Annotated in this window: 54 protein-coding genes and 1 tRNA gene (2 of these 55 running past the window's edge); 32 read left to right on the forward strand and 23 right to left on the reverse strand. The window is 54.0% G+C overall.

Features of this window, described 5'->3' with window-relative positions:
* The 7 genes from BLQ17_RS03650 to BLQ17_RS03680 all read left to right on the forward strand — a co-directional run.
* Nucleotides 1–1,869: the 3' portion of an AMP-binding protein gene (locus BLQ17_RS03650; RefSeq protein WP_092219903.1), read on the forward strand. 57 nt of this gene lie to the left of the window's left edge; only the last 1,869 of its 1,926 coding nucleotides appear in the window; its start codon lies beyond the left edge, outside the window; the stop codon is at nucleotides 1,867–1,869.
* Nucleotides 1,869–2,762: a branched-chain amino acid ABC transporter permease gene (locus BLQ17_RS03655; RefSeq protein WP_092219905.1), complete on the forward strand. Its 894-nt coding sequence runs from the start codon at nucleotides 1,869–1,871 to the stop codon at nucleotides 2,760–2,762. The genes BLQ17_RS03650 and BLQ17_RS03655 overlap by 1 nt, the downstream gene beginning before the upstream one ends.
* Before the next feature lie 3 nt (nucleotides 2,763–2,765).
* Nucleotides 2,766–3,860, forward strand: coding sequence for a branched-chain amino acid ABC transporter permease (locus tag BLQ17_RS03660; protein ID WP_092219907.1), 1,095 nt, complete (start codon nucleotides 2,766–2,768; stop codon nucleotides 3,858–3,860).
* Nucleotides 3,861–3,893: 33 nt separating this feature from the next.
* Complete coding sequence (locus tag BLQ17_RS03665; protein ID WP_092219909.1) at nucleotides 3,894–5,117, forward strand: ABC transporter substrate-binding protein; 1,224 nt, start codon at nucleotides 3,894–3,896, stop codon at nucleotides 5,115–5,117.
* A gap of 118 nt (nucleotides 5,118–5,235) precedes the next feature.
* On the forward strand, nucleotides 5,236–6,054 hold the full coding sequence (locus BLQ17_RS03670) for an ABC transporter ATP-binding protein (protein ID WP_092219910.1): 819 nt from the start codon (nucleotides 5,236–5,238) through the stop codon (nucleotides 6,052–6,054).
* A 54-nt stretch (nucleotides 6,055–6,108) separates the two neighbouring features.
* Nucleotides 6,109–6,504 carry a universal stress protein gene (locus BLQ17_RS03675; protein WP_245694979.1) on the forward strand — a complete coding sequence of 132 codons (396 nt, stop codon included), beginning with the start codon at nucleotides 6,109–6,111 and terminating at the stop codon, nucleotides 6,502–6,504.
* A gap of 59 nt (nucleotides 6,505–6,563) precedes the next feature.
* Nucleotides 6,564–8,087 carry an AMP-binding protein gene (locus BLQ17_RS03680; RefSeq protein ID WP_092219911.1) on the forward strand — a complete coding sequence of 508 codons (1,524 nt, stop codon included), beginning with the start codon at nucleotides 6,564–6,566 and terminating at the stop codon, nucleotides 8,085–8,087.
* 76 nt (nucleotides 8,088–8,163) lie between these two features.
* Here the strand turns inward: BLQ17_RS03680 and BLQ17_RS03685 are convergent, their stop codons facing one another.
* The 4 genes from BLQ17_RS03685 to BLQ17_RS03700 form a co-directional block, all read right to left on the reverse strand.
* Nucleotides 8,164–9,333, reverse strand: coding sequence for an isovaleryl-CoA dehydrogenase (locus BLQ17_RS03685; protein ID WP_092219913.1), 1,170 nt, complete (start codon nucleotides 9,331–9,333; stop codon nucleotides 8,164–8,166).
* A gap of 81 nt (nucleotides 9,334–9,414) precedes the next feature.
* The gene (locus BLQ17_RS03690; RefSeq protein ID WP_092219916.1) at nucleotides 9,415–10,005 is read right to left on the reverse strand and encodes a Zn-ribbon domain-containing OB-fold protein; all 591 of its coding nucleotides are present in this window, start codon (nucleotides 10,003–10,005) and stop codon (nucleotides 9,415–9,417) included.
* A 22-nt stretch (nucleotides 10,006–10,027) separates the two neighbouring features.
* Nucleotides 10,028–11,455 (reverse strand): thiolase C-terminal domain-containing protein, encoded by a 1,428-nt coding sequence (locus BLQ17_RS03695; protein ID WP_092219917.1) that lies wholly within the window; start codon nucleotides 11,453–11,455, stop codon nucleotides 10,028–10,030.
* A 44-nt stretch (nucleotides 11,456–11,499) separates the two neighbouring features.
* Nucleotides 11,500–12,042, reverse strand: coding sequence for a helix-turn-helix domain-containing protein (locus BLQ17_RS03700; protein ID WP_092219920.1), 543 nt, complete (start codon nucleotides 12,040–12,042; stop codon nucleotides 11,500–11,502).
* A 299-nt stretch (nucleotides 12,043–12,341) separates the two neighbouring features.
* On the opposite strand from BLQ17_RS03700, the gene BLQ17_RS03705 reads away from it, so the two are divergent.
* A complete protein-coding gene (locus tag BLQ17_RS03705; protein ID WP_092219922.1) occupies nucleotides 12,342–12,932 on the forward strand; it encodes a helix-turn-helix domain-containing protein in 591 nt (196 codons plus the stop codon).
* A gap of 70 nt (nucleotides 12,933–13,002) precedes the next feature.
* Here BLQ17_RS03705 and BLQ17_RS03710 read toward each other — a convergent pair whose 3' ends face one another.
* Nucleotides 13,003–14,067: a branched-chain amino acid aminotransferase gene (locus BLQ17_RS03710; RefSeq protein ID WP_092219925.1), complete on the reverse strand. Its 1,065-nt coding sequence runs from the start codon at nucleotides 14,065–14,067 to the stop codon at nucleotides 13,003–13,005.
* Nucleotides 14,068–14,357: 290 nt separating this feature from the next.
* Here BLQ17_RS03710 and BLQ17_RS03715 point away from each other — a divergent pair, with 290 nt between their 5' ends.
* The 4 genes from BLQ17_RS03715 to BLQ17_RS03730 are packed head-to-tail and all read left to right on the forward strand — an operon-like array spanning nucleotide 14,358 to nucleotide 17,321.
* On the forward strand, nucleotides 14,358–14,909 hold the full coding sequence (locus tag BLQ17_RS03715) for a 2-oxoacid:acceptor oxidoreductase family protein (protein ID WP_092220088.1): 552 nt from the start codon (nucleotides 14,358–14,360) through the stop codon (nucleotides 14,907–14,909).
* Nucleotides 14,910–15,215 carry a 4Fe-4S binding protein gene (locus BLQ17_RS03720; protein ID WP_092219927.1) on the forward strand — a complete coding sequence of 102 codons (306 nt, stop codon included), beginning with the start codon at nucleotides 14,910–14,912 and terminating at the stop codon, nucleotides 15,213–15,215. It abuts the gene before it with no gap.
* Nucleotides 15,216–15,217: 2 nt separating this feature from the next.
* Nucleotides 15,218–16,408, forward strand: coding sequence for a pyruvate ferredoxin oxidoreductase (locus tag BLQ17_RS03725; protein WP_092219929.1), 1,191 nt, complete (start codon nucleotides 15,218–15,220; stop codon nucleotides 16,406–16,408).
* 31 nt (nucleotides 16,409–16,439) lie between these two features.
* A complete protein-coding gene (locus BLQ17_RS03730; protein WP_092219931.1) occupies nucleotides 16,440–17,321 on the forward strand; it encodes a thiamine pyrophosphate-dependent enzyme in 882 nt (293 codons plus the stop codon).
* Nucleotides 17,322–17,398: 77 nt separating this feature from the next.
* On the opposite strand, the gene pta is transcribed toward BLQ17_RS03730, so the two are convergent.
* The 4 genes from pta to BLQ17_RS03750 all read right to left on the reverse strand — a co-directional run bounded on the left by pta (nucleotide 17,399) and on the right by BLQ17_RS03750 (nucleotide 21,985).
* On the reverse strand, nucleotides 17,399–19,510 hold the full coding sequence (gene pta, locus BLQ17_RS03735) for a phosphate acetyltransferase (RefSeq protein WP_092219933.1): 2,112 nt from the start codon (nucleotides 19,508–19,510) through the stop codon (nucleotides 17,399–17,401).
* A 166-nt stretch (nucleotides 19,511–19,676) separates the two neighbouring features.
* Nucleotides 19,677–19,751, reverse strand: a tRNA-Gly gene (locus BLQ17_RS03740).
* Nucleotides 19,752–19,846: 95 nt separating this feature from the next.
* A complete protein-coding gene (locus BLQ17_RS03745) occupies nucleotides 19,847–21,148 on the reverse strand; it encodes a CBS domain-containing protein (protein WP_092219935.1) in 1,302 nt (433 codons plus the stop codon).
* Between the two features lie 24 nt (nucleotides 21,149–21,172).
* Nucleotides 21,173–21,985 (reverse strand): M48 family metallopeptidase, encoded by an 813-nt coding sequence (locus BLQ17_RS03750; RefSeq protein ID WP_092219937.1) that lies wholly within the window; start codon nucleotides 21,983–21,985, stop codon nucleotides 21,173–21,175.
* A gap of 200 nt (nucleotides 21,986–22,185) precedes the next feature.
* On the opposite strand from BLQ17_RS03750, the gene BLQ17_RS03755 reads away from it, so the two are divergent.
* Complete coding sequence (locus BLQ17_RS03755; RefSeq protein ID WP_092219939.1) at nucleotides 22,186–23,334, forward strand: SprT-like domain-containing protein; 1,149 nt, start codon at nucleotides 22,186–22,188, stop codon at nucleotides 23,332–23,334.
* The gene (locus tag BLQ17_RS03760) at nucleotides 23,321–23,710 is read left to right on the forward strand and encodes an Mth938-like domain-containing protein (RefSeq protein ID WP_092219941.1); all 390 of its coding nucleotides are present in this window, start codon (nucleotides 23,321–23,323) and stop codon (nucleotides 23,708–23,710) included. The genes BLQ17_RS03755 and BLQ17_RS03760 overlap by 14 nt, the downstream gene beginning before the upstream one ends.
* A gap of 25 nt (nucleotides 23,711–23,735) precedes the next feature.
* Here BLQ17_RS03760 and BLQ17_RS03765 read toward each other — a convergent pair whose 3' ends face one another.
* On the reverse strand, nucleotides 23,736–25,001 hold the full coding sequence (locus BLQ17_RS03765) for a lactate racemase domain-containing protein (RefSeq protein ID WP_176761066.1): 1,266 nt from the start codon (nucleotides 24,999–25,001) through the stop codon (nucleotides 23,736–23,738).
* A 196-nt stretch (nucleotides 25,002–25,197) separates the two neighbouring features.
* The gene (locus tag BLQ17_RS22475; RefSeq protein WP_176761067.1) at nucleotides 25,198–25,353 is read right to left on the reverse strand and encodes a hypothetical protein; all 156 of its coding nucleotides are present in this window, start codon (nucleotides 25,351–25,353) and stop codon (nucleotides 25,198–25,200) included.
* Between BLQ17_RS22475 and BLQ17_RS03770 the strand changes: the two genes are divergently transcribed.
* The 7 genes from BLQ17_RS03770 (at nucleotide 25,352) to BLQ17_RS03805 (ending at nucleotide 32,903) form a co-directional block, all read left to right on the forward strand.
* Nucleotides 25,352–26,440: a hypothetical protein gene (locus tag BLQ17_RS03770; RefSeq protein WP_092219945.1), complete on the forward strand. Its 1,089-nt coding sequence runs from the start codon at nucleotides 25,352–25,354 to the stop codon at nucleotides 26,438–26,440. The two genes, BLQ17_RS22475 and BLQ17_RS03770, sit on opposite strands and share 2 nt — an antisense overlap.
* A gap of 296 nt (nucleotides 26,441–26,736) precedes the next feature.
* Nucleotides 26,737–27,471 (forward strand): ABC transporter ATP-binding protein, encoded by a 735-nt coding sequence (locus BLQ17_RS03780; protein WP_245694980.1) that lies wholly within the window; start codon nucleotides 26,737–26,739, stop codon nucleotides 27,469–27,471.
* Nucleotides 27,472–27,495: 24 nt separating this feature from the next.
* Entirely contained in the window at nucleotides 27,496–29,880 is a 2,385-nt protein-coding gene (locus BLQ17_RS03785; RefSeq protein ID WP_092219949.1) for an ABC transporter permease, read from the forward strand.
* Nucleotides 29,881–29,946: 66 nt separating this feature from the next.
* Complete coding sequence (locus BLQ17_RS03790; protein WP_092219951.1) at nucleotides 29,947–31,155, forward strand: efflux RND transporter periplasmic adaptor subunit; 1,209 nt, start codon at nucleotides 29,947–29,949, stop codon at nucleotides 31,153–31,155.
* A gap of 147 nt (nucleotides 31,156–31,302) precedes the next feature.
* Nucleotides 31,303–31,878 carry a TetR/AcrR family transcriptional regulator gene (locus BLQ17_RS03795; RefSeq protein WP_092219953.1) on the forward strand — a complete coding sequence of 192 codons (576 nt, stop codon included), beginning with the start codon at nucleotides 31,303–31,305 and terminating at the stop codon, nucleotides 31,876–31,878.
* A gap of 46 nt (nucleotides 31,879–31,924) precedes the next feature.
* Nucleotides 31,925–32,425, forward strand: a complete 501-nt coding sequence (locus BLQ17_RS03800) for a DsrE family protein (RefSeq protein ID WP_092219955.1) — start codon at nucleotides 31,925–31,927, stop codon at nucleotides 32,423–32,425.
* 16 nt (nucleotides 32,426–32,441) lie between these two features.
* A complete protein-coding gene (locus tag BLQ17_RS03805) occupies nucleotides 32,442–32,903 on the forward strand; it encodes an Lcl domain-containing protein (RefSeq protein ID WP_176761068.1) in 462 nt (153 codons plus the stop codon).
* Nucleotides 32,904–32,971: 68 nt separating this feature from the next.
* On the opposite strand, the gene BLQ17_RS03810 is transcribed toward BLQ17_RS03805, so the two are convergent.
* The 4 genes from BLQ17_RS03810 to rsmB form a co-directional block, all read right to left on the reverse strand.
* The gene (locus BLQ17_RS03810; protein WP_092219959.1) at nucleotides 32,972–33,304 is read right to left on the reverse strand and encodes a hypothetical protein; all 333 of its coding nucleotides are present in this window, start codon (nucleotides 33,302–33,304) and stop codon (nucleotides 32,972–32,974) included.
* Nucleotides 33,305–33,399: 95 nt separating this feature from the next.
* Nucleotides 33,400–34,533 carry a M24 family metallopeptidase gene (locus tag BLQ17_RS03815; RefSeq protein WP_245694981.1) on the reverse strand — a complete coding sequence of 378 codons (1,134 nt, stop codon included), beginning with the start codon at nucleotides 34,531–34,533 and terminating at the stop codon, nucleotides 33,400–33,402.
* 30 nt (nucleotides 34,534–34,563) lie between these two features.
* The gene (locus tag BLQ17_RS03820; RefSeq protein WP_092219961.1) at nucleotides 34,564–35,148 is read right to left on the reverse strand and encodes a hypothetical protein; all 585 of its coding nucleotides are present in this window, start codon (nucleotides 35,146–35,148) and stop codon (nucleotides 34,564–34,566) included.
* 136 nt (nucleotides 35,149–35,284) lie between these two features.
* Entirely contained in the window at nucleotides 35,285–36,655 is a 1,371-nt protein-coding gene (gene rsmB / locus BLQ17_RS03825; protein WP_281180488.1) for a 16S rRNA (cytosine(967)-C(5))-methyltransferase RsmB, read from the reverse strand.
* Nucleotides 36,656–36,864: 209 nt separating this feature from the next.
* Between rsmB and BLQ17_RS03830 the strand changes: the two genes are divergently transcribed.
* Nucleotides 36,865–37,875: an amino acid ABC transporter substrate-binding protein gene (locus BLQ17_RS03830; RefSeq protein ID WP_092219965.1), complete on the forward strand. Its 1,011-nt coding sequence runs from the start codon at nucleotides 36,865–36,867 to the stop codon at nucleotides 37,873–37,875.
* Between the two features lie 65 nt (nucleotides 37,876–37,940).
* A complete protein-coding gene (locus tag BLQ17_RS03835) occupies nucleotides 37,941–38,369 on the forward strand; it encodes a hypothetical protein (protein ID WP_092219967.1) in 429 nt (142 codons plus the stop codon).
* Between the two features lie 124 nt (nucleotides 38,370–38,493).
* Here the strand turns inward: BLQ17_RS03835 and BLQ17_RS03840 are convergent, their stop codons facing one another.
* Nucleotides 38,494–41,412 (reverse strand): insulinase family protein, encoded by a 2,919-nt coding sequence (locus tag BLQ17_RS03840; RefSeq protein WP_092219969.1) that lies wholly within the window; start codon nucleotides 41,410–41,412, stop codon nucleotides 38,494–38,496.
* A gap of 42 nt (nucleotides 41,413–41,454) precedes the next feature.
* Entirely contained in the window at nucleotides 41,455–41,904 is a 450-nt protein-coding gene (gene dtd / locus BLQ17_RS03845; RefSeq protein WP_092219971.1) for a D-aminoacyl-tRNA deacylase, read from the reverse strand.
* 282 nt (nucleotides 41,905–42,186) lie between these two features.
* On the opposite strand from dtd, the gene BLQ17_RS03850 reads away from it, so the two are divergent.
* The 4 genes from BLQ17_RS03850 (at nucleotide 42,187) to BLQ17_RS03865 (ending at nucleotide 45,880) form a co-directional block, all read left to right on the forward strand.
* Nucleotides 42,187–43,128, forward strand: a complete 942-nt coding sequence (locus BLQ17_RS03850) for a helix-turn-helix transcriptional regulator (protein ID WP_092219973.1) — start codon at nucleotides 42,187–42,189, stop codon at nucleotides 43,126–43,128.
* A 4-nt stretch (nucleotides 43,129–43,132) separates the two neighbouring features.
* A complete protein-coding gene (locus BLQ17_RS03855) occupies nucleotides 43,133–44,026 on the forward strand; it encodes an ABC transporter substrate-binding protein (RefSeq protein ID WP_176761069.1) in 894 nt (297 codons plus the stop codon).
* A 134-nt stretch (nucleotides 44,027–44,160) separates the two neighbouring features.
* A complete protein-coding gene (locus BLQ17_RS03860) occupies nucleotides 44,161–44,865 on the forward strand; it encodes an ABC transporter permease (RefSeq protein ID WP_092219975.1) in 705 nt (234 codons plus the stop codon).
* Entirely contained in the window at nucleotides 44,852–45,880 is a 1,029-nt protein-coding gene (locus tag BLQ17_RS03865; protein WP_176761070.1) for an energy-coupling factor ABC transporter ATP-binding protein, read from the forward strand. The genes BLQ17_RS03860 and BLQ17_RS03865 overlap by 14 nt, the downstream gene beginning before the upstream one ends.
* Nucleotides 45,881–45,916: 36 nt before the next feature.
* Here BLQ17_RS03865 and BLQ17_RS03870 read toward each other — a convergent pair whose 3' ends face one another.
* Genes BLQ17_RS03870 through BLQ17_RS03895 form a run of 6 tightly spaced genes read right to left on the reverse strand, consistent with a single transcriptional unit; the run spans nucleotide 45,917 to nucleotide 51,618 of the window.
* Nucleotides 45,917–46,723 (reverse strand): hypothetical protein, encoded by an 807-nt coding sequence (locus tag BLQ17_RS03870; RefSeq protein WP_092219979.1) that lies wholly within the window; start codon nucleotides 46,721–46,723, stop codon nucleotides 45,917–45,919.
* Entirely contained in the window at nucleotides 46,724–47,581 is an 858-nt protein-coding gene (locus BLQ17_RS03875) for a class I SAM-dependent methyltransferase (protein ID WP_176761071.1), read from the reverse strand.
* Nucleotides 47,568–48,293 carry a class I SAM-dependent methyltransferase gene (locus tag BLQ17_RS03880; RefSeq protein WP_092219982.1) on the reverse strand — a complete coding sequence of 242 codons (726 nt, stop codon included), beginning with the start codon at nucleotides 48,291–48,293 and terminating at the stop codon, nucleotides 47,568–47,570. The genes BLQ17_RS03875 and BLQ17_RS03880 overlap by 14 nt, the downstream gene beginning before the upstream one ends.
* 1 nt (nucleotide 48,294) lies before the next feature.
* Entirely contained in the window at nucleotides 48,295–49,911 is a 1,617-nt protein-coding gene (locus BLQ17_RS03885) for an ArnT family glycosyltransferase (RefSeq protein ID WP_092219984.1), read from the reverse strand.
* Complete coding sequence (locus tag BLQ17_RS03890; RefSeq protein ID WP_176761072.1) at nucleotides 49,896–50,690, reverse strand: glycosyltransferase family 2 protein; 795 nt, start codon at nucleotides 50,688–50,690, stop codon at nucleotides 49,896–49,898. The genes BLQ17_RS03885 and BLQ17_RS03890 overlap by 16 nt, the downstream gene beginning before the upstream one ends.
* On the reverse strand, nucleotides 50,680–51,618 hold the full coding sequence (locus tag BLQ17_RS03895) for an NAD-dependent epimerase/dehydratase family protein (protein WP_092219988.1): 939 nt from the start codon (nucleotides 51,616–51,618) through the stop codon (nucleotides 50,680–50,682). Before BLQ17_RS03895 ends, BLQ17_RS03890 begins: the two co-directional genes overlap by 11 nt.
* Before the next feature lie 185 nt (nucleotides 51,619–51,803).
* Here BLQ17_RS03895 and BLQ17_RS23365 point away from each other — a divergent pair, with 185 nt between their 5' ends.
* The 5 genes from BLQ17_RS23365 to BLQ17_RS03915 all read left to right on the forward strand — a co-directional run.
* Nucleotides 51,804–51,938 carry a hypothetical protein gene (locus tag BLQ17_RS23365; RefSeq protein WP_281180492.1) on the forward strand — a complete coding sequence of 45 codons (135 nt, stop codon included), beginning with the start codon at nucleotides 51,804–51,806 and terminating at the stop codon, nucleotides 51,936–51,938.
* A 234-nt stretch (nucleotides 51,939–52,172) separates the two neighbouring features.
* Nucleotides 52,173–53,153: a tungstate ABC transporter substrate-binding protein WtpA gene (gene wtpA, locus BLQ17_RS03900; RefSeq protein ID WP_092220095.1), complete on the forward strand. Its 981-nt coding sequence runs from the start codon at nucleotides 52,173–52,175 to the stop codon at nucleotides 53,151–53,153.
* Nucleotides 53,154–53,527: 374 nt separating this feature from the next.
* Complete coding sequence (locus BLQ17_RS03905; RefSeq protein ID WP_092219990.1) at nucleotides 53,528–54,412, forward strand: methylenetetrahydrofolate reductase; 885 nt, start codon at nucleotides 53,528–53,530, stop codon at nucleotides 54,410–54,412.
* A gap of 3 nt (nucleotides 54,413–54,415) precedes the next feature.
* Nucleotides 54,416–55,942 (forward strand): PAS domain S-box protein, encoded by a 1,527-nt coding sequence (locus BLQ17_RS03910; protein ID WP_092219992.1) that lies wholly within the window; start codon nucleotides 54,416–54,418, stop codon nucleotides 55,940–55,942.
* A 14-nt stretch (nucleotides 55,943–55,956) separates the two neighbouring features.
* On the forward strand, nucleotides 55,957–56,366 hold the 5' portion of the coding sequence (locus tag BLQ17_RS03915) for a 4Fe-4S dicluster domain-containing protein (RefSeq protein ID WP_092219994.1). Its footprint extends 154 nt past the window's final position; only the first 410 of its 564 coding nucleotides appear in the window; it begins with the start codon at nucleotides 55,957–55,959; its stop codon lies off the right edge, out of view.

Here is a 56,366-nt window from a genome sequence, read left to right on the forward strand (position 1 = left end):
ATGCGAAAGACCGGCAACAAGGTCGCCCTGCGCGAAAAGGATTTCGGCTGCTGGAACAGCTATACCTGGAACGACTATTATGAGCATGTGCGAAAGGTCGCCCTGGGGTTGTTGGCGATCGGGTTTGCCAGGGAGGACAAGATTGCCATCATCAGCGACAACATTCCCGAGACCTTTTTCGTCGCCATCGGTGCCCAGTCGGTCGGCGGGATATCCTCGGCGATCTATCAGACCAGCCTGCCGGAGGAAATAGGCGATATCCTCCAGTATCTCGAGGTTGCTCTGGTTTTCTGCAACGACCAGGAACAGGTGGACAAGGTGGCCGAGGTCCGGCATAAAATCCCCGGAGTGAAAAGGGTGATCTACGAAGATCCCAGGGGGATGCGCGGATACCGAGACGACGACTGGTTCATGGAAATTGCCGAACTCTATCGGCTGGGAGAGGATGCACACCGCAAAGATCCCGCCCTGTTCGATATCCTCGTCGATCGGGGAAATGGCAGCGACGTATGCCACCTATGCCTTACTTCCGGAACCACCGGGCTGCCCAAAGGCTCCATGCTGACCCATAAAAATTATATCAACATGGGACTGCAGCTCACCGAAGTCGATCCCCTGGACGAGAGTGACGAGTATGTCTCTTTTCTCCCCTTTGCCTGGATCGGCGAGCAGATGAATTCTTTCGGTGTGGCCATGGCCACCGGGATAGCGATCAACTTTCCCGAGTCGGTTGAAACCAGCATGGATGATCTCAAGGAGATCGGACCCCACTTCATGTTCGGCGCACCGCGGATCTACGAGACCATCCGCTCGCAGATCTGGCTCAAGATTGACGAGTCTTACCGTATCAACAGGATGGTTTACGGATATTTCATGAAGGTTGGGGAACAAGCCGCCGGCTACCGGATGTCGGGGCAAAGTATGCCATTGTCCCTGCGACTCCTCGCATGGCTGGGCAGACAGATAATCTTCCGTCCGCTGGTGAACCAGATCGGGCTGCTGCGGTTGCGGCGCGCCTATACCGGCGGGGCGGCGCTTGGTCCCGAGCTTTTCACCTTCTATCAGGCTCTTGGGGTCAACCTTAAGCAGATCTACGGTCAGACCGAGATAGTAGGCATCGCCTACATGCACCGGGACGGTGATGTGCGGCCGGACACCGTGGGAAAGCCGCTGCCGGGAACAGAGTGCAGGATTTCCGGAGACGGTGAGATCCTGTCGCGTTCCGCTTCCGTTACTCAGGGGTATTATAAACTTCCCGAGAAGACCGCTGAACTGCTGGAAGGCGGCTGGCTCCATTCCGGTGACGCCGGCTATATCGACGAGCAGGGGCATCTCGTGGTTATCGACCGGATTTCCGATGTCATGTATAACAGGGACGGGGAGATGTTCAGCCCCATGTTTCTGGAGAACAGGCTGAAATTCAGCCCCTATATCAAGGAAGCGGTAATTTTCGGCGATAAGATGGACTATGTATCGGCGCTGATCAATATCGACCCAATCGTCGTTGGTAAATGGGCGGAGGACAGGGGGATATCGTTCAGCACCTATATGGACCTGTCGTTTAAGCCGGAGGTTGCCGATCTGGTAAAAAGAGAAATTGAAAAAATCAATGGGGCGGCGGAAAAGACACACTTTAAAATTCATCGGTTTGCCAATCTCTACAAGCTGCTCGACATGGATGACGGGGAGTTGACCAAGACCGGGAAAATCAGGAGAAAATTTGTCCGGGAAAAGTATAACGATCTCTACCTGGCACTCTATGACGAATCGATTGCCGAAAAAAAGGTGGAGGCCACATTCCAGTACCAGGACGGCCAGACGGCAACCGTTGAGACAACCATACATTTCTACACAATGGGCGGTGGGTGATGAGTTATTTCTTTCAGCTGGTAATAAGCGGAGTGGTGGTGGGGTCAATCTATGCCCTTTCCGCACTCGGGTTTGTCCTGATCTATAAATCCAGCAGGGTGCTCAACATCGCCCATGGGCAGATCATTGCCGCCGGCGCTTTCATCACCTATGGCCTGACCGTATGGGCCAACCTCCCGATCTACCTGTCCTTTGTGCTGAGCATGATCTTGACCTTTTTCCTGGCAATGAGCGTTGAGCGGATCTTTCTCCGGCGGCTGATCGGCGAGCCGATCATTTCCGTTATCATGGTCACCATAGGCTTGATGTCGATACTGGACGGGTTGATCTACCTCACCCCTTTCGGTACCGAAAATTTTTCCTTTCCGCCGTTTCTGCCGGTTACGCCCATCGCCTTTTTCGGAGTGTCTATTTCCTGGACCCAGCTTGTCGGGGTGATCGTAACCTTTACCCTGATTGCGGGTTTTTCCTGGTTTTTTAAAAAATCCACGGTGGGCATCTCAATGCGGGCGGTGTCGGACGACCAGCTGGCGTCCATGTCCATAGGTATTTCCGTGCCGAGAGTGTTCGGGCTGGCATGGGCCATGGCCGGCCTCAGCGCCGCCGCTGCCGGGGGTATTATCGGCAATATCACGGGTCTCAACTTCGATACCCTGCACGCTTTTGGCATCGTGGTTTTTCCGGTGGTGATTCTCGGTGGGCTCGATTCGATCCTGGGAGCCGTGGTGGCGGGGATCATCATGGGGCTCATCCAGCAGTTTGCCAGCGGGTATCTTGACGGCAATTGGGGACTCAACGGAACGGGAGAGGTGCTGCCCTATATTATCCTGTTGATAATTCTGCTGTTCAAGCCCCATGGCCTGTTCGGCATTCACGAAATTGAACGGGTATAGATTATGTCTGCAAATCGTTGGCTGTCCACCGGAAACTACTTCACCTCCTACAAGGAGGAGCAGAGGATATTCGCCACCCATCTGGACAGGTCGGTGCTGCTCTGCTTCCTGGCTGTTCTTTTTGCCTGGCCCCTCTTGTTCGAGGTGAGCAACAAGCAGATGTTTGTGATCGACAATATCATGATCGCCATGATCGCGGTTGTCGGTCTTAACCTGGTCACCGGATTCGCGGGGCTTATTTCAATCGGACATGCCGCATTTGTTGGCATAGGCGCCTATACCATAGCTTCTTTTGCCAGACTCCTCGGCGATACCCACATGGTACTAACCCACGGATGGCCGGCGCTGATCGTGCTGGCCGGATTCATGGGGGCACTGTTCGGCGCCATTGCCGGGCTGCCGGCGTTCCGGCTCAAACACCTCTACCTGGCGATTGCCACCCTGTCGTTTCAGATGATTTTTCAGTGGACTATCAATTTTATGGATTTTTTTGACCAGGGACAGACCATATCCGTGGGCAGGGTGTTCTGGGTTACCGGCAGGGTGGGGCGCAGCGACCACTACCTGTTCTGGTATTACGTAATCCTGGTTATCATCGTGCTGGTGGGATTCGGGGTCCGCAACCTGCTGCGCACCAAATACGGCAGGTGCCTGGTAGCGGTCAGGGACAACGACCGGGCGGCCGATGCCATGGGCATGCATCCAGGCCTTACCAAGGTATATGCTTTTGCCCTCGCCGGATTTCTGGCGGGTGTTGCCGGGGCGCTGCACGCCTATCTCTATCGCGGCGTGGGAATAGAATCGTTTACGCTGCACCATTCCATCAATTATCTTGCCATGGCGATCGTAGGGGGGCTGGGGACCTTGAGCGGCTCTTTCTGGGGGCCTCTGGCGATAAAGGTTCTCGATATGCAGGTCGAAAGACTTTCCGAATGGACCGGGGGGCACCTGGCGGTGGCGACCAATCTGGCAACGGCGCTCAAGCCCCTGAGTTTTGGATTGATCATTGTCCTGTTTCTCATGTTTGAACCGCGGGGTATTGCCAACTGGTGGCGGATAGTGCGTTCATATGTGAAACTCTGGCCGTTCAGGTATTAGCACAGAGGAAAACAAATCAAGCGAGGAGGAAAAATGAAAAAGTACGAAATGAACAGATGGCTGTTGATACTGGTGGCTGTTTTCATGATCACCCTTCCCACCGGCGGGTTTGCCAAAGTGTACAAGCTCGGTCTGTCCCTGGCTATTACCGGCCCGACATCCGATGCGGGCAACCCCTACTCCAAAGGGGTAGAGGATTATTTCAACTATGTCAACGATACCGGGGTGCTGGGCGACGATACCATCGACTGCACAATTCGTGACGACCAGTATAAAAACGATATTACCAAGCGTAATTTCGAAGAATTCCTGGATGACGGGATAGTTTTCTACCTCAACTATTCAACCGGCTCCACCCTCGCTCTGAAAAAGGATTTCGAGGAAGAAAAAATGCCGGTGATCCCGGCCTCTTTCCATGCCGGCAACCTTGTCGATTCAAACTATATTTTCCTGCCCATCGCATCCTATTCGGCCCAGGCCATAGGCCTTGCCGAATATGTGGTGAAAAACAACAAGGGGGATATGCCCAAGGTAGCTATGTTTATCCATCCTTCGGCTTTTGGCCGCGGCCCGTTGGAGGATGTGCAGAAAGCGGTCGGTGCCGGACTGCAGATAGAGATTGTCGAAGTCGTCGAGCATGGCAAGGATCTTGACAATACCGCGATGCTCAAGCGGCTGATCAGCAAAGGGGTACGCTATGTCATCAGCCAGACCGTGCAGTCTCCGGTCGCGACCATGCTCAAGGATGCAAGCAGCCTGGGGCTTATCGCTTCGACCTTCGGCGAAGAAGGTAAGTTGACGTTTCTCGGCTGTCACTACACCGGAGGCAACGACCTGGTTGCTCTGGCTGGAGATGCCGCGGAAAATTTCTACTGGACCACCTCCTATGTCATCACCAATGAGCCGGGACCTGGAACCGACGCCCAGCTTGCCCTGGCCAAACGATACGGCAGGGACGAGAAGGCCGCCAATTCACACAACTATGCCAACGGCATGATGGTGGCGCAGGTGGCGACGGAGGTTATCAGGCGTGCCAAGGCGAAAGACAAAGAAATCACCAAGGAAACCCTGTACCAGGAGCTTCTTGGCATGAACGGAGACAACGCCTTTCAACCCGAAACAACGGTGGGGCCGGTTACCTTTTCACCGACCGACAAGGCCGGGGTCGACACGTTGCAGCTCTATGTCGTGAAAGACGGCGGGTTTCAATCGGCAGGGAAGCCGTTTATCCCTGAGTATACCGCTAAAATAAAATAATCGCCGCGTTGCCGGGAAGCCTCTGGCAGCGCCGGGAGGTTTTTCGGCAACGGGCGGGAATTCCACTATCATGAAATTTCCTGGTTATAGCGTGCCGACATCACACACAAGACAGCAAATGGACCGGACAAGCCGTGATAAACTGCTTGAGGTTAATAACATCGAGGTGGTGTATAATGACATCGTCCAGGTTCTGCGCGGGGTCAGCCTCGCCATTTTCGACGGGAGCATAGTAGCGCTGCTCGGGACCAACGGGGCGGGAAAGACCACCACCTTGAGGGCGATCAGCGGGCTCTTGAAGCCGGAGAACGGCTTCATCCGGGAAGGATATGTAAAATTCAGCGGCACCGATATCACCAACCGGCTGGGTACCGATGTGGTGAAACTGGGGGCGGTGATGGTTCCCGAGGGGCGAAGGGTGTTCAAACACCTCACCGTCGACGAGAATATCCGGGTCGGGTCGATCACCAGAAAAGACGGAATCCAGAAAATTCGGAGGGATCATGGCGCCATGTATGATCATTTTCCCAGGCTCGCCAAGATCACTAACCGCATGGCCGGCTACTGCTCGGGCGGGGAACAGCAGATGATCGCCATCGCCAGGGCCCTGATGGCCGGGCCCAGGATGCTGATGCTCGATGAACCCTCGCTTGGGCTTGCCCCGCTCCTGGTAAAGGAAATATTTGCCAACATCAGGACCATCAACAGGGAGTTGAATACCACCATCCTGGTCGTGGAGCAGAATGCGAAAACAGCCCTTGGTGTCTCCGATTACGGCTATATCATGGAGTCCGGCAGGATCGTGCTGGAAGGACCTTCTGCCGATCTCCAGGAAAATCCGGATGTAAAGGAGTTCTACATGGGGGTTACCCGCGGCGGCGGGAGAAAATCGTTTAAGGAAGTCAAATCGTATAAACGGCGTAAACGGTGGATGTAACCTGCCCCTTTTTATCGATATTCTCCTGTACCGCTCTTTTAAAGAGGTGATTGGATGATCAAGTTTCTGGTTGGCTATAACGGGTCAAGGGAGGCTAAAGCGGCGCTTACCCTGGCGCGGGAGCATGCCGCTGTTTTTCAGGCAAGAGTCATTGTCATTGCCAGCAGTTACGGGGGGCCGGGGGAAAGGCTTCGCGATATCGGCACCGCAGCGGAAAATCTGCAGTTCGCCGAAAAATTTCTGGCAGAGCGGAGCGTCTCCTGTGAATGTCACCAGCTGGTACGCGGCCTCAGTCCAGGAGAGGACCTGGTCGAGTTTGCCGAGGAAAATCAAATTGACCAGATTTTCGTGGGAATTGAAAAGAAATCAAGAGCCCAGAAGATTATAGTCGGCTCCAACGCCCAGTACATCATCCTCAAGGCCCCCTGTCCAGTTGTTACAGTTAAATAATACCGGTTCCCTGCACAGCTGTTGTGCTGTGCGGACCAATTTAGAGGAGGATCGCTTTCATGGGACTGTATGATTTTTCCTTTTACGATCTCATCAATCGTAACGCCGCCGTGTATGAACAGCGGCTGTGCTGGAAAGAAGTGGACGATGGCCGGGAGTTGACCTTCGGTGAGTTTAAAAAGCAGGTGGACAGCCTTGCGGCGGGACTGTCGGATCTGGGTGTCGGCCCGGGGGACCGAATCGGGGTTGTCGGCAAGAACAGCCTGGAATTTTTCCTGGTGTACGGCGGAGCCGCCGCCGTCGGCGCCATTGTGGTGCCGGTAAACTGGAGGTTGTCGCCCGACGAGGTGTATTATAACCTCAATGACTGCAGCCCCAGGATTGTCTTTGTAGACGAAGAGTTCCAGGCAACCGTCGATGCCAGGAAAGCGGGGCTGGGCTCAGCTGTCGCCTACTGCAACCTGAAAGGCGATGCGGGCGGGGAAAAATCGTTTCAATCGCTTTTGACCACCCCCAGGGCTCAGCCGGGGGGTGGGGCGAAAAGTAGCGACGGCTTCGTGATCATCCATACCGCGGCTGTGGCCGGGTATCCCAGGGGCGCGCTGGTCTCCCACGCCAATATCATGAGCGCCGACGTCCATTTCCTGTACTACATGGGGATAACAAGCAGTGATGTCCATCTCAACCTGTTGCCGCTTTTCCACGTCGGAGGTCTTTTCCTGGCTATCACTACTTTTCACGCAGGAGGCCTCAACCTCAATATCAGTAAATTTGACGCCTCGCTTGCGGCCGGGTTGATCGAGCGCTACAAGGTGACGCACTTTTTCGATTTTCCCCCGATTCTTGACTCCATCCTGCAGGCGGCAGCTGAGGATAACTGCGATATCGGCTCGCTTCGGGCCGTGGTGGGGCTCGGCACCGCCGAAACCATCACCAGGTTTCAACAGCGCACCGGAGGAAGTTATTACTGCATGTACGGGCAGACGGAGACATCGTGTCTTGCGACCATGGGTCGGTACGACGACTGTCCGGGCTCCGCCGGTAAAACCATAATGCTCGCCGATGTGCGGCTGGTAGACGATTATGAAAATCCCGTGGCCCCGGGAGCGGTGGGAGAAATTGCGGTGAAGGGCCCCATGGTTTTCCAGGGATACTGGAATCTCCCCGACGATAACGCCTACACCTTCCGCGACGGCTGGCACCATACCGGAGACCTCGGCCGCTTTAACGAAGACGGGTTTCTTTTCTACGCCGGAAGAAAAGCGGAGAAAGAACTTATCAAGCCCGGCGGCGAGAATGTCTATCCGGCGGAGGTGGAAAAAATCATCCTGCAGCATCCGGCGGTGGCAGCGACGGTGGTCATCGGGGTCCCCGACCCCAAGTGGAAGGAGGGGATCAAGGCTGTTTGCCAACTGCATCCCGGCAAGACACTGGGGGGAAAGGAGTTGATTGATTTCGTGGGAGGGCGGATCGCCCGCTTCAAAAAACCCCAGTATGTCGAGTTTGTCCAGGCACTGCCGCTGAAAGAGGACGGCTCCATCGACCGCAATAAGGTAAAGGCGGAATATGGCGGTAATAGTTGATACTTGCTGGAAAAACAGACCAGAAAACTGGTAAAAAGCGGAGCCAGGTTAAGGACTCCGCTTTTTATCTGCAGGATCATTCCATGGTGTCGCGAAAGAGCTCCCTGCCGATAAGCATCCTCCGTATTTCGCTGGTGCCGGCGCCTATCTCATAGAGCTTGGCGTCCCGCAGCAGCCTTCCCGCAGGGTAGTCGTTGATATAGCCGTTGCCGCCGAGGCACTGGATCGCCTCCAGCGCCATCCAGGTTGCCCGTTCCGCACTGTACAGGATGACCGAGGCGGCATCCTTGCGGATCCTTGCGCCGGTGTCGGCGGCTTTGGCAACAGTATAGGCATAGGCCCGGCAGGCATTCCAGGTGGAATACATGTCGGCGAGTTTTCCCTGCATCAGCTCGAACTCGCCTATCGGCCGGCCGAACTGCTTTCTCTGGTGAACGTAGGGGAGAACCACGTCCATGCACGCGTGCATGATGCCCAGCGGCCCTCCGGAGAGCACCAGCCGTTCGTAGTCGAGACCGCTCATAAGCACCTCGACCCCGCGGTCGAGGTAGCCGAGGATATTACTCTTGGGTACCGCGCAGTTGGTAAATACCAGTTCGCAGGTGGCGGAACCGCGCATACCGAGTTTGTCGAGCTTGGGGCTGGTGGCAAATCCGTCCATGGTCTTCTCCACCAGGAACGCGGTTATCCCGCGGTGGGCTTTTCTCGGCGAGGTCTTGGCGTAGACAACCAGAACATCGGCATCGGTCCCGTTGGTTATCCACATCTTGGTGCCGTTCAGGATATAGCTGTCGCCATTCTCCTCGGCTTTCAGCTGCATGCCTACCACATCGGATCCTGCGCCTGCCTCGCTCATGGCAAGCGCGCCGACATACTCGCCGGAGATCAGCCTGGGCAGGTAGGTCTGCTTCTGCTGTTCATTGCCGTTTAATTTTATCTGGTTGACACAGAGATTGGAGTGGGCGCCGTAGGCCAGGCCCACCGACGCCGAGCCGCGGCTGATCTCCTCCATGGCGATGAGGTGTTCAAGATAACCCATTCCTGCGCCGCCGTACTCTTCCATAACGGTGATGCCGAGCAGCCCCATTTCCCCCATTGCCCGCCACAGCCCTTGTGGAAACAGGTCCTGCCGGTCGATCCGGTCGGCAAGCGGCGCAATCTCGGCCGCGACAAAATCCTGTACCGATTCGCGCAGCAGATTGGCAGTGTCTCCCAGCCCGAAATTCAACTGAGGATATCTCTTCATGGTTTTACCCCAATGTGTAACACAACATGTTTATGACCAATTCGGACGGAAAACCAAAAAAACAGAACCAGAGGTCAAAAGTTAAAAACTAAAACCCTGCGGGAGGTCGCTTTCAGCCGTTCCGTCGACAACCCACGATAGATCGAGAATGGTGTAGGTCGGTTCAAGGGTCCTGAAGACAGGGAGGACCTTCTGGCCAAATCGCGGTTCTCCGACCGCCAGGTAGCTCATGAGGATGGTGTCCACCCCCTTGAACTCGATATTGATAAACTTAATCGGCTTTTCCAGGAGGTTGAAAGCGCCAGATCGTTCGCACACCATGAAGGTGTGGATTGTTGCCGTGGTTTTTGCAGTGTCGGTGATGTCGATGATGCTGTTTCTGCAAAGACAGTCGGGGCAGTGGATGCGAAACGGCATGTACACGGTGCCCCGGCTGTCGCAGTCGGGGCTGTCGCAGCGGGTCGCCATCAGTCTTTTTTTGCTGAGTGACTCAAAAAAGACGGCTTCGCCGCCATAGGAATGTATATAGGTCATGTCCCGCGGATTGGTCACCCCGAGAAGTTTCCAGTCGTTGTCGGCGTCCCGGATCGGCGTGTTGGGGGTGAGGTGGTGAAAGCTTCCCTGCGGCTTGTATTTGTTGTTTTTTACAAAAACCTGTCCGAATGTACTCATTGTTCTTTCTCCCCTTTGGTTGCTATCGGATAAGATGGTCCGGATCCATGAGTATTGTGGCGGTCACGTGGGAGCCTACCCCGGCATGGCTGATGGCCAGACCGCGTCTGGCTCCGGTCACCTGCAGGCTGGTCCAGTCCGCCGGCTTTTGCCGGTCGAAGCGGTGCCACAGGGCCTGGTCGCCGTGGAGTTCCTCCCACCTGTTCCAGATATGGGTCGCTATCTCGAAGGTCTGCATTATCCCGGTCGCTCCCACGGCGTGCATGCAGCCGATAAGTCCCCCCGAGAGGTTGGAGGGAAGCTTTCCCGGCTCGTTGGTGTACGGGTTGGTATGGTAGCAGTCGCCGGATTCAACGTAATCCCTTCCGTAACCGTAGGGCCTGATGCCGATATCCTCATAGGTCTGCACGTCGCTGATGGTAAAGGCGTCATGGAGTTCGACCACGTCAAGGTCTTCTGAGGGATCGGTTATGCCGGACATGCCGTAGCCGTAGTAGGCCGCCATTCTGGCCGCGAGAAAGCCGGTGAATCCGGGGTAGCGGTCTCCGCCGGGAAAGCGCTCGGCCAGGTCGTCGTACTGGCCCTCTTCTTCGTTGGGCAGAAGGGGAATCTTCATATCCAGCCTGTCGGCGGGGCGCAACGTATGCGAGCCCGCGGCGACCCACATCCGCAACGGTTTGTTGGGGGAGCCGGCGGTAAGGGCGTCGGCGGTGTTTTCGTCGCAGAGAACGGCGCAGGCGGCACCGACGCTCATAAGGCAGCAATCCAGCGCCCGCAGCGGATAGGCGACAACCGGTGAGTTGAGGACGTCGTCGACGGTGATATCCATCGGGGCCTGGGCAAAAGGGTTGAACCTCGCGTAACGGTGGTGCTTGACCGCGATTTCCGCCAGGGTCCGCCTGAAGGAATCTTCCGATTTGCCGAAAATCTGCCAGTAACGCTGGGCCATTACCGCATAATACCCGGTATAGATGTGTCCCAGGGGCGATTCCCAGTCTTTGTCGGCGGCGCAGGAGATGAGAAAGTTTCCTTCGTCGGTGGGAACTTCATCCATTCGTTCCCAGCCCATAACCAGTACGCAGTCCGAATATCCCGAGGCTACCGCCTTCAACCCTTCCCACAGCGCCGACCCTCCTGTGGCGCCGCCGGTCTTGATGCCGACATTGCCAAGAGGGTCGAGGCCGAGCCGGTCGTGAATTACCGCCTCGCCGAGCAGCTGATCACCGAAATGGTCGGCAAAATGACCGTAGTAGCAGCTGTGAATATACCGTTTTAATTCTGCGGGGGACAGGTTGAGAAGAGATGCCGCCATGGTGAACGCGTCAATGCAGAGTTCTTCCGTCCGCCTGTCGACAATGGCGCGGTCGAATTTTGACTGCCCGGCGGTTACCAGATAAACCGGTCGCTGCAGCTGCGGAATTTTCAACTGTTGTTTACTGAACCTGATCATACCTGTATCTCCTTGCGGTTGAAAGTTAGGTAGTCACTGAACTGTTACATGGTTCCCACCCAGAGGATAAAGCTGGTTGTATTGCCGGTGTTGGTGATTTTCTGCTGGTCGGGATTCGCCCAGAAATGGGCGGAATCGCCCTGGCCGAGGTTGTAGCACTGCCCGCTGAGCTTAAGCTCCACCGCCCCCTTGAGCACCGAGAGAATTTCCTGGCCGTGTTTGATGTTCTTGCGCACCGGTATCGACCTGCCCGGTTCGAGTACCAGTACCGAAGAGTCGAGCACTTTCCTGTCTTCCTGCGGGAAAAACCTGCGGGTGGCAAATCCGGTATGGGGAAGCTCCATCTCCTTCCATTCCGATTTGCGGATAAGTTTGATCCTTTCTTTCTTGCCGGCCTCATTTATCAGTTCACCGGCATCGATCCCCAGAGCGTTGCAGATCCTTATCAGGGTTTCAACGGAAGGGGAATTGACATCGTTTTCCACCTGACTGAGAAACCCTTCGGAAATCGATGCCTGTTCGGCAACGACCTTTAGGGTTAGTCTCTGCTTTTTGCGGTATTTTCTGAGGAGGGTACCGATGTTCATAAAAATATTTATCCCGACAATGATTTCTTGATTTAGACTGTAAATTTCAGTTAATTTTTTGTATAGGTAAATATTAACCTATATAAAATATTTTGAACATAGCGATGAGCAATTTTTTTCAAAAAAGGTCAGAATCCGGTGGATACTGTTTGGCCGCTAAACGATTTTTTTCGCCTCTTTAGCGGTCAAAGGACAGCTGGCCGGTCGCAAACCGCACGGTTATGCGGTAAAATCGCATAAGCGGCGGCGGGTGGATGACCGTAAAGGCTGGATAATTTTTTCCCTATTGGAGAGACACAATGTCGGATAACAGCGCAAAGATTGCTGAAAGATTAACAACACTACGGCATAAAAGGGGATTGACGTTGGCTGAGCTGTCGGGACAGCTGGGTATTTCCAAGGCGCGTCTGCAGGAGATGGAAAGCGGTACCAGTGCTCCGTCGCTGGGGACTCTGGTGCGGCTGGCCCAGTTCTACGAGGTCGCCCTGGGGGAGATCTTCGGCGACAGTGCCGATTCTCCTTTCTGTCTGGTGAGAAAGGATGCCAGGGAAGCGGTTTCCAGGTTCGGTTCGATAGAGGGCCGGTCCCACGGGTACAGCTACAAGGGGCTGGGGCAGCAGAAGGAAAACCGGCAGATGGAGCCTTTTCTCGTCACCCTGGCGCCTGAGCAGGAGCACAGGGTGGAGTTGAACGAACATGTGGGGGAGGAGTTTATCTTTGTCCTCGATGGGGAGGTCGAAGTGACCCTTCTTGGCAACACCGACATTCTTTATCCCGGCGATTCGATCTACTACGATTCCACCCTCGCTCACAGGGTCGCCTGCGCAGGGGACGAACCTGCCACCATTCTTGCGGTGATTTATGCAAAACAGGAGATGATCATCCTCTGAAAAGGTGGGGCGGCGATCGGTTTTCCGGCATGTGCGCACCACATGCCGGAAACATTTAAGACAGCACCAGTCAGATTACCGGCACTGTCCAGCCGAACGGGTCTTCGCTGCTACCGTACTGGATAGCCATCAACTCGTTGAACAGTTTTGCCGCAACGGGGCCGACCTCGCCGTCGGCGATGCTTATTTCCCTGCCCTTGAACTTGATCATGCCCACCGGGGAGATAACCGCCGCGGTGCCGGAGCCGAACACTTCTTTTAAGGTGCCGTTGTCGTGCGCCTCGTAGATTTCGTCGATACTGATCTTTCTCTCAACAACCTTCATGCCCCAGGATTTTGCGAGCTGTATCACCGAGTCGCGGGTCACCCCTGCCAGGATGCTCCGATTGAGCTCGGGCGTTACCAGTTCGTCGCCGATCATGAAAAAGATATTCATCGACCCGACCTCTTCTATGTACTTCAGCTCGACTCCGTCGAGCCACAGCACCTGGGTATACCCCTCTTTGTGGGCGAGTTCCGTGGCAAAAAGGCTCGCTGCATAGTTGCCGGCAGTCTTGGCTGTGCCCACCCCGCCCCGCACTGCCCGGACATGGTCGGTCGTCACCCATATCTTTACCGGGTCAAACCCTTCCGGGTAGTAGGCGCCCACTGGGGACAGGATGATGAAAAACCTGTAGGTGTGCGAGGAGCGCAGTCCTACATAGGGGTCGGTGGCGATGATCGTCGGACGTATATAGAGCGAGGTGCCCGGCTCGCTGGGAATCCAGTCCTTTTCAATCTTTACGAGCTCCTTCAATGCCTTGAGCACCATCTTCTGATCAAGTTCGGGCATGCAGAGCATGCGGCCGGACCTGTTGAGGCGCTGCAGGTTGTCGTTTGGCCTGAAAAGCTGGATAGTGCCGCTTTTGGTCTTGTAGGCTTTCAATCCCTCGAAAATCGACTGACCGTAGTGGAGGACCATGGTGGACGGGTCCATCTGAATCGGTCCGTAAGGTTCAATGCGTGCATTGTGCCATCCTTTTTCAGGGGAGTAGTCCATGTTGAACATATAGTCGGTAAAGCAGGTTCCGAACCCCAGCGCGGAATCTTCCGGATGATCCTTTAGTTTGTCAGCTTTGGTGAATGCAATTTCCATGGTAACCTCGGATGATTATTCTTGGTAACGTAGAGATATCCAAAAAATATTATGTGTTTTGCCGTAAACAAAGTATTGTAGGCATCAATGAGTTTATCAGGCGCTAAGAATAATGTGGATTTACCTTTTAAATCAACATATAAATTCATGCTTGCCGGTAAATTATTGGTTGTTGATAACAGGACCGATGGTAATGTTATCTCTTACGGGAATTTTTCAGTTCGCCATTGCACGCGTACGTAAAAGGTCATTGGCGGCAATCAGCATATTGGTGAAAAATGAGAAAAGACATTATTGAAATCAGATGGCACGGTCGCGGAGGCCAAGGTGCGATAACCGCCGCGAAAATCGTCGCAAACGCAGCATTTGTCTCCGGGTATAAAGGCGTTGTCATGGCTCCGACCTTTGGTACGGAAAGAAGGGGGGCGCCGGTTTTTACCTCGCTGAAGATATCGAAGCAGAAGATATACGATCTCTCCCCGATCACCACCCCCGATATGGTGGTGGTGCTCGATCACAGTCTGCTCGAAGAAGTCAACGTGGTGGACGGACTTAAAGATGACGGGTTGGTGATACTCAACGGTCCCAAGCCGGCTTCCGAGTATTCTTTTGCAGGTGCAAGGGTCGCCGTTGCCGATGTCACCAGTTGCGGGGTGCAGGCAGGGCTACCTCCGGGAATTGTCAATTCAGGGATCATCGGCGCATTTTCAAAGGCGACCGGCCTGGTTGAGCTCGATCTTCTGGTGACCGCGATCAAGGACGAGTTCGTCGGGAAAAAGCCTGAATTGAATGCAAAAGCTGCTGAGATTACATACGAAAATACTTTTATCGGAGATATATAGATGGCCCCTAAAGAATTTTGCAAGATGCTTTCGCGCAGTAAGCCGGGTCCCGGAGACGGAGGGAAGACCGGTTCCTGGCGTGTACTCCGGCCGGTGATTGACCTGGAAAAATGTATTCCGGCCAAAAAGAACAAAAAAGCCTGCTTTACCTGCTGGCTGTACTGCCCTGACAGTGTCGTTTCCAAGACTGTACCACCGTCGATTAATCTCGAGTACTGCAAAGGGTGCGGCATCTGTGCCGAAGAGTGTCCGGCCGGTGCAATTGAGATGGTTGATGAATCAAGCTTTATCGTGGAGGACAAGTGAGCATGTATATGATTGAATCGGGTAACGTGGCAGCGGCAACAGGAGTCCAGCTCGCCCGAACCCAGGTGATAGCAGCGTATCCAATCACTCCGCAGACGCCTCTTACGGAAAAATTATCTGAATTCGTCGAATCCGGAGTGCTCGACGCGCAATACATTCCGGTCGAGAGCGAACACAGCGCCATGGCCGTCTGCATCGCCGCATCCACCGCGGGTGCGCGGGCGTTTACCGCCACCAGCGCCAACGGGCTGCTCTATATGCACGAACAGCTCCACTGGGCGGTGGGCGCACGGCTTCCGCTGGTCATGTGCGTGGCCAACAGGGGGGTCGGGGCTCCCTGGACGGTATGGAACGACCAGCAGGACTCCATGTCCCAGCGCGATGTGGGGTGGATCCAGCTCTACGCCAATGACCATCAGCAGATAATCGACACCACCATTAAAGCTTTCAGGCTGGCGCAGACGGTCAGTATCCCGGTCATGGTCTGCTACGACGGCTACCTGCTGTCGCATACCTATATGCCGTTTGACAAGCCGGACCAGGAAAAAGTCGATGCGTTTCTGCCCCCGTTTACCCCCAGACATTTTCTTGATCCGGAAGATCCCGGCAACTTCAACACCGTAACCCTGCCCGATATCCGTCCGGGGGTCGACGGCACCATCGAGCCGGGGTATATGGAAATCCGGCACAATCTGCATCAGGAGCTGCGGGAGGCCATAGAGGTGTACCAGGAGATCGATCGGGAGTATCAGGAGCAGTTCGGACGCGGCGGTACCCCTCTTGTGGAAGAATATAGATGTGACGATGCCGATTACGTCGCGGTTTGTATCGGGTCGCTCTCCTACCAGTTTCGTGACGTCATTGACCTTATGCGGGAGAAGGGGGCAAAGGTGGGGGTGATGGGGATCCAGATGTACCGTCCTTTCCCCGACCAGGCGATCGTCGCCGCCCTGGCTGATCGAAAAGGTGTCATCGTTTTCGAGAAAGCGCTCAGTTACGGCAACCAGGGACCGCTGTATGGAGACATCAAGTCGGCGCTTTACAGTTGTGAAAAAAAACCGGCGCTGTCCAACTATATCCTTGGTCTTGGCGGCAGGGAGATAAAGACCAGCCAGCTTATCGACGCGCTTACCGAAGCTTGCGCTGGCCAGGCAGCAGAAGATGCTCCGCGCTGGATCGGTTTAAAACTTTAGAGACGAAATTATGGATAATAAAGCAACTATATTGAATCTGACGGAAGAGGAATTTGTTCATCCCGGCAATCGCGCCTGCTCGGGATGCGGGCTCTCCATCGTATATCGGATAGGACTCAAGGCGCTTGGCAAGAATACGGTTCTGGTGGTGCCGCCGAGCTGTCTGACCGTGATGCAGGGGCTCTACCCGGTGGCGTCCACCAAGATTCCCTGCGTCAATGTGACCTTTGCCTCCACCGGTGCAGCCGCCTCGGGTGTGCGGGGGGCGATGAAGGCGCTGAAGAAGGATGGGGTGAACGTGGTTGCCTGGGCCGGAGACGGAGGAACCGGGGATATCGGTATCCAGGCCTTGTCCGGAGCCTGCGAAAGAGGCGAGGATATCATCTATATCTGCTACGATAACGAAGCGTATATGAATACCGGTATCCAGCGTTCCGGAACAACACCCCAGGGGGTGTTGACGACCACCACGCCGATTCGCGGCAAGCTTCAGGAAAAAAAGGATATTCCGGCCATTATTGCGGCCCACGGTATAGGGTATGTGGCGACCGCTTCGGCGGCGTTTCCCCTTGATCTGTATGAAAAAGTGAAAAAGGCGACGACTCTTTCCGGCCCGAGATACATCCATGTGCATACTCCCTGTCCGCCGGGGTGGAATTTCGCCACCAGATACACTATCAAGGTAGGTAAACTGGCAGTGGAAACGGGCCTCTTCGATCTCTATGAAATAGAGGACGGCCGGTTGACCCTTACCGGTCCCTCAAAACGGCTGCTCGGCAAAAAGAGAAAGCCGGTCAAGGAGTACTTTGATGTTCAGGGGCGTTTTAAATCGCTTGATCCCGAGCTTGTAGAAACTCTTCAGGGCAGGATCGACGCCAAGTGGGAGAACTATAACGACCAACAGCAGCAATAGACCGGGCAGCGGCCCGCCTGCGCAAGCGTGCTGGCCGCGCCTGGTTATCGGTAAAACCACTTCCTGCCTGTTTTTAACTAGATAAGACCTTTCTGGTGTTGTGCCTGAATGGCGGTAATGGCGACGGTGTTGACAATGTCGGCAACCGTGCAGCCGCGGCTGAGATCGTTCACCGGCTTGTTGAGACCCTGCATAATAGGCCCTATGGCCATTGCCTTTGCCGATCTCTGTACCGCCTTATAAGTGTTGTTGCCGGTGTTGAGGTCGGGGAAGATGAAGACGGTTGCCCGGCCCGCCACCTTGCTGTGGGGCATTTTGGTCCGGGCAACGGTCATGTCGACGGCCGCATCGTACTGAATGGGACCCTCGATCGGCAGATCGGGGGCTTGCCGGCGGGCGATGGCCGTCGCCTTTTTCACCTTTTCCACCTCTTCGCCGATTCCCGATGTCCCCGATGAGTAGGAGAGCATGGCCACCATCGGCTTGATGCCGAACAGTTCCGCGTTCAGGGAGGACTCGACGGCGATTTCGGCAAGCTGTTCGGCTGTTGGCCGGGGGTTGACCGCGCAATCCCCGTAGGCGAGCACCCTGTCTTCAAGGCACATGAGGAAGATCGACGACATTATGGTACTGCCAGGTTTGGTTTTTACAAACTCAAGTGAAGGGCGAACCGTGTTCAGGGTGGAGTGGACCGCCCCGGAGACCATCCCGTCGGCATGTCCCTTGTAGACCATCATGGTACCGAAATAATTCACCGCGGACATTACGTCGCGGGCGTTGTCCGGAGTGATCCCCTTGTGTTTGCGCAGGGCATAATAGGTGTCTGCGTAGTCGTCAAAAAGATTCGACCCGGTCGGTTCGATAATCTTGACACCGCCCAGTTCAAGACCGAGACTGGTGATTTTTTCATCGATGACTGTTTTTCGCCCGAGCAGGATAATGTTTACCGCATCGCGGTGGAGCAGAATTTCCGCGGCGAAAAGGATGCGATCCTCTTCGCCTTCCGGCAATACGATGGTCTGCTTGAACTGGCGGGCCCGTTTGATGAGCCCGAATTCGAACATCTTCGGGCTGGTGGAGATCATCGAGTAGCCGACTATTTTACTTCGCAGTTCGGTGGAGTTGACGTTTGATTCGAACAGTCCCAGGGCGGCGGCGATTTTGCGTATGGCCTCGGGGCGGATGCAGGTGTGGATTTCCTTTATCCTGGTAGCCGTGGTGAAAGTGTCTTCCTCCACCTTGAGTATCGGCACCAGGTCGTGCATCCCCTCAAGCAGGTTTCTCAGCAGCTTGTCGGGCTTGAAGTATCCGGTCAGGACAATTCCTCCGATCCGGGCCATGTTGCGCGACCTGTAGGCGGCAAGTATACCGAGAATGATGTCCAGTCGGTCTATGGGCGTGATGACAAGGTTGTCGTTGCCGACGCGGTTTAAAAAACTGCGCAGGTTCATCGCGGCGATAACGAACCGCGATACCGGACGATTGAGCTGGCTGTTTCCGTATACCACCTTGGCGTTTAGGGCCTGCGCTATCTCGGCCATAGTCAGCCGATTCAGGCTCTCCTCGTAGGGAATGGTATAGATCAGATCGACTTTTCCGGCCATCTTTTCCCGCAACGATCGCTGCAGTTCCTCCTGCCGTGACGCCGGACATCTGTTGACGATGACCGACAGGATCCTGATCCCTTTTTCCTCAAATGATTCCATGGCAAACTGGCACGATTTTACCACCCGGTCGGTGGTGTCCTGTTCCTCGTGGGCGTTGGCTATCATCAACACCGGGCTCGACAGGTTGTTGGCTATATCGACGTTGAGTTCAAACTCAAAGGCCGGGGAATCGCTCTCAAAATCGGTCCCCAGGCAGAGCACGAAATCGTGATCGTTTTCCAGCTTCTTGTACTTGTCGAGAATGCCCTCCAGCAGCTTGTCATGTTTTTTTTCGGTAACCAGGGCTTTTGCCTCGTCAAGGGTAAAGGCGTACATCTGCTCATGGTCAAGGGCGAGGTTGTAGTGTGCCTGGATAAGGTGAATTATCTCATCCTTGCCGTTATGAAAACGCTGGGAGTTGATAATCGGGCGAAAGAACGCCACCCGTTCAAGGTTTCGCACCAGCAGCTCCATAATGCCAAGTGCGGAGAGGGAAATGCCGCTTTTGGCTTCCAGGGCGGTTATGAAAAGGTTCTTTGCCATGACCGTTGGTCCTTTCTTTGAAGTGAAAAGCAATTATTGTGCAGTAATTCTATATGAATAACACGATAATCAGCGCGGTCAAGAAGCGATGGTGAGAAAAATGGTGTTCGCCTGGAACAAGAGAGAAGAAATGAAGGGGTAGCGAAAGCGAGGAGAGGGGGGCAACTGGAGCGGGAAACGAGATTCGAACTCGCGACTTCAACCTTGGCAAGGTTGCACTCTACCACTGAGTTATTCCCGCTCTTTTCGTTGTCAACGAGATGTGCTTTTTATCAGAAGCAGCAGCTGAAGTCAACTTTTTTTTTGGTTCGGCGAGGTATAAAAATCACCATCATGTCAATCGGGCAGCAGGTCGTAGTAATAGGTGAGGATGTCGGTCCTGGTGACAATGCCCACCACTTGTTCATGGTCCACTACCGGCAGATACCCCACATCGTTTTCGATCATGATCCTGGCGGCCATGGTGGGGGTGGTGGCGGTGGTGATGGTGATCACCTCGCGTGACATAAAAGCTTTGACCGGACTGTTCCACTGGTTTTTTTTCTTGATCCTCTTGAGATCCCACAAAACGATCACGCCGATAATTTTTTCATCTTCCATCACCAGTATCCCGCGGATGTTTTTTCTCGCCATGATGTCCCTGACTTCATGCATGGTGGCGTCCGGGGACACAAAGACCACGGGAAAGGACATTATGTCGGAGATCGAAGCACGTTCCAGGCTCTGGGTGTTGAGCTGGGCCAGGATCTTGGTCTTGATAAGCTCCGGACTGCTCTGCTCTCTCCTGATGGTCGCCGAGCCTGCACCACTGTGGCCACCGCCGCCCAATGCAGCCAGTACCTCTCCCACATCGACGGCATCGACGCCGCTTCTGCCTATTATGGTATACCTGTCTTCGGTGGTGAAAATCACAAAGAGCGCGCTGACATTGACGATTTTCCGGTACATGTTGACCACCGCCGCGAGGTTGAAAACCTTTTTTTCCAGATGTACCACGTTGAATCCGATCAGGTGCCCCTTGACGGTATGTTTTTCCGTCTCCTTCATCATTTCAAACAGAACCTCTTTCTGGTTCTCTTCATACGGGGGATTGAGGAAGAAATTGGCAACGTTGAGATCGGCACCGTTTTCCAGCAGAAAGGCGGCCGCCGCTGCGTCCTCGGCGCTGGTCGTCGGAAAGGAGAGGTGCCCCGTATCTTCGTAGAGGCCGATGAGCATAATCGTCGAGTTGAGCGGAGAGAGCTGCATCTTCCTTTTTTTCATCTCTCGTATCAGCAGGGTGATGGTGGCGCCGATCCTCTCCCGGCACTGCCAGGTTGGTTCGATATTACCGCTGGCGGGCAGGTGATGATCCCACAGGTCGATCGCAAGATCCGTGCGGTTTCTGAGTTTTTCCATGCGGTCCAGCCGGGGCCAGTGGTCGGTGTCGACGACCACCAGCTTGTCCACCTGGTCATGGGCGACTTCGTTTGGCAGGATGAGGTTGAATGCGGTTTTATGGGTCGATAGAAACTGCTCAACGTTTTTATTGGTCATTTTCGGGACCACCCCGATGCAGTCCGGGTAGAGCAGGGTGGCGGCAATGACCGAGGCGAGACCGTCGAAATCGGTATTTTTATGGGTTGTGGCGATAATCATCGGTGGTTGGCGAATGGCTCAGGGTTAATTAAGCGGGTGGACCGGTCTCTTGCCAGGGGCGCGATAATAGTCCATCATCTCCTGGGCAAGGCCCTGAAGAACCTTTTGTCTGTTTTCCGGTGAGGGGTGGGTGGAAAGAAACTGCGGCGGGCCACCGTTGCCCACCTTGGCCATTTTTTCCCACAGGGTACCGGCCGCCCGGGGATCGTAGCCGGCTCTTGCGGCAAGCTCGATACCTATCTGGTCCGCCTCGGATTCGGACGTTCTGCTGTTGGGCAGGGTGATGGCGGTGGTCGCGGCGATGGAGGACCCGGCGATGATCGCCTCCTTGTACTGATTATCACCTAAGGCAAGAGCAACGCCCATCAGCCCAAGCTGGGATGCCAGCACCATCGACATTCTTTCCGCGGTATGGTTGGCAAGGGCGTGGGAAATCTCGTGGCCCATCACCTGGGCGATTTCATCGTCGGTCGCCTCGAGTTTGTCAATCAGTCCGGTATAGATCGCCATCTTGCCGCCGGCCATACACCAGGCATTGACCGTCTCCGGATCGTCAATGACCCGTACCGACCATTTCCAGTCGCTGGTATGGGGAAACAGTATCACAGCCTGTGCGACAATCTTCCCCGTGATTTCACGTACCCTTCCGGAGGTTGTGATGTTGCTGTCGATCTTGCCCTGATTCTGCAGCGGCATAAGGGCCTGCTGGTATGCTTGTTCCGAGGCGACTATCGCCTGCTGCGGCGAGATAAGCATAAGCTGGGAGCGTCCGGTGGGACTGGTGGTGCAAGCGGTAAGGACAATGGCAACAAAAAGGGGAAGAAATTTTTTTATCATGGCTCAGCTATAATCTGCGAAGAAGAGTTTTACTCTTTGAAAATATCGATTACCCTCCCTGGGACAATCGGCTGCCCGGCAGCTCTTTGTGGATACAACCTCTAATGATATCAGGAAACTGTACGATTTTTTATAATAATATCGATATGAGGATAAAAAAATGACCACCGGTATGTTCCGGCAGGGTTCTATGGAGCGATATGACCGGAAAAGACAATGCTGACAGCAGGCTTGAGGCCAGGTGGGTTGTTCAGCTGATGGTGGAGTTCCACACGATATGCCACGATTTCAGGATCGATCTCAAAGCGCCTGTCTTTGAAATAACGGCTACCACAACCCGCCTTGGCAGCTGGAGCCCCGCCACCAGGACCATCGGGATCAGCCGTGAACTTATCAGCAACTACCCATGGAATTTTACCGTGCAGGTGCTCAGGCACGAGATGGCTCACCAGCTGGTCACTGAACGGTGGGGCGGAGGGAAAAGTCATGGGGAAAATTTCGGCCGGGCATGTGAGCTGATCGGGGTTGCACCAGAATTTCGCGGATGTACCGTGGTCACCGGCGCCTGTCTTGACAATCTTGCAACTGGTTCTTCGCCACCCCCGCAAGGGCAGCGTCTTGTTGCCAAAGTAGAAAAATTGCTCGCTCTTGGCAGCTCTTCGAACCTGCATGAGGCTCAGCAGGCGCTGAAAAAAGCGGGAGAGCTGATTGAAAAACATCAGCTGGGCGCTCTTCTGGCGGCAAATCGTCAACCCTATTGTTCGCGGATCATTGCCCTCAGGTCTAAGCGGATCGCGACCTACAGACGCCATCTCGGTGCTCTTCTCCAGGAATTCTTCAGCGTCCAGGTGGTTTTCTCCTGGCTGTACGACCCCCGTGATGACCAGTCTTACAGGACCTTGGAACTGTTTGGCTCCCCTGACAACGTTGAAGTGGGGGAATACTGTTTTCATTTCCTGGAGAATCATTTGCTGCTGTTGTGGCGGCAGCAGAACAAAATGATGGGAAATGGAGGGCGAACCCTGAAAAACAGTTTCTATCTAGGGGTGGTGCGGGGGTTTTACCAGAAACTTGAACAACAGAAAAAAAGCGGGTTGGGCCAAACTCACCTGCCAGGCGACGACCGGTCACAGCTGGTTCTGGCCGAAGAAAAACGGCTGGCCGCTTTTGTCGCCGGACGCTATCCCCGGCTGAAAAAAACAGCGGGGAGAAAGACAATTGTCGCCGCAAGTGTTTATAGTACCGGAATACGGCGCGGACACGGGCTTGATTTTGCCGCCGGTATTGCCGGGGAGCGTACCGTGCAGCAGCTTAACTGGAACAGGGGAGGACACGATGGCAAACGGTGAAGCAGGGGTAAAAACATCACCCCGTATCCTGTCTTACGGCTGGGGGAAGATGGAGATAGAGGGTCTCGGCAGGGGGAAGGACTTCAAGCTGTGGCCAGGAGGCGGCAGGCCGTGGGACTGGAGCGAGTACGGCACGGGCCATCGTGCGGGGGTGCAGCCGGGGGATATCGAAGAGCTGATTGACAGCGGGTGCACCACCATCATCCTCACCACCGGCAGGATGCGACGGTTGAGGGTGCCCCGGGAAATAGTGGACCAACTTGAAGACCGCAACATAAAAGCCATTGTTGCCGATACCCGGAAAGGAATCTCGACGTACAACGAATATGTTGCACGGGGCGAGCGGGTCGGTGGCCTGTTCCATTCCACCTGTTGACAGCAAGGCCCAGGCCAGCACAATATCACTTCCGCGGTGCGGGCGGTTGCGCTTTTTTTCCCACCACCAGCATGGAGCTGTTGGCGGCCAGTGCCGTTGATCCGGAGTGATCGAAAATGATCTCTTCAGCCGTGGACGCCGATATTTTCTTTACCCCTATGGTTTTGCATACGGCCTCATCCAGCTCGGTTACGAGCAGGATGTTGATTCGTTCGGTTTTCGCCATCATCGCCAGGGCGGTGCCGCCGTTGCCGGCATAGTTCTTTGCCAGGTGGGAAAACGTTTCTTTGGGGCCGCCCATGGTGAAATAGGGCAGAAAGTTCGTGGAGCCGGTGCCGTCTATGCACTGCGCCAGCATGATCAGGGTTCCGCCGTCCCGTACCAGGGGAGCCACATTATGAATGGACTTGTGTGCCTGGATGAAGTTGATGTCTTTGGGGTATCCTCCGGTCGAGGCAAGGACCAGGTCAAAGGTCCTGTCGGTCTCCACCTTGTAGCACAGGTCCAGCTTGTTGCAGATCTCCAGGAAGTCGTCATAACTGTGGCCGAAATGGTAACTGGCAACCTGGCCGCAGCTGTTGAGCAGGGCGTGTACCGACAGATAGCCCGGAACCATCCGGTGGATTTCAAGAAGATCTTCGGCCAGGGGGTTCCGGGCCAGATTGCCCGGCCGGCAGCCTTCGGCAAGTTCGCCTTTTTGCCTATCCAGATAGAGGCTGTGGTTGGCGTAAATTGCATCACGCCGGGCAAGGCCGGGAAATATGAGCTTTCGGCCGCCACCGTAGCCGGCAAAATAGTGGTGCGATATCGCGCCGATGGTGAGAATCAGTGAGGAGTCGGCCAGACTTTTGCGTATCGCAACAGGAGTTCCTCTTCCGGTTCGGCCAAGCTCGATAAATGCGTCCCGGTCGTTGCAGTCGTGGTGGATGAACCGGTAGCTGTTGTATACTTCTCCATAGGCGACAACGCACTCCTGATCGGACTGTCGCGGGTGGGTGCCGTAGGCGATGTAGAACGTTACCCGGTCTTGTCCCGCACCTTTTTGTTCAAGAACTTCCGCCACCCACGGAAGAATTACCGGGTAGCCGCAGAGCCTGGTCTTGTCGGCGACGATTACGCTCACCCTGTCGCCGACAGGTCTGGCGCCGATCAGCTCGATAAGGTTGTTGACGAACCCGGCGCGGTCTGTCCCGCTTTCCGGTTCGGTGAAGCGAAAGCTGCGGGTATCTTCGGGAAGCGGAAGTGAAATGGAGCTGTTGCCATATTTTAAGGATACCAGGTGGTGTGTCACTATATGCTCTTGTTGATGTTATATTGCGTTGTTCCTCAAGCGATTGTTTTCAGCGGTCCGTCAGTGTTTTGCCAATATCCTCAATGCAAAATATTCCCCCCTCTGTCTGAGCGCAACATATATTTTCCGGCGCTCGACGCTTGCCGCGTGAGTGGCTCGGGGTACATATTTAAATTTTATCGGTAAGTCGGATATGCTATATTCCGCTGCTGTCGGTTCCGGAAAAAAGAGCAGGATTTTCCTGTTTCAGCCCGGATCGCTGCTGCAGGTGGAGTGATTGTCCTGTTACCCGCAACAGCGAAAAAGACGGCAAACAATCAAACGATTCCAGGAGGGTATCAACTGTTCTCATGACAAGTCTTGTTATTCATGTCGGTCCGGGAAAATGCGGATCTTCGTCAATTCAGCACTTTTTTGCCACCCAGCAGCAGCCGTGCATTCAGAAAACATGTTACCGGCTGCTCGATCCGGCGGAGATTCTCAAGCTGAACCGCAAGGATCCGCCCATGGGGCTGCTGGGCCGTTTCAGAAAATATCTGGCAGACACCCTGAAAGATTGTGAAGTCATGATAATCAGTCATGAATTCTTGTTTCAGTGTCCGCACGCCGTCGGTAATATATGTAAAGTTGTCGACGGGCTGTTCGATACCATCACAATTGTCGGATATTGCCGCCGCCAGTCGAATTTTTTGATATCCGCTTATTCGCAGTGGTTGTTCAGGGCTCCGGGCCGAATCAGGGAAATAGATGGGGTTCTGGCCGGTTGGCAAATCGATTCCGCCCTGTTTTCCGGGCTTGAACGACAACTTATCGCCTGTGTCGCCGATGATTTTCACAGTGCCCGGCAGCTCTCCGAATACAGTATCCTCGATTGGTCCGCTGGTTACGGGAATATAACCCGACTGATTGACGATGGGCGTGTGGTAACCAAGTGCGGGGTGTTGCCGGGGAAGGATTCCGGGGTATCCCTCATCGGCGATTTCTGCGAAAAATCGCAGCTGGATCTGCGGCGGGAAGCCGAGCGGGCGGCTTTCCGGGTGGAGAATGTCAGCTTCAACCAGGATATAGTCGAAGCGATCAGCAATGGTGCCGCCTTCGGGTTGGATGTCCCGGGCCCCCATGAAGACAACGAGGTTATCGCCCTTCTCTCCGCTCTCGTTGATGACTGGGACCGTCAGCCGACCGAGTTTCTTTCCTGCCTCAAGGCCTACACCGACACGTTTTACGAAAGTTCCAACATGAGTCTGTGCCGAACCTTCGGCCTGCCCAGGGCCTATTTTGCTCCGGAAAAACGATTCGAACAGGCAGAGATAAAAGCAATAATAAAAGATGAGAACCTCCACCGGGCGGCGAACAGTTCTGCTGTTGTCAACGAGTATCGAATGTTGTCTGCGAAAATGATCGAACTGTGCCTGAAGCTTGCCAAAAACAGCCGCTGACCTGAAACGGCCGGTCAACCGGGAAACCGGTGTCTTCACAGACCGCTGGCCATCGCAAAAAAACCACGGGGGATAGTGGCCCCTGTCCGTCTGGGTCGAACCTCTCCTGATATCGGTACCATGTGGAGTACGATCATTTCAGCCCGGGTAAAAAACTGTAAAAGTTACCTTCAGGCAGCCACCGGCTGCCTGAAGGTGCAGTCGGAGCTTTTGGTGGCGTTGATGCCGCTTGCGGGCGCGGGTGTTCAACGCCTGGATAAAGTGATATGATATGACAATGATATGGGATAAACGACATGGCAGACGGAATTGGGGAGGAAATGATCATGCCGGGGGCGGGGTTTAAAAATGTTGCGCCCCTGGTGCGGCTTGAGAATGTTTGTCGGACTTTTTTCATGGGAGAGGTCGAGGTGAAGGTCATACGAGGGGTGGATCTTGAAATATATGCAGGCGAACTCCTCATCATCCATGGCGAGTCAGGGTCGGGCAAGAGCACCCTGCTCAACATGATCGGTGGTATCGATCGCCCCAGTTCCGGCATCATTTTTTTTAACGGCAACGAGCTCACCGCATATTCCGAAAAGGAGCTGACCGAATTCAGACGTAACCAGGTCGGCTTTATTTTCCAGTTTTACAATCTGATCCCATCCCTTACCGCCGTGGAAAACGTGCGGGTGGCCACGGAAATCGCCACCAATCCCATGGATGAGGCGGAGGCTCTGGAGCTGGTCGGTCTTGGCGACAGGCTCGACTATTTCCCCTCCCAACTCTCAGGAGGACAGCAGCAGAGGGTGGCCATCGCAAGAGCCCTGGCAAAACGTCCGCGATTAATGCTCTGCGACGAGCCGACGGGGGCGCTTGACCATGAGACCACCGAAAAAATTCTTCAGCTGCTGCACAGGATCAACAAGGAAACGGAGACTACCATGGTGATGATAACTCATTCGTCGGCTCTTCTTGCGGTCTCGGACAGGTCGGTGACGCTTTCTGACGGGAAAATCTCCGGTGGCCGCCACCGCCGGGCAGGCTAACCCTGCAAACGGCTAAAGGTCGCGATGGCGATGACGGTCCTTGGCAGAAAGCTGGTACGGGACGCGGCAGGGAGCTGGGTGCTGATCGTGGCGGTCGCTATCATGATTGCGGTCGGCGGTGCAAGTTATATCGCGATGATGTCCTCGTACAGGAACCTGGAACGGACCAAGAACCATTTTTATACCCAGTGCAGACTTGCCGATTTCTGGATCGACCTGAAGAAGATTCCGAGCGGCGATGCCAGGCGCCTGGCCCGGCTGCCCGGCATCGCCGAAATAAGGAACCGGATTCAGTTCCAGGTGATGCTCGATTTTCCCGACAGCGTAAAACCTGTCGGAGCCTTGCTCCTTTCTCTTCCCGATTTCCGGTCCCCGATTGTTAATTCGATAATCGTAAGAAAGGGAACCTATTTCACCAAAGAACAGGATAATCAGGTGATCCTGTCGGAGAAATTTGCCGAAGCCCGCAATATTCACGTCGGCGACCGGGTGCGTACCATTGTCAACAACCAGCGCCGGGAACTTATCGTGGTCGGCACCGCGATCTCCGCCGAATTCGTTTACCTCACATCTCCGGGCTCGATGCTTGATCAGCCTGGGAGTTACGGGCTGATGTGGGTGAAAAGGAGTTTTAGCGAAAAAATTCTCGGGTTTGAGGGCAGCGCCAACTCCATTGTCGGCCTTTTTTCCGGGTTAAGCTTGACCGGTCGGCAGCAGCTGCTTGAAACGATAAAGAGGGAGGTCGACGGCTTTGGCGTGTTTGATGCGACATTACGCAACAAGCAGTTTTCTCCGCTGATCCTTGACGCGGAGATGACCGAGTTGAGATCGATGGCGCTTACCATGCCCCTGTTTTTCCTGGTGGTGGCGGCCCTGGTCCTCAATATCATGATCAGCCGAATGGTGGAGCAGCATCGCAGCGTAATAGGCACGCTCAAGGCGCTTGGCTACTCCAGTTTCAGGGTCGGTATGCATTTTGTGAAATTCTCTGTTGTGCCGGGCGCGCTGGGGGGGGTGCTCGGCTGTATACTGGGGTGGGTGCTTGGCTCGGTGATGGTTGAAATGTACCTGCTCTATTTCTCATTTCCCCGGCTGGAGAACATCATTTACCCGGGACTCTACCTTGCCGGGCTATGCGTTTCGATCGGTTCTTGTGTCGCGGGTGCGATGAAAGCCGTTTGGCGAGTGGTTCGCCTTGAACCGGCGGAGGCGATGCGTCCTGCGCCTCCGCCGGTTCAAAGATCTGTACTGGTCGAGAAATTTACCGGATTATGGCAACTGCTTGATGTCCAGTGGCAGATGATAGTGAGAGGGGTTCTGCGCAATAAGGGACGGACGGCTATATCCGTTTTTGCCGCGGCCACCGGGAGTGCTATCGTGCTGTTGACCTTCGGCTTTGTGGACTCCCTTGACGGCCTGATAGAAACCCAGTTCAGCAAGGCCATGCGCAGCGATATTCACCTCTTTTTCGGCGATGAGATGCCCTATGAAACATTGGACGACGTCAGACGGTTTCCCGGCGTACTGCAGGCCGAGCCGGTACTCAATGTCGGCTGCAGTCTTAAAAACGGTTCTAGGAAGGAGAGCGCCAATGTTGCCGGTATTCGGCCGTCAAGTGATCTTACCACCCTTTTTGATAAGGAGATGCGTGAAGTTTTTCTGCCTTCGGCAGGGCTGGTCATGTCGGCACGGCTCATGGAAAAACTGGATATAAGGCCCGGTCAGACGCTGGAGCTCACGCCGGTAAAAGGGATTCGGCGAACTGTTCGTGTTCCCGTGGTGCAGCAATACCAGTCCGTTATCGGTATGGGACTGTACGCCGATATTCACTGGCTCAATTCGCTTTTGAAGAATCAAGGGGCAATCAATGAAGTCCGGGTAAAACTCAGTCCGGACGAGGTGCTGCGCCACCATTTTCTTGTCAGGATAAAGTCGCTTCCAAGGATTGAGACGATAATGGATATTGAAGGTCAGAAAGCTGCCATGGTCGAGCAGCAGGACCGCCTGATGGGCTATACCGCGATCCTGATGGTCGGGTTCGCCGCCACTATTTTTTTCGGTACCATCCTCAACACCAGCCTGGTACGTCTTTCCGAGCTCGGCCGGGAAATAGCGACCTTCCGGACTCTGGGCTATCATGACTTCGAGGTGGCGAACCAGTTTTTGAAGGAAAATCTGATGATAAATCTTGCCGGGACGGTGATCGGTCTGGGGCTTGGCTACTGGATGCTGATCTATACCATGGATAATTTTACCACCGACGCCTATTCGATGGTGGTCTATCTTTACCCGGAAAGCCTGCTTTACACGGTTTTACTGACGGTTTTATTTGTGGTTGCGGCGCAGCTGGTGGTCAACCGGAAGATAAAAAGGCTCAACTGGCTGCAGGCGCTCGGCATAAATGAATGATGCACCAAACACCAGTATAGAGTTGCAGATGTTGCATCAGATATACTTTAGCATAAAGAGGATTCAATGACATCCGCCAAACGGGGAAAAATATTCTGGATTCTAACTCTTGTCATCGTGGCCGGCGCGGTTGTGGTGATGAAGTTTTGGGCCGGTTCCATGGGGGCGGTCTCGGTCGCAACCCTTGTCGTCCAGCGGGGGACCATGGAGACTTATGTCGATGAGCGGGCCCGCACCAGCCTGGAGCAGGTGTACCATGTTACCATGCCGCTCAATGGCCGGATACTGCCGCTGCAGGCGGAAGAAGGCGACCGGGTGATGAAAGGCCAGGTGATAGGGAGAGTTGAGGACGCCGACTGGAAGGATGCGCAAGTAGAGGTCCAGTCCATAGCTGCAACGTTTGCCAGTTGGCTCGATGCCTCCAAGGCCCAGGTTGCGGCCGCACGGGTCCAGTATGATTTTGACAAGTGGGACTGGGAGCGTCACAGCCGCCTTGCTGAAAGTTCGGCGATAAGCGAAAGACAAACACGTGATATCAAGCGCAACTATCTCGATTCCAGGGTTCAGCTGGAGTCAAGCCAGGCTATGTACTACGCTACCAGGGCGATGCAGGCCGTGGTTGACCTCCTGCCGGGGTATGTGAACAGGAACTTTGACAGGACCGTGATCAAGAGTCCGGTTTCAGGTACCGTGCTCAAGCGTCATGTCACCAATGAAAAGGTGATGACTGCAGGCGAGCCTCTGTTGGAGATCGGCAACCTCAAGGAGCTGGAGGTCAACGCCGAGATATTGACCGATGAGGCGGCGTATGTGCATGTCGGAGACAGGGTTGAGATTTACGGTGCAGGACTGGACAGCAGGCGCCTGCCTGGAGTGGTTCGCCTCATCGAGCCCAGTGGGTTTACCAAGGTATCGTCCCTGGGGGTTGAAGAACAGCGGGTCAACGTGAAAATTGCGTTTATAAACGACGCTGCCGGGAGCGAACAGGAGGGCGGCTTAGGGCTCGGACTGAATTACCGGGTGCGGATAAAAATTATCACCGAACAAAAAAAAGATACAATTACCGTTCCCCGGACGGCTCTGTTTGCCGACAGTGAGGGGGCGTGGCAGCTCTTCAAGGTGAGCGACGGCGTAGCCCGGCTGACCAGGGTGGAGATCGGCTTGGCAAACGATGCCAAGGCGGAAATCGTCTCCGGTCTCTTCCCCGGGGACCGGATTGTCCGCCTGGTCCAGGCCGGGCTTGAAGACGGTGTCAAGGTAAAGCTAGTCGAATAGGCGGAGCTTGTTGGTCGGATCTGTTTTTAGGGGGGGTGAGCTCCGGGATACCGAAAATAAGTTGTTGACGTACTCTGTTTTAGAAATTAATATCATTCTTTACTAAAACGAACGTTCGTTCTAGTGGTATCTGTTGAAGGAGACAAGATGGGCAACAACCCGGTAGATCGCAAGGAACTGATCCTGGACACTGCGTTGAAGCTGTTTACCAAAAATGGTTTTTTCAACACCTCTGTTCATGACATCCAGAAAGACGCCATGGTAAGTATCGGATCGATTTACCACCATTTCGGGAATAAGGAGGCAATTGCCAAATCGCTGTTTCACCATATAGAGTCGGATATCACCGGAATAATCGAATCAATCATGGTCAACCATGAAACGGCCCATGACCGCTGCCGGGCGGTGATCGCAAAATTCTTTGAGATAACCGAACATAATCCCGATCAGATGAATTTTCTTCTCTATGCCAAACACCGTGAGTTTATGCCGGATCAGCAGCCTCTCTGTTCCTCGCGCCCTTTCAGCTTAATGAGTCAGATAGTCGATGAAGGCATGGAGCGGGGTGAGATTCGGCGAATGGATCCGCTGGTTGCCGCAGTGGCAGTTTTCGGGGGAGCGATCAGGCTCATTTTTTTAGAATTGGACGGGGTGCTTGAAAATCCGTTGCGATCTTATCTGCACGAATGCTGGCAATGTGCGTGGCGTTCGGTGACTGGGTAACGATTGGGGGCGGTGCAGAACAAATATTCATTTGTCAGGAGGGAAAATGGTTCGTAGAATGAAGTATATTGTTGCCGTGTGGTGTATCTTTTTGTTATTCCCCTGCCTGCCAAGCCTTGGCGGCGAGATTGATGACAGCGATGCGCTGGCAGGCGTTGGGGCGGCAAAAATTATTTTTGACATCAATCTCAACGATGCCAACAAACTCGAACTCTATCTCGGAGTAATAGAGAGGACCAGAAACAGTCTTGTCGACCAGGGATTTGACCCGGATATCGTGATCGCCTTCAGGGGAGCGTCGGTACGCCTGGTAACTACTGAGACCTGGTCGTTCACCGAGGAGCGGCAGCTGAGCCTGAAGAGGTCGGCGCAAATGCTCAGAGAGCTTGCCGGTGCGGGAGTGAAGCTTGAGGCGTGTTCGGTCGCCGTCGAATTGTTCAAGGTTGACCGCAAAACCATCCTGCCGGAGATAAAAATTGTCGGCAACACCTTCATATCCCTGATGGGCTACCAGAGCAAGGGGTATGCCCTGGTGCCAATCCAGTAATAAAAGGAGTCTGGCCATGTATCGACATCATCGTCTGTTTTGTAAAACAACTCTTATCGCGGTTGCCTGGATGGCCCTGGTGATTAGTCTTTGCCCGGTTACAAAAGCGGTCGCGGCGGATCGACTGCAGGTTGTCTCTGAGAAGATTTTTGCCGACACCAAGAAAGAGTTGATGTGGCAAACACAGACTTCAAAAAGGCTGAAGTCACCAAAAGAGGTGGTAGCATACCTTGAGAAAATAAACAAAGGGCAATACAGCGACTGGCGCTTACCGACCGGGGTGGAACTTTTTACCCTTACTTCGATTTTTGATATGAAGCAGAACGGCGCCGTAAAAATTCGCGTCGAAGGGAAGTTCTGGCTGTCGGACCAGCCGGGCGATTACCATGTCGGCTCCTGGGAGATAGGAGACGGCTGTGGCCCGTCGCGAAGTTACTATGAAGGCGAAGCCGGGTACGTAAGGGCGGTAAGGCCGTAGGTTGTTGCCCGGCCCCCTCCGGGCAACAAGGATGTGTGGCGCAGCTGCATCCGGTCCGGGGCCGCCGGTCAGGCGGTTATCATCTCCTTTCTAACCATGCGGTCGATGAAGTCGAGCACGAATTGCCGCTGGGTATCAGTGGCGTGGGCGATACAGGTGCAGTGCAGGTTGGATTGACTGCGCACCAGCAACTCAAATTTGACACTGTCCCTTGTTATTTCCACCGCCATGTAGAAAGGGCCGTGTTGTTCGTGGCCCTGCTGTGCCTCGGACAGCAAATCATCGGGCAGTTCTATCCAGTAGATGCCGATCATCGGCCCCCGCTTGATCGTCCGTTTCAGGTATGAGTCTATGTTGTCGCATTCCATCGGCGACAGTTCATCTATTACAAATTGTCTCATTGTCTGTTGTCGTCCCTGTTATCGTTGTTCCCCGCCGTATTCTCCCTGGTGCCGGAAATCAGGGTTAAAAGGCGGGCGCTGGCTCGATTCCCGGTTCAGATGTCCAGCATTGTCGTGTCTTCGTTGAGGTTTTCGCAGCCGTCGCTGGTGACCACCACCATATTCTCAAGCCTGATTCCTCCCCAGTCGGGGATGTATATGCCGGGCTCAATCGTGATCACCATCCCCGCCTTAAGCTTTCTCCTGCTCTTGGCTGAAACCCGTGGTTCTTCGTGTACCGCAAGGCCCACTCCGTGGCCCAGGGAGTGACCGAAATAGTTTCCGTATCCCGCATCCTTGATAACAGCACGGGCGGCGCGGTCAATGTCGCAGCACCTGGCGCCGGCCTTGACCGCGGCGATTCCGGCAAGTTGGGCCTTGCGTACTATTCTGTGCAGTTTCCGGTAGGTGCTGTCCGGTTCCTGGGGCACAAAATTGCGGGTCATGTCGGAACAGTATCCGTTAAGTATGAGTCCCATGTCGATGGTCAGCGAGCCGTTCTGCTCTATCCTGTCGGTCCCGGGAACGGCATGGGGCAGGGCACCGTTTCTGCCGCTGGCTACGATGGTGCTGAAGCTGGGCTTTTCCGCTCCCTGCCTGACCATGGCCGATTCGATGGCTGCGGCCAGTTCCCTTTCCGTACGATATGCCCCGAGCTCGTTGAAAACCGAAGAGAACACCGCTTCGTTGAGTTGCACCGATTTTTTGATGAGCGCAATTTCCTGCTCATCCTTGACAATCCGCATCTGTTCAACGAGCCCCTGCACCGGTACCGGTGAAATGCCTTTTGGCCTGAGCTCTTTTTTGAGTTTTTCCGCAAAAAAATAAAGGGTGTAATCACTTTCAAAACCGAACCGCTTTATGGAAAGGTCCGGCAGCAGCTGGCCCAGCAGCTGGATTACTCCGCCGCGGTGGACGTGGACCATAATGTCCTTTGTCTCCTGCTGTGCCTGGAGCTCAAATCGAAAGTCGGTAACCAGGTGAGCAGCACCTTTTGCCGGTACGATAAGCAGGCCGGAACTTTCCTCGATGCCGTGGTCGCCTCCTTTGTAGCCGGACAGGTAGCGCCTGTTTTCCGGCCTGGCGATAATAATGCCGTCCAGTCTTCTTCTGCGCAGCCTCTGCTGCAGCCCTGTGATTCTTCGTTGGTAATACATTATCCTCTTTTCACCGCGGGTATCGATTGCCATCTGTTCGCTCAGCCGTCCGGGCCCGGGTGATTACCCGGAGATATGCTGCAGGACAAAGTCCTTGCGTTGGTCCATCGCGTCGTTGTACTGGTTGTTGAGGTCGGCGGTTACCTTGCCGAGCTCTTCCTGATATTTCGGATGCATTGCGGCACTTAAATTATCCGGTACTTCCTGCCCCGCAGCCATCAACTGCTGCTGGATCTGGCCGATCAGTGCTTGTTCGAACTGCTGGGTCATCTGCTGCTTGTGCTGGCTGTACTGTTCCAGTATCTGCTGGAGTTCGTGACATATTGAGCCGATTTCCGCCGAGTTCGCGTTCAATTCAACAATGGCCTTCAAGGCTTTCTTGCCGGTTGCCTGCAGTTCTTCATTGCGGGGAAGCACCACATTTCGCAACAGGGTCCTGACCATGCCTTTTCTCATCTCCATCTGGCTCTTGGCCGTCTGGTTTTCAAGCGTCTCCATAAGGCTTGGACCGTTGTCGCGCAGAAATTCCGCGGCCAGCCGCATACCTGCCTCAAGGTCATCGTCGTTGCTGCTTACATCCGGTGCCTCGGCAGCCATTCTCGCGGCTCTTTCCAGCACCATCTCCATTGTACTTTTTATCTCGGCCATACTGGCTCCTTGTGTATTGATATTTATATCGACTCCGATAACGTATGATGTGAAATATCGAGTAGTCTTGTAGGGAAAATCTGCAGAGAATGTAATACATCCCTGCAGGTTGGCAAAGGAAAACCCTGAAAACTTGTCACGCTGTTTTGGTTCTGCGGATCCGGGCGCAGAAAAACCCGTCAATGTCGGGCGATGGCAGGGGATGAAAATATCCGTTTTTAACAAGATTCCTGGCCCGGGCGGGGAGCAGCGGTGCACAGTCGGTCAGGGTGAAGTCGCTGTTGTCTCGTAAAAACCGGGTAACCACCTCGATATTTTCCTCGGGTTCCAGGGAACAGGTGGCATAAACCAGAATTCCACCCGGCTTGAGCAGCGCGGCGCCGTGGTCGATTAATCTCTGCTGCTCCTGCTGGTATGACAGGATATCTTCCGGTCTCCGGTTCCAGCGAATGTCCGGGTGACGTCCGGTAACGCCGGTTCCCGAGCACGGGGCGTCGATGAGAATACCGTCATAGCGGAAAGGGGCGGAGCTGTCGAGCAGGTACAGGCTGCCCCTTACGGTCTTAAGGAGCTGCTGTCCCGGAAAAAGACGCTCGATATTTTCCGCCAGCTTTTTCAACCTGAACTCTTCAGGTTCGACACAATGGATTTTAAGGTCGTGTTCTATGGCAAACTCGAGCAGGTGAGAGGTTTTGCCGCCGAGCCCGGCGCAGCCGTCAAGGTAGCATCCCCCTTTGACAAAAGGTCCAAGCAGCATTGTCGCCAGTTGCGCCGCCTCATCCTGGACCTGAAAACAGCCTTCACCGTATCCCGGAATCGCCGATACCGCACCGCGGAAATGTTTCAGCCTGACCGCCTGGTCACAATATCTCCCTGGTTCATACTCGATATCACCCTCGGCAAGTCTGCGACAAAATGATTCCCTGGAGATTTTCTGCGAGTTGATCCGCAGGGTAAGGCCAGGTTCGAGGTTGTTGGCCTGGCATATCTGCAGGGTCTGGCTGCGGCCGAACTGTTTTTGCCACCGGTCGACCAGCCATCTGGGGTGGTTGGTCAGAAGTGCCCCCGTGCTGTCTTTTGCCCCTTTTGCCGTGAGGGTTTCTCCCTGTCTTATGGCCTCTCTTAAAATACCGTTTACGAAGCCATGCAACCTTTTCGGCAATTTTTTGATTTTACAGCCGGTTACCGCTTCGTTGACCGCGGCACTGTCGGGAATCCTGTCGAGGAAAAAGACCTGGAACAGCGCTGCGGCAATACTCTGGTGAACGAAAGGGTCCAGCTTTTTGAGCGGGGTGCGCGAGAGGAGGGTGATCATCCTGTCTATCATCTCTCTGTTGCGCAGTACCCCGTAGACGATCTGCATGGCCAGGTTTCTGTCTTTTGTCCCGAACTCGTATCTCGCCACCTGTCTGTCAAATATCGATTTTACCGGTTTGCGGTCGCGGTAGAGCTCGACGAGTATGTCGGCAGCCGTCATTCGGGCTGTTTGCGTTTTTTTTGTCTGCACTTTTTCATGGGGGTGTGGGGAACCGTTGTAACTCTTGATATGGCCACAAATCTAGCATGGAACCCGGCTGCAAGCTATGAAATTAAATCACCGGGTCAGCCCGGGGAAAAGGTCCTGCTTTCAATGGACAATTGGCGGGTCAACTGGTATGGTAACTGCGGGAAAAACATATGGTCGTGACTACGGGAAAAAATAAATAACTGTCTGATATGAAACTTAAAATATTGCTGGTGGCGATGGTGCTGCTGTCCACTCTGTCTTCTGCCTCCGGTTATACCAGGGAAGAAGTGATGAAACGCGGGGTTCTGCACTGCGGGGTATCTCCGGGTACGCAGGGATTTTCCACGGTTGACGTCGACGGGAACTGGCGCGGGATGGACATAGATATCTGCCGGGCGGTTGCGGCGGCAACCCTTGGCGATGCAGCAAAAGTCGAATACATGCCCCTGGCAGCCGACGAGGCTTTTACCGCCCTGCTTTCCGGCAGCGTCGACATCCTTTCCCGCCACTCGATCTGGACCTATACCAGCGATTCTGCCCTGGCTGTACATTTTGCCGGGATTTTCTATTACGACGGCCAGGGTTTTCTTGTTGCCGAAAGTCTTGACGTCAAAAAAGCTGCGGAAATACGAAAAGTAAAGGTGTGCAGTCCGGTTGGGCTCGCCGCCAACAATAACCTGGCGGACTATTTTCGGGAAAACAAGGTTGACTATAAACTCGTCCCCTATGAATCGCTGGATCTGGCGATAAAAGGATTCCAGAGCTCGGGGTGCGAGCTGCTGTCGCTGCCTAAATCGCAGCTCTACGGTATCTACCATGAGCTGAACGAACCCAAAAACAGCATCCTCCTCCCCGAAGTGATAACCAAGGATCCCTTCGGCCCGGTTGTCCGGCAGGGGGACGATGTATGGTTCAATATTGTCAGGTGGGTGATGTTTGCCCTGGTCGATGCCGAGGAGCTTGGTATTAGGTCGGACAATATTGCGGAGATGAAAATCAGCAACAGGCTGGACGTGAAGCGGTTTTTCGGCCTGGAGGGCAGCGGCGGAACGGGTCTTGGCCTGGCCGATGACTGGGCGGCGCAGGTTGTCGGCCAGGTGGGCAATTACGGTGAACTGTTCGACCGGAACCTCGGTGGTGGGTCGGTATTGCAGATTGAACGCGGAATGAATAAATTGTGGAGGGACGGAGGATTGATGTACAGCCCGCCGATTCGCTGACGTCCCCTCTGGCAGTGGGGACGGTCTGCTGAATCGTTACAAAAACTGTTTTACGGACGGGAATTATGCTCAATAAGATCTTACACAAAAAACTGTTGCTATCTATCGTTTTCCTTATGGTGTGCGGTGTTGCGGCCGCATCTGGCTCGTCCGCTGCCGGTGAGGAAAACAGCACCTGGACAAATGCCGGCAAAAAAATTGGGGAAGCAACCGATGCGGTAGCCGCGGCCTCCAAACAGAGCTGGGAAAAGACCAAGGAAGCCTCGAAGCAGACCTACCAGACGGTAAAGGAAAAGGGCGGCGAAGTCTGGGAGAAGACCAAGGACAAGAGTTCCGAGCTCGCTGACAAGACGACTGAAGCGACCGGGCAAAGCGCTGAAGAGGCGGCCGAGGTGACCAAGGAAATGTGGCAGAAGACAAAAGATAAGAGCGCTGAACTCTACCACGAAACCAAGGAGAAAATTCACCAGATGACCGATTCCGATCAGCAGTAAAGCAATCCCGCAATCGATAACGACGAGGACGTGACGATAATTGCAATCCGTGACTTTCTGCGGCCGGTGGCAGATCCGGTGCGGCAGCTGAGGAGGCTGCCGCACCGGGGCGGGAAGGTTATTGTTACAGCTTTGTCAATTGGTCAAAGAAGTTACTGTCGGTCTCTATCTTCTGCCGGCTGCCGATGACGGACCTAAAGCAGTTGGCTGTCATTGTTTCAAAGGCCTTGGCAAAAGCGTGGAGCTGCTCCGGGGTGGTCGAGATAATCTCCTGCAACCGCCGGCGCTTGAATTCCGTTGTTATCCCGTGAAAATAGTCGTTTCTTGCGGTGGCACCTTTGGCGGCACTGCTCTGGAGAGGGTCAAAGTTGCCGTAGGTGCCGATAACAAGCTGTTCCATTAATTTTTTCGACGGTGCCATATTGGTAACCACGGCCGGAACCTCGTTGTAGGCTTCATAGGTTTTTTTCACCTGCGGATCTCGGTAGCTGATAAAGGCGAGGTTGCCGCTTATTTGGCCAAACTGGATGAAGCAACCGTAGGCTCCGCCCATCTGCCGCACGGTATTCCAGAGGTAATCGCGGCTGAGGTAGGTCTTGAGAACCTCGAAGTGGCCGTTATATCCCTCACCCCCGGGAAACAGGTTGCCGCCCTGTACCACGAAGGCCACGTCCGCCGAGGTTATGAACCCTTCGTGACGAGCAATGTCAAGAGGCGGCAGATCAAAACGACCGGTTTTGCGGCTGCCCAGACTGTCGACCACGATCTGGCCGAGGGTTGCAAAGCGGTCCAGTTCCTCTTTGTCGGCGGTTGCCGAAAAAAGCAGGTTGTCCCTGTTGAAAACAGAGGTCGCGATCTTGTCCAGGGTTGCCAGGAATTCGTCCTCTTGCTGTCGGTAGCTTCCAGCCAGATCCTTGAGCGCCAAATAGGAGCTCACCCCGTTTATCAGTTCATTGTACCTGCCGGCCACGGAGAGATGGGCAAACACCCTGGTGGTCGGCAGGTTATACCCTTCACTGTGCACGGCATGTTCTGCCCAGGCAAATTCCCGGCCCACTATTTCACGGATCCGTTCGGTGTCTTTGAAGGAAACCGAAGAGAACACCTCCGCCATCAGTTCAATGGCCTGCTGAAGGTAGGCTGGCAGACATTTTAAGTGAAACCACAAAATCGGCCGGGTCGATTCGCCGTTGTTTTTCTTGGCGTAACTCATTATCGAGTGGTTCAGCGATCCTGTGCAGGTGGCCAGTTTCTTGGCAAACTGCTGGTAGTTGAGTTTTTCGGTTCCTATTTCCGTGACGATTGTGGCAAAGAGATCGAGCAGCGGCAGGTGCGCCGGGTCGAGGCAGCTAATGTCAAAACCGATGTCGAGATAACTGATATGGTTGGTGGGCAGCTCACTGAAAAGGACTTCCCGGTTAAACAGGTCAACTTTTTCCGCGGTGTGAAACTCAATCCGGGAAGAGAGGTCGGACAGTGAGAGCTGGGGGAGCAGATTGAGAACCTCCTGGCTGTTGGGGCGCAGCTGTTCCTCCATCAGTTCATTGGTGCGGGCGACCCGCAGTTCTTTTTCCGCCTGTGACGAAGCGCGGTCGACTTCCTGCAGCCGCTGTTCCTCTTCTGCCTGGTTCTGTTGCTGCTTGTGCGGGTCCGGTGCGAGGGTGACGGTTACCGTCGACCTGTTGTCGAGGAGATATTGTTGAATTAATTTTTCAAAATAGTTTTCCTCAAGAGCCATACGCCTTATGTTCTGAATGAGCTCTTCGCTCGTCAGGTGGTCAAACGGGTCTGTGCCGTATTTTAAGGCGGTCATCGATTTGCCGATGAGGTCGAGTCCGCGCTGGGCTTTGGCAGCATCTTCACGGAAGCTGAATTCAAATTTATTGAGTTCGGAAATTACCAGTTCCCGGTCGAGTCCCTCTTCCACCATTCGGGCAAGGGAGTTTTTGTAGAGCGAGAGAAAATTGTCCCTATGCTCCGGTTCGCTGCCGACGAGATAGGTGAGCATGAAGGTGCGATAGGAGGAGGTCGCCAGATAAACTCCGCCGAAATCCTTGCACAGCCCGCTTGAGACGATGCTGTTTTTCAGGGGAGACCCATCGGAATTAAAGAGAATGTTGGCGATGATCTGAAAGGCGGTATTTTTTTTCCTGTCGGTCACCGTGGCTATGTTGGTGCCCACGGCAAGAAATGTTTTTTCCTTGAGTTCGCTCGAGTCAACACCATACTTTTCCTCAATGAAGACGGGCTCGGAAATAAGGGTGCCCTCCTCTATGAGGGCCGGGGTTCCGGGGGTGTCGTAGTGGGCGAAAAAGCGCGACTGGAGGAATTCGAGTTCGTCTTCAAGCAGGGCGTCACCATAGACAAAAAACATTCCGTTGGAGGGGTGGTAATGTTCCCGGTGAAAGGCGCAGAACTGTTCGTAGCTGAGGTCGGGAATATTTTTCGGGTCGCCGCCGGACTCATGGGCATAGGTTGAGCCGGGCATCAGCCCGGCAAAAATATGGTGAAACAGGAAGCGGATCGGATCGGAAAAGGCACCCTTCATCTCATTGTAGACAACTCCCTGGAACTGCAGCCTGGAATCGGTGGTTTCCTGGTGATAGTGCCACCCTTCCTGCTCGAAAGTGGATCGTGACAGCAGCGGGTTGAAAACCACGTCGCAGTAGACGTCCATGATATTGAAATATTCCTTCAGATTCCGGGTGGCAAAAGGATAATAGGTGATATCGGCCCCGGTCATGGCGTTGAGAAACGTGGTCAGGCCGCCCTTGTTTATTTCGCCGAACACGTCTTTTACCGGATATTTTTTCGAACCCATTAAAACCGAGTGTTCCAGGATGTGGGCGACCCCGGTCGAGTCTTGCGGGACGGTGTTGAAGGCCGCGGAAAATGTCTTGTTGGGGTCACCGTTTTTGATTGCCAGCAGCGGACAGCCCAGAACACTATGTTCAAACAGGTAGACGTCAGAAGCGATTTCCCCTATATATTTATGTACCTTTAACCTGAAACCGGAATAGGTGGAACCTTCGTTGAATTTCATAAATAAACCTTAACGTTGAAAGATGAGTTGGTTGTTTGACCGTCAAAATTTTTTGTCCGAGTCGAGCAGGAGCGTTACCGGGCCGTCGTTTATAAGCTCTACCTCCATATCGGCCTGAAACGCGCCCGTTGCAACCTTTATACCTCTGTCTCTTACGGCGGCAACGAATCGGTGGTAGAGCGGTTCAGCAATTTCCGGCCTGGCGGCATCTGAAAAACCGGGTCTTCTCCCCTTGCGGCAGTCTCCGTAAAGGGTGAATTGCGAGATAATAAGCATTTCTCCGCCGATGTCTGCAACGGACAGGTTCATTTTTCCCTGTTTATCCTCAAAAATCCTGAGGTTGACCGCTTTTTCCGCCATCCAGGCGATATCCGAATCGTCGTCTTGATCCTGTATACCCAGCAAAATAAGGAGACCGGTCCCGATCCTGCCAATGGTCCTGCCCTCTGTGCCCACCGCTGCCCGGCTCACTCTCTGAACTACCGCACGCATTGCTAACTCCTTGAGTTGATGTTGTTAAATGCCTGTTATCACAGTGTGTTACGTTAGCCAATCGCATTGTTGTTTTCAATGCTTATTTCCAGCACCACCGACAAACATCTCCCGCTGGAGATATGGGGCGGATGTGTAGCCCACAAAGAGTGTTAGGGTTTGGTTGTTATGGGTTATTTATGGTAATTTATAGTTATTTTAGCAGATATTCTGGATGCGGTTTGCGCTATTGGGTAAATGAGTTTGTCCGTTGGTGCCGGTTTTAAGCTGAGGTGAGAGGAAATGATGAACAAAATACAGGCCAGCAAGTTTTTAACGACCAAGGAAGTTGCCAAGCTGCTCCATGTCAATGACAAGATGGTCTATTCCCTGGTTAACGACAAGGGGTTGCCTGCCACCAAGGTCACCGGCAAATGGCTTTTCCCCAGAAGGCTGGTGGAGGAGTGGCTGGAAACCAATATCCTGAATTACCGCAAGCCCGGAGTCGGCGCCCTGGGGGATGAGGGGGTGCTGCTGCTGGCCGGCAGCGACGACCTGTTGTTCCAGAAGACGATAAACCTGTTTCATAAAACCGACTCCACCACCACCTGCTATTTTGCCAATCTCGGAAGCATGGGCGGACTGAAAAGCCTCAGGAGAGGGCAGTGCCATATCGGCGTCTGTCATCTGCTCCAGGATGACAATGAGGAGTATAACTTTGATTTTGCCGACCAGGAGCTTGAAAAATCACCTGTTTTCGTAAATTTCAGCAGGCGCCAGCAGGGGATAATAGTCGCCAGGGGCAACCCCAAGAACATACAGGGGATTGAGGATCTTGCAAGAGACGATGTCACCATGGTCAACCGGCCTCTTGGTACGGGAACCAGGCTGCTGATCGATTACGAGATTACCCGTTCGGAAATTTCTTCGGGGCAGATCAAGGGATATCGCAGGGAGGTCTCCAGGCATCTCGACGCAGGGCTTGAGGTGTTTGGCAAAAGAGCCGATGCGGCCCCGGCGATACGGGCGGTGGCCGGAATTCTCGATCTTGACTTTATTCCGCTGCGGTGGGAGCGTTTTGACCTGCTCATCCTGCGTGACCGTTTTTTTGAGCCGGGAATCCAGAATTTTATAAGTTTATTGCATGAAAAACCGTTTCGCGATTTAGCGGCCTCTTATGAGGGGTATGATGTCTCGCTTTGCGGAAAAATGTTGTTCCCAGATAATTTTAACTATAAGGAGTGAAGAGATGTTGCGAAAAATTTCCGTATTGACGACTCTTGCCGTCTTCCTGCTGTTTGCAGGACAAAACGCAGTGGCAGAGGACAAGGTGTTGAAAATGTCGACTACTACCAGCACCCAGGCTTCCGGGCTTCTTGATCTGTTGCTTCCCGAATTCAAGAACGACACCGGAATCGATGTGAAGGTGATCGCCAAGGGAACCGGGGCGGCAATCAGAGACGGGGTGGACGGTAATGTGGACGTTATATTTGTTCATGCAAAGAGCCGGGAAGAAAAATTTGTCGCCGACGGTTACGGGACCAAAAGATACCCGGTAATGCACAATGATTTCGTGATCATCGGACCTGCAGCCGACCCGGTGGGCATAAAAGGTATGTCCGATGCCGGAAAAGCTCTTGCCAAGATTGCCGGCCAGGGTGCGGTTTTCGTATCCCGCGGCGATGACAGCGGTACCCACACCAAGGAGCAGTTTCTGTGGAAACAGTCCGGGGTAGAGCTTGTAGAAAAGAGTCAGACCATCATGAAGAAAGGCAAGCAGACGGAAGTGAAATATCTCGCGCCTGCCGGCTCGGAGGCCTGGTATATGTCCATCGGCCAGGGAATGGGCAAGACCATCACCTTTGCCGAGGAAAAACAGGGGTATACCATGAGTGACCGCGGTACCTACATTAAGTTTAAATATGGCAAGACTCCTGCTGTTGAACTCGAGGTTCTTACCGAAGGCGGTGACGATCTGGCCAATCCTTACGGCATCATTCCCGTCAATCCGGCGAAACATCCTTACGTCAAAAACGATCTCGCCATGGAATTCGTCACCTGGATCACTTCTGAAAAAGGGCAGAAAATGATCGGTGATTACCGTCTGGAAGGAAAACAGCTTTTTTACCCGGATGCCAAATAGTAGCTGGCAATAGTTCCGGTAACGTTCTACATTGCGGGGGGAGGTGGTCGGTTCACTTCCCCCCTTTTTGCATTATCACCGAACAACCCTTGCCAGAGCCTTGTCCGCAGCCGTACAGGCGTGTAAGAAAATTTATGGATTTACTCTTTGACAGCGTCAGTTCCGCTTTTATCCTGTTACTGTCTTTTGACAGGGAACTTCTCGAGATCGTACTGGTGTCGTTGAACGTCAGTTTTGCCGCGACGATCATCGCATCGGTAATAGGAATTCCCTCGGGATTTCTCATAGCACATTCGACCTTTGCCGGCAAAAGAATAGTCCTGACCATGCTGAATACGCTTCTGGCCTTGCCGACGGTGGTTATAGGCCTGCTGGTTTATTCGTTCGTGTCGAGACGAGCCATCCTGGGGCCGCTCGATCTGCTCTATACCCAGAAGGCGATAGTCATAGGCCAGGTGATCCTCATTATCCCGGTTATCACCACGCTGACCATTGCGGCGATAAGCCGTCTTGACCAGAGGTATAGGATGACCGCGCTGACCCTCGGGGCAAACAGGGTGCAGATGGCCGTTGTCATCATGAAGGAGGCGAAGTACGGGATATGCGCCGCGGTAATTGCTGCTTTTGGCAGGGTTATAGCCGAGGTGGGGATAAGCATGATGCTCGGGGGCAACGTCAAGGGGTTCACCAGGACCATGACCACGGCGATGGCGCTTGAATACGATAAGGGCGAGTTTGTGCTGGCCGTGGCCCTTGGTATCACCCTAATGACTTTTGCTCTCGTCATCAATGCGCTTTTTCATTTCTTTCAGGGAAGGACGCACAGTGAATCTGTATGAATTGAACAATGTAACCAGAACGCACGGGGACAGGACCGTGCTCAATATCGATTCGCTCTCCATTATTCCCGGAAAGATATACTCCCTTATCGGACCTAACGGCGCGGGAAAGACTTCGCTGCTCAAGCTCCTCTCTTTCCTTGATGTTCCCACCGGCGGAACCATCAATTTTATGGGTCGTCCCGTGGTATTCAGCGACAGGAATCTTTACTCTTTCCGCCGTGACGTGGTGCTGCTCGACCAGAATCCGATAATGTTTTCCGGGTCGGTGTGGAGCAACATCGAATTTGGCCTGAAGGTGAGAAAGGTTTCGTCCGCAGCCAGGAAAAAGCGCATAGAAGAGGTGCTGGAGCTGGTAGGCATGGAACGGTTCGCCCACTATGAGGCGCAGGGACTCTCGGGGGGCGAGACCAAGCGGGTTGCCCTGGCGCGGGCTCTCGTTCTGGAGCCGAAAGTTCTTCTTTGCGATGAGCCGACGGCGAATGTAGACAATGAAAATCAGGAGATAATCCTGGAGATAATCAAGAAGGTCAACAGAGTAGACGACAGATCCATTATCTTCTCAACCCATTACCTCTCCCAGTGGCAGAGGCTCGCGGACCACACCCTGCTGCTGCAGAACGGGGCCCTTTCCGACCTGGTAAATGAAAACATCTTCAAGGTCACCGTGACCGGCAGGTCGGCCGGGGAAATGATCTGTCAGTTTTCGGGCCAGACCTATATGTCATTGCCTTCGCATCTTTTGCCCGACGGTGTCGTCCGTGCCAAGATTCATGTTGATCCTTTCCGCGTCGCCTGCCTCTTTGATGCTGAAAATCCCGGGGACGGTAATATCCTGACCGGCCATATCGTCGAACTCAGCCAGCAGAGCGGCAATGTCAGGCTGCTGGTTGATGCCGGGATAAAGCTGGGAGTCTATCTGGTGATGGCTAAATACCATCACCTCAGGCCCGGCATAGGGGACAGGGTGCGGCTGCACATTCCCCACGAGGCGGTAACTTTTACGTACCGCTGATTCTTCGTCTGTTTTTTCGCCAGCCGGAGCGGCACGTCAGCATTGGTCGGTGGTTGTTGCCACCATAGTCGCGACAACGTCATCGAGCTCTTTTTTGCGGGTTGCCAGGTAGTGCCGTTCGGCGATATCCAGGTGGCGCCAGTAGCGGTGCAGTTTTTCGATCTCTTCGCGGACGTCCTTGTCTTTGCTGTCCCGGTAAAAAGATCTACGCAGGAAACTGAAATCACAGTCGAGCCGGTGCATTTCCGCCAGCAGCAGTTCCACCGGGATCGGAAAACCGTGGCCCAGGAGGGTCACTCCGCCGAAACCGAAAGCAAGGCCGGAGAGCTTTTCCCGGAGATAGTCGAGGGTCCCGTCGATTATCGGCTTGAAGATAAAACGGTAGCCTCTGGAGATGGCAAGATCGTTCAGGCCGACGTATACTCCTGCAAGCGGTAATCGCGCCAGCTGCGGCGCAAGCTTTACCGCTTCGTCGGTCTCAACCAGGATCATCGGCTGGGCTCGGTCGTCAATCTTTCTGATAAAATGCTCGACTTCACCGACGGTGCGGACCATCGGCAGGAAAATGCGCGTGACACCCGCCGCGACGGCAGTCTCGATTTCGTCATCGGTCCATGGGCCGAAACAGTTTATCCGGCAGTTTATTTCTGCGTTTTTTATGCTGCTGGTTTCGGTGAGCTGCGCCATGGTCGCAAAAGAGGTGTCGGTATCGGCGCCGGTCTGGCGTTCGACTTTGCCCCGCCACTCACAGTCTACCATGAAATCCTCAAAACCTTGATCCACACCTTTTTCTATTGTTTCTCTCTGGTGTGCAAAAAGAAACAGCTTAAGATTCGTTGACATCTACCTTGCCTCCGCCCAGATGATAATTGAAGAGCCAAACGGCATTGAAAAACGGGAACTCAGCACAACTTCGCAGCTGTTGATCAAGCCGAGAATCCCGGCGATCGCCGTCGAAGGGTGCCTCTCAAGGGTCCTTCCCCGTTCTTTTACAACCCGGCGGCTGAGCCAGATAAGGGGAAACAGGGCACACTGGTAATAGTTGCATCCTGTCAGTTTCCAGCCGCTTTCGTTTAATATATTATTCAGGGAATCACGGGTGTAGCGTCTCTTGTGACCGGCCAGCTCGTCGGCATAGCTCCATAAACTCTGAAAAGCGGGAGCGGAGAGCAGCAGCCTGCTGTTTTTGTGCGCAACCCTCCTGGCCTCCTGAAGCATGGAAACATCGTCCACATGCTCGAGAACGTCAAAAGAGAGGATATTGTCGAAAACATTGTCGTCAAAGGGAAGGCTGGTGACATCGGCATGAACGACGGTGGCTTTCTGGTTGTTCCTGGCGGCAATCGCCACCAGATCCGGGTGGGCATCAACGGCGGTAACATCATGGTACAACAGTTCCCAGCGGGAAAGAAGACGGCCGGTGCCGCAACCTATTTCCAGCGCGTTTTTGTGAACGGATGTATGTTTCCCGGCAAGTGTCGTGAGCAGGTGAGAGCGCGGCGAAAACCAGAAATGATCTTTTTCAATGGACAATAGATGGTTTTTCTGTACATCGGAGAACCCCTCCGGCAGGGTAAGCGACGGGTTGACCAGCGCTTTTTGGTGATAGTGCAAGCTGTAGCCGCACGTCCTGCAGGTTTTGTCCGGATGCCCGCAAAGCTTAAGGCCGCATGATGGGCAGTGCAGTTCAGGAGAGGTCATCTTTTGTCCCATGAAAAAGTGAGAATGCATGGGCGAATTTCATCCAGTTGTAGCTGTCGAGGAAACCGTCGGTTTTTTTGCCCAGGCGCCGGTTGTACAGAAACGGCGGGAGAAAACCGTAGGTAACGCTTTTTCCGGGGGTCAGCCCTGCGTTGCGCAATGACCTGTGGATAACCCTGTCCGACATGTTCATTATTCCTTTTTCCGCTTGCCATGTCATTTTGGGAGTAAAGGCCACCTGCAGATAATAGAGAGGGTTCCTTGCCAGCGGTTCGATAAAAAAAAGCTCGCCTCCAGGCTTGAGCACGGCGTTGAGAGCCCTGAAAACCGAGTTGAGATCCTCCATGTGATGCAGGGTGAAAAAGCCGATTATCTTGTCAAACAATCCAATTTCTTGGCTGTCTATTGTGGAGATATCGCAGCATACGGTGTCGACAGGGACCGGGGCGCCGGCTCGAAGCTTTTCCAGGAGAACGGGGGAAATGTCGTTACACGTTATATTGAACCCCTGCTGCAGCAGTGGAATTGAGAATTTCCCCAGTCCGGCACCCACCTCGAGGATTGCATGATCCCGGGTAATGTTGCTGTGGCGGACCATCTTCCGTATATGGTTGCGGACGTATGGCGTATCTCTTACCTGCATTGCCGGTTTGTCCAGTGCCGACTCGTAATAGCTCCGCTGGTATATGTTATGATCTTTGTTGTTTTCCATATTATCGACGAGGCGGTTCTTGGCATTGAACCAGGTTGACGGTTGTTTGTCGCTCGGTGTCGTTGCGCGGTTGCAGCAGCAACAGCGAGCCCTTGGCCATGGTTACTGTAAACTCTTTCCTGAGCTGGTCGGACAGGGCAGGGGCGTAACAATCGAGGGCTGCTGCCGGGTTCGGCGACAACCTGAAATTGGGCGCCAGCAGGATGAAATCGGCCTGCGATACCTGGTCTGCGGTGCGCACGTCCTCGGTGGTGTTACTGATCACATTGGGGAAATAAATAACCCGGTTCCCCGGGGGATGCAGTTGCAGGACAAAATTGAGGCCGGGGCCGTAGGGAATTGCCGCCACCCGGTCGCCGGGGGTGTGTTGATCATCGATCTTCTCGGCGATGGCTTTCCATGGACTGTTCGGGTGAACCCTGAAGGACATCTGGTTGCGAAGGGTTACGGTCCGGATTTTTTTCTGCATCCACGCCAGACCGCCCGCAGCGCCGCTGTGCAGCCCGAAATTGAGGTAGAGGAGCAGAAACAGCAGCAGTCCCGTGTGTACCAGGTGAAATCCCCGGCGGCGCAGGGTGCGAAATCCCTGGGGGCCGAGAAGAAAACAGGTGCAGATGACAAAGACAAATCCCCTCTGGTAGAGGTGGGCCGGATCGGGCCTTTCACACGCATACTGCGGCGTGTTCAGCAGTGCCCAGAGAAGAATGAGCAGCTGGATATGCAGGGCTTTGCCATTGCCGCGACGGTTGAAGAGCAGTGTCAGAAGGGGAAGGAGGCCGACTGCGGCCAACACCGTAATGGAACCGTAAAAGAGTGCTGCAAAGCTTGACAGCCCGCCGTCTCTTAGCTGGGTAAGAGAAGGGGCCTGGAGCCGGTACCAGGATGTCGTGCGCTCTGAAGCCATGTTGAAATAATTCACCAGCTGCATGAGGTAGTCGTCGGCGAGATGGTTGTCCGCCAGGTAGATGAGAAGGGGGGCCATGGTGAGTATCAGGGACAGTACAAGTATCCCGATCCTGCGCATCAGGCGGGGTGTGACCGGTTTGCCGAGCAGTGCTGCCAGCAGCATAGCGGCTGCACAGACCGCACCATCGAGCCTGACCTGGAGGGACAGGGCTATGAGTATGCCCATGAAGACGAAGTCCCTGACCGCCTCTTTCTGGTGGATTCGCACCCCCAGAAGGAGCGCCGCCATAAAAAGGGTGCCGACATAGGCTTTATGCCATGGGCCGGGAAGCAGTCCCGACAGGATGATTGCCAGAACTGCCCAGCGACTGGTCGCTAGTGTCCTGACAACCAGAAAACACAGCCAGATATTGGCGATAAGCAGGATGGCGGATGTTGCTCTGCCGACACTGACGCTTAGTCCCAGGAGTTTGAAGCATATGGCGTAGAGAAGAAAAAGGCCGGGAGGGTAGGAGCCGAGCTCAAAGTCGTTATACACCAATCTGCCGTCCAGGATGGACCAGCTGAGATAATAGAGATACCCTTCGTCAGCAAAGCCGAAACCTGCAGAATTTCCCACAAACAGAAAATAGACACCGAACAGAACAGTGGCTGCCAAAAGGAGCCAGTATTGGTGCACTGCGGTGTCTTTCAGGTTCAGTGGGAGGTGCATTCAGACACCCTTATGGAGTCGAGGTAGTTTACGGTTGAGGGTTTTTTGCCGTCTTTTAGGAACAGGGCGCAATGGAGCATGTTTACAGCTGAACGCATTCTTTTCAGTGAGGTGTAGCCTGATTTTCCATGCTGCCTGTTCTGCCGCGCACAGGGGTATGATGAACAGGTCAGCCCCGCAGCGGCTATCATGCCTATAACCATCGGTCTCCGGGTCATCCTCAGCGCCAGGATTTTGTCACATGCGGTGCGGGTTATCAGAAAATACATGCCCGCACCCCTGGGTAATCCGGTAAGTTTTGCCAGCAGCAGCCGCCGGTACACATTCGACGTCCACATCCGAAAAGGCGACTGGTAGCTGCCGATACGGCCCGCGAAAATCACGTCGTCACCAGTGTTGAGATAGTTCTTGATGAGGATCTCTATCGCTTCGGGACGGTCCTGAAGATCGGCGTCCATGACGATTGTAACGGGCGCGCGGGACTGGAACAGGCCAAAGAGAACCGCGCTGTGCTGGCCGTTGTTGCGCGCCAGCCTGAATCCCTGCACCCGGCCGTGCTGTGCCAGACGGCCGATCGTTTCCCATGAACCGTCGCAGGAACCGTCATCGACGAAGATGATTGAAAAGGTGTGCCCTGTCCTGTTGACAGCCTGTGTTATCCGGTCAGTAAGAGGCAACAGGGAGGATGCATTGTTGTAGACGGGAATGACGAACGACACGTGTATTTGCAAAGCTTCCCCGCTATTGCCATATATATTGTCTTCTCTTTCAGGTACCATATTCCTCCGAATCAAGATTTTGCCTGAGCCAGTTGAGCGTGACAGCCAGCCCCGAATGAAGATCATGAGCGGGCTTCCAGCCGAGCAGTCGGCTGCTTTTTTCAGTATCCGCCACCCAGTGGCCGGTATCGGTGTGATGCTTGGGGTAGGTTTCGGCTGAGATGACGAGGTTGTTGCCGGTCAACTGGTCGATCAGGGTGACGACTTCTTCGTTGCTGGTCTGTCTGCCGCTCCCTATATTGATTATTTCCCCCTCAATTTCAAAATGCTCTGCAGCTATCACGGCAGCCTGAACGACGTCGTCCACATGAATATAGTCTCGTCTGATTCCGGGTCCCGTAAGCTTGATGGTCCGGCCGTAAATGCCAGCCAGTAAAGCTGTGGGGACCAGCCTCTTGGCCGATTCAAAGGGGCCGTAGACGGAAAAGACCCTGAGGATAACGACGGGAAGAGCGAAACTTCGCCAACCCTGGAGAAAAAGATAGGTGGAGCAGAGTTTGGCCGTACCGAATATGGTCGAGGGGTGCGGCTGCATGTCTTCTTGTAGCGGCAGCGGGCGGTGGCCGTATTCCAGGGAGCTGCCTAGCACGATAACCCTTGACGGGGGATATTGTCTGCAGGCGGCGATAAGATTCGCGGTTGCACCAATGATACCGTCGAAAAGTCCGTCGAAATCGTCGGCACCGTTACGGGAGACAGCCAGATGAAAGAGACGTTGCGGTCTGGTCTGTCGGAAAATGTCGATAACCTGCGACCTCTCTGTCAGGTCGCCGTGGTGGACGGTAATCTTATCCCCCAGATCCTCTATCCGCCACTGGTTGCTGCTTGCAGGCCTGACCATGCAGTGCACCTCATGGCCGTCCGCGCACAGTTTGCGCAGCAGATTTGTGCCGATGAATCCTGTCCCCCCTGTTACCAGAATCCTCATATGTCCTGAGCCCGAGTAAAGTTAGCGGTTTGCCAATCCCAAAAAAACTCTATGATTTAAGAGTATTCAGCCTAACATACAGCGAAAGGAGGAACAAAACATTTTTTTGCACAACCAAGCGGGCATGAATATATTCTGCCATTATGACGAAAGAAGAGATATATGAAAGATACTGGAGGAATCTTTTGCGGATACGAAAGGTCTATACTTCCTCCAGCAAGGACACCGATACCATGTATGTCTACTACAAACAGTTCGCCGAACGTGACCGGGACAGGCTGCTCAAACGGTATGGGCACGACCCCTTTACCTGCGGGTGAGTATGTCCTGGCGGCAGCCTGGTGAACAATTGTGGGTAGCCGGTCCATGCACCATCATGGCTCCGGGCCGTAGAAATATCCATGTGGTGGGCCAATCCATCGTTTGACTGGTCATTTCTGGTTGTTCCTGGTTTGTTGGGGGAAGGTGGCACATTTTTGGTTGCCGCTGTTTCCCGGGAAATTATAGATAGAGATTTTGCGGTGCTAATCTATGAAATCTCGGGAGGAAACAGTATGAAAAGAATGTGGAGTTTTCGTTGTATCGGGCTGACTGTGGTTTTCGTGGTCCTGCTTTTGGGCACCAGTGTGGCAGCTGAAAAAAAGAAGTTGACCATTTTTCATGCGGGCAGTCTGAACGTTCCCTTTACGGTCATCGAAGCTGGTTTTGAAAAAGAGTATCCGCATATCGATGTGGTCCGGACCTTCGGCGGCAGCACCAAGATGGCCAGGTTGATTTCTCAGCAGGGCAAAAAGGCTGATATCATGGCGTCGGCGGATTATGCGGTGATCGATAAAAACCTCATCCCCGAATTTGCCGATATCAATATCCGGTTCGCCACCAACCAGATGGTTCTCTGTTATACCGATAACAGTAAATACGCTGATGCAATCACCAGCGAAAACTGGCCGGAAATCCTTCTTAAACCAGATGTTTCGTGGGGGTATTCCGATCCCAATCTCGATCCGTGCGGCTACCGTAGCCTGATGGTGCTGCAACTTGCGGAAAAGCATTATGAAATGGACGGGTTTTATGAAAAACTGCTGGCCCGGCGCCATCAGGAATGGGTGCGTCCTCGATCGGTTGAGCTGATCGCTATGCTCAAGGCGCAGCAGATGGATTACGCCTGGGAATATCTTTCCGTTGCCGTCCAGCACGACCTCAAGTATGTGAAACTTGATCCCCGGATAAACCTTGGCGACTACTCCCTTGATGATTTCTACAAAACCGCCCGGGTGACGGTAACCGGCAAGGAACCGGGACAGACAATAGTTAGAAAAGGAAAAGCGATAACTTACGGAATTACCATCCTGAAAAATGCTGAAAACCGTGGAGATGCCGAATTGTTTCTCGAGTATTTGCTGCGTCCCGATGCGGGGCTCGCCACCCTTGCGAAAATGGGTCAGCCGCCTTTTGTCCCCGCAAGAATTGCTTCGGCAAAAATGGTTGAGTATCTGTCTGACGGATTGCGTCAACTGGTGGAGGTAACAGACTGAAAAACATATCGGATTTCGCGTGCAACCAGCCCCTGACTGCACGCGAAAATGAGTCGTGATGGTGCCGGTAAAGGCCCCTGTCCGTAAGGGACAGGGGCCTTTTTTCTTGCCCCTCCAGGTTCTTTTAACCATCAGGATTAATTATCAATTACCAAGGTTACACAGATGCGGATATCCGGCAACATAACGACATGATAGTCATAATCCCTGATTTATGAGAATTGCCTTGAAATAAGACTGAATAGCTTGTTAAATGAAATTGATATCCAAAAACGCTTTATCATCTGGTCATCATTTCCGACCAGCTGGCTTTCAATATTTCCACACTCCCTTAAGATACGTAATTTCCACATTATTCTCTTACAGGAGGTTCAATGGGCGACGGGCAAGAAACCAGCAATTCCACCACCGGTAAAAACTACAGGCTTATTGCGGAGATCGATCCGCCCAAGGGTGTCGATCTGGAACCGTTTATCGATACGGCGTTACAGCTAAGGGGAAGGGTCGATACCACCCGGGTTACGGACAGTGAACATGCTATTATGCGCATGTCTCCGCTTGCTCCCTGTGTAAGCCTGATGGACAGGGGCTTTGAGCCGGAAATGACCATAACCGGCAGAGACCGCAACCGGATTTCCTTTCAGGCCGATCTGCTCTCTGCCGCTGCCCTTGGCATCAACCGGATCGTGATCAAAAAAGGCCATGATCCGGCCGAAGGAGACCAGCCGGTAGCCAGATCCAGCGGAGATCTCGATCTGGTGACCATGCTGAAGTGTGCAGCGGCCCTCAACAGCGGTAAAGATCTCGGGGGAGAAAGCCTGACCGGTACCCCGACATTTGATATCGATGTGGCGATTGATCTTTCCGATGATGTCAACCTCAACCGGGAGAGGGCTGAATTTTTTCGGCAGATGGCGGGGTACGGAGTGAAATCGGTCACTCTCGGGCCGACCTATGATCTGAATATTATCGAGCCGTTCATCCCCTTTGCCGAGGAGACCGGGATTAAACTGAACACATCGGTCATGTTCCTCAAATCGGTGACCATGATCCGCTACCTGAACAATCTCCCCGGAGTACCTTCAATCCCGCAGGAGTATCTGAAAAAAATGATGGATGCCCCGGTGAAAAAAGATGCGGGGATGGAGGTGGCTGCCGGCTTCATAAAGGAAGTAGCCCCTCTTTGCGACGGTGTAGTGCTGCTTGCTATCGGCTGGAGGGACAGATTGTCACAGTTCCTCGACCTGATAGGACGGTAACCTATGGCGAGCAGTACGGTTCTCTCAACAGCGAACAAAGATCCCGCTTCCCTTATCGGTGACCTCGGCCCATATCATTATCTGCACACGATTCTGGAAGAGACGCCAAACGGAGTGCTGGTCGTCGGGACCGATCACAACGTGATTCACGCAAATCCGGCGGCAAGCAGGTTTATGGGCGTTGACTATGGAGACCTCGCCGGACTCCGCCTTGAAGATGTGCTTGGTCTGCGCAACGGAGATCTTTTTCTCCTTATCAAGGATAAATTCAAAAAAAATTCCGGCTCCAAGACGTGGAAGATACGTCATGAGATCGCGTCCACCTGCGACGACGAACGGTGTGTTCTGTCGGTGGTTGTTGTAGCTCCTGTAACCCAGCTCGACTACTATCTGGTCTACCTTATCGACGTAACGCAGCAGAAAAAGCTCGAGGAACAGCTGCGGCGCAGGAATGCGTTCTTCCAGAACCTCATTGACAGTTCCGTCGACGGCATCATCGCTTCAGACATGAAGGGCAATATCATACTCTTTAACCAGGAAGCGATGGCGCTTATGGGCTATACCGAGGAGGAGACAAAGAATCTTCATGTCACCGATCTCTATAGTGAAGGCGTTGCCTATGAGCTGATCAAGCGGATGCGTTCGGATCTTTTTGGCGGAAAGGGCAAACTGTTGCGGCACGAAGTGAGGGTGAAGCACAGGGACGGCAGCGACATCCCGGTCAGTTTTTCCGGCGGCATTATTTACGACCGGGACCAGGAGATAGCCACTTTCGGCCTGTTTACCGATCTGCGGGCCATGCAGCAGATCGAAGAGGATCTGGAACAGACCCACCAGGCCCTCAAGCATTCCGAGCAGCTTGCAGGACTCGGCAGGCTTGCCGCCGGTGTCGCCCACGAGATAAACAATCCGATGTCCGGGATAATGCTCTACGCCAATTTTATAGCGGAGGAGCTGGCCGAGGATCATCCATCCCGCGCCGATCTGGAGACGATTATCCATGAGGCGGAAAGGTGCAAGGTCATAGTCGGAGACCTGCTTGAGTTTTCGCACCAGACCACCTATGAGATGGAGCCGACCGACCTCAATGAGGTGGTCCGCAAAACCATCACCATCCTGCAGCATCAGCCTCTTTTTCAGGAAGTTACCTTTGCCCAGGAGCTCAGCGAAGAGCTGCATCCCATTGCCGGCAATTACATCAGGTTGAACCAGGTGATAATGAATATCGTGGTCAACGGCGCCCAGGCGATGAGAGGCAAGGGACAACTGAAGATTATCAGCAGGGCCAGGGCGAACCAGACTGTCAATGAGCTGGTCATTGAGGACACCGGGCCGGGGATCGAACCGGAAAATCTGGAAAAAATCTTTGATCCCTTCTTCACCACCAAGACTCCCGGGGAAGGGACCGGTCTCGGGCTGTCGGTGTCGTACGCCATCGTCAGGGAGCACCACGGGTCAATAAGGGTGACGTCCGAGCCCGGGAAAGGTTGTAGTTTTAGTCTTAAATTTCCAGTTATTACGGAATCTTAAAACAGGGGAGTCCCATGGCTGACACAAATATTTCTCCGGATGAAAGAAACGTAAAACTGCTGGCGAAACTTCAGGAGCGCGGGATAGACGTGGGGGCGTGCTACCAGTGCGGCCGCTGTTCTGCCGGGTGTCCGATAGGCGATCACTTCGACCTCTCGGTCATGGAGGTGGTGAGGCTTGCCGCATACGGCCAGGAGGAGCGGTTGGTAAAAAGCCATGCCATCTGGCTCTGCGCCGCGTGTGAAACCTGCGCCACCAGATGTCCCAACGATATCGAGATAGCGGCCCTCATGGATGTTCTGCGGGAGCTGGCGCTCAGAAAAGAAATAGCGCCGGCGGAGCCGAGAGTCCCCCTTTTCCACCACTCTTTTCTCGGGTCGATAAGACGCTGGGGCCGGGTATATGAAATCGGCATGATCGGCTC

This window comes from Desulforhopalus singaporensis, assembly GCF_900104445.1.
Lineage (GTDB): Bacteria > Desulfobacterota > Desulfobulbia > Desulfobulbales > Desulfocapsaceae > Desulforhopalus_A > Desulforhopalus_A singaporensis.

Excerpts from the sequence above, each read along its gene's own strand:
- BLQ17_RS03670 (WP_092219910.1), top strand. The coding sequence starts at position 5,236 with ATGGACCGGACAAGCCGTGATAAACTGCTTGAGGTTAATAACATCGAG.
- BLQ17_RS03655 (WP_092219905.1), top strand. The coding sequence starts at position 1,869 with ATGAGTTATTTCTTTCAGCTGGTAATAAGCGGAGTGGTGGTGGGGTCA.
- BLQ17_RS03910 (WP_092219992.1), top strand. The coding sequence starts at position 54,416 with ATGGCGAGCAGTACGGTTCTCTCAACAGCGAACAAAGATCCCGCTTCC.
- BLQ17_RS03905 (WP_092219990.1), top strand. The coding sequence starts at position 53,528 with ATGGGCGACGGGCAAGAAACCAGCAATTCCACCACCGGTAAAAACTAC.
- BLQ17_RS03720 (WP_092219927.1), top strand. The coding sequence starts at position 14,910 with ATGGCCCCTAAAGAATTTTGCAAGATGCTTTCGCGCAGTAAGCCGGGT.
- BLQ17_RS03780 (WP_245694980.1), top strand. The coding sequence starts at position 26,737 with ATGGCAGACGGAATTGGGGAGGAAATGATCATGCCGGGGGCGGGGTTT.
- BLQ17_RS03870 (WP_092219979.1), bottom strand. The coding sequence starts at position 46,723 with ATGTCAACGAATCTTAAGCTGTTTCTTTTTGCACACCAGAGAGAAACA.
- BLQ17_RS03840 (WP_092219969.1), bottom strand. The coding sequence starts at position 41,412 with ATGAAATTCAACGAAGGTTCCACCTATTCCGGTTTCAGGTTAAAGGTA.
- BLQ17_RS03755 (WP_092219939.1), top strand. The coding sequence starts at position 22,186 with ATGACCGGAAAAGACAATGCTGACAGCAGGCTTGAGGCCAGGTGGGTT.
- BLQ17_RS03690 (WP_092219916.1), bottom strand. The coding sequence starts at position 10,005 with ATGAGTACATTCGGACAGGTTTTTGTAAAAAACAACAAATACAAGCCG.
- BLQ17_RS03685 (WP_092219913.1), bottom strand. The coding sequence starts at position 9,333 with ATGAAGAGATATCCTCAGTTGAATTTCGGGCTGGGAGACACTGCCAAT.
- BLQ17_RS03675 (WP_245694979.1), top strand. The coding sequence starts at position 6,109 with ATGATCAAGTTTCTGGTTGGCTATAACGGGTCAAGGGAGGCTAAAGCG.
- BLQ17_RS03850 (WP_092219973.1), top strand. The coding sequence starts at position 42,187 with ATGATGAACAAAATACAGGCCAGCAAGTTTTTAACGACCAAGGAAGTT.
- BLQ17_RS03875 (WP_176761071.1), bottom strand. The coding sequence starts at position 47,581 with ATGACCTCTCCTGAACTGCACTGCCCATCATGCGGCCTTAAGCTTTGC.
- BLQ17_RS03895 (WP_092219988.1), bottom strand. The coding sequence starts at position 51,618 with ATGAGGATTCTGGTAACAGGGGGGACAGGATTCATCGGCACAAATCTG.
- BLQ17_RS03750 (WP_092219937.1), bottom strand. The coding sequence starts at position 21,985 with ATGATAAAAAAATTTCTTCCCCTTTTTGTTGCCATTGTCCTTACCGCT.
- BLQ17_RS03835 (WP_092219967.1), top strand. The coding sequence starts at position 37,941 with ATGCTCAATAAGATCTTACACAAAAAACTGTTGCTATCTATCGTTTTC.
- BLQ17_RS03660 (WP_092219907.1), top strand. The coding sequence starts at position 2,766 with ATGTCTGCAAATCGTTGGCTGTCCACCGGAAACTACTTCACCTCCTAC.
- BLQ17_RS03745 (WP_092219935.1), bottom strand. The coding sequence starts at position 21,148 with ATGATTATCGCCACAACCCATAAAAATACCGATTTCGACGGTCTCGCC.
- BLQ17_RS03890 (WP_176761072.1), bottom strand. The coding sequence starts at position 50,690 with ATGGTACCTGAAAGAGAAGACAATATATATGGCAATAGCGGGGAAGCT.
- BLQ17_RS03725 (WP_092219929.1), top strand. The coding sequence starts at position 15,218 with ATGTATATGATTGAATCGGGTAACGTGGCAGCGGCAACAGGAGTCCAG.
- dtd (WP_092219971.1), bottom strand. The coding sequence starts at position 41,904 with ATGCGTGCGGTAGTTCAGAGAGTGAGCCGGGCAGCGGTGGGCACAGAG.
- BLQ17_RS22475 (WP_176761067.1), bottom strand. The coding sequence starts at position 25,353 with ATGAGAACAGTTGATACCCTCCTGGAATCGTTTGATTGTTTGCCGTCT.
- BLQ17_RS03785 (WP_092219949.1), top strand. The coding sequence starts at position 27,496 with ATGGCGATGACGGTCCTTGGCAGAAAGCTGGTACGGGACGCGGCAGGG.
- BLQ17_RS03860 (WP_092219975.1), top strand. The coding sequence starts at position 44,161 with ATGGATTTACTCTTTGACAGCGTCAGTTCCGCTTTTATCCTGTTACTG.
- BLQ17_RS03820 (WP_092219961.1), bottom strand. The coding sequence starts at position 35,148 with ATGGCCGAGATAAAAAGTACAATGGAGATGGTGCTGGAAAGAGCCGCG.
- BLQ17_RS03795 (WP_092219953.1), top strand. The coding sequence starts at position 31,303 with ATGGGCAACAACCCGGTAGATCGCAAGGAACTGATCCTGGACACTGCG.
- BLQ17_RS03880 (WP_092219982.1), bottom strand. The coding sequence starts at position 48,293 with ATGGAAAACAACAAAGATCATAACATATACCAGCGGAGCTATTACGAG.
- BLQ17_RS03800 (WP_092219955.1), top strand. The coding sequence starts at position 31,925 with ATGGTTCGTAGAATGAAGTATATTGTTGCCGTGTGGTGTATCTTTTTG.
- BLQ17_RS03855 (WP_176761069.1), top strand. The coding sequence starts at position 43,133 with ATGTTGCGAAAAATTTCCGTATTGACGACTCTTGCCGTCTTCCTGCTG.
- BLQ17_RS03770 (WP_092219945.1), top strand. The coding sequence starts at position 25,352 with ATGACAAGTCTTGTTATTCATGTCGGTCCGGGAAAATGCGGATCTTCG.
- BLQ17_RS03705 (WP_092219922.1), top strand. The coding sequence starts at position 12,342 with ATGTCGGATAACAGCGCAAAGATTGCTGAAAGATTAACAACACTACGG.
- wtpA (WP_092220095.1), top strand. The coding sequence starts at position 52,173 with ATGAAAAGAATGTGGAGTTTTCGTTGTATCGGGCTGACTGTGGTTTTC.
- BLQ17_RS03700 (WP_092219920.1), bottom strand. The coding sequence starts at position 12,042 with ATGAACATCGGTACCCTCCTCAGAAAATACCGCAAAAAGCAGAGACTA.
- BLQ17_RS03710 (WP_092219925.1), bottom strand. The coding sequence starts at position 14,067 with ATGGAAATTGCATTCACCAAAGCTGACAAACTAAAGGATCATCCGGAA.
- BLQ17_RS03695 (WP_092219917.1), bottom strand. The coding sequence starts at position 11,455 with ATGATCAGGTTCAGTAAACAACAGTTGAAAATTCCGCAGCTGCAGCGA.
- BLQ17_RS03830 (WP_092219965.1), top strand. The coding sequence starts at position 36,865 with ATGAAACTTAAAATATTGCTGGTGGCGATGGTGCTGCTGTCCACTCTG.
- BLQ17_RS03815 (WP_245694981.1), bottom strand. The coding sequence starts at position 34,533 with ATGGCAATCGATACCCGCGGTGAAAAGAGGATAATGTATTACCAACGA.
- BLQ17_RS03810 (WP_092219959.1), bottom strand. The coding sequence starts at position 33,304 with ATGAGACAATTTGTAATAGATGAACTGTCGCCGATGGAATGCGACAAC.
- BLQ17_RS03805 (WP_176761068.1), top strand. The coding sequence starts at position 32,442 with ATGTATCGACATCATCGTCTGTTTTGTAAAACAACTCTTATCGCGGTT.
- BLQ17_RS03790 (WP_092219951.1), top strand. The coding sequence starts at position 29,947 with ATGACATCCGCCAAACGGGGAAAAATATTCTGGATTCTAACTCTTGTC.
- BLQ17_RS03885 (WP_092219984.1), bottom strand. The coding sequence starts at position 49,911 with ATGCACCTCCCACTGAACCTGAAAGACACCGCAGTGCACCAATACTGG.
- BLQ17_RS03665 (WP_092219909.1), top strand. The coding sequence starts at position 3,894 with ATGAAAAAGTACGAAATGAACAGATGGCTGTTGATACTGGTGGCTGTT.
- BLQ17_RS03760 (WP_092219941.1), top strand. The coding sequence starts at position 23,321 with ATGGCAAACGGTGAAGCAGGGGTAAAAACATCACCCCGTATCCTGTCT.
- pta (WP_092219933.1), bottom strand. The coding sequence starts at position 19,510 with ATGGCAAAGAACCTTTTCATAACCGCCCTGGAAGCCAAAAGCGGCATT.
- BLQ17_RS03680 (WP_092219911.1), top strand. The coding sequence starts at position 6,564 with ATGGGACTGTATGATTTTTCCTTTTACGATCTCATCAATCGTAACGCC.